This is a genomic window from Streptomyces sp. NPDC047042 (genome assembly GCF_040644035.1).
Taxonomy (GTDB): domain Bacteria; phylum Actinomycetota; class Actinomycetes; order Streptomycetales; family Streptomycetaceae; genus Streptomyces.
In genome coordinates, this window is record NZ_JBEYVP010000009.1 from 1 (window position 1) to 57,671 (window position 57,671).

Annotated in this window: 45 protein-coding genes and 1 pseudogene (1 of these 46 running past the window's edge); 25 read left to right on the forward strand and 21 right to left on the reverse strand. The window is 71.5% G+C overall.

Annotation, left to right across the window (positions count from 1 at the left end):
- Nucleotides 1–102: 102 nt before the first annotated feature.
- From ABZ855_RS11960 to ABZ855_RS11975, 4 genes are read right to left on the reverse strand one after another with little or no spacing between them, the layout of a single operon-like run.
- Nucleotides 103–1,146: an NAD(P)-dependent alcohol dehydrogenase gene (locus tag ABZ855_RS11960; protein ID WP_360804926.1), complete on the reverse strand. Its 1,044-nt coding sequence runs from the start codon at nt 1,144–1,146 to the stop codon at nt 103–105.
- A complete protein-coding gene (locus tag ABZ855_RS11965) occupies nt 1,143–2,243 on the reverse strand; it encodes an ABC transporter permease (RefSeq protein ID WP_360804929.1) in 1,101 nt (366 codons plus the stop codon). Before ABZ855_RS11965 ends, ABZ855_RS11960 begins: the two co-directional genes overlap by 4 nt.
- 1 nt (nt 2,244) lies before the next feature.
- Nucleotides 2,245–3,792, reverse strand: coding sequence for a sugar ABC transporter ATP-binding protein (locus ABZ855_RS11970; RefSeq protein ID WP_360804932.1), 1,548 nt, complete (start codon nt 3,790–3,792; stop codon nt 2,245–2,247).
- A complete protein-coding gene (locus ABZ855_RS11975; RefSeq protein ID WP_360804935.1) occupies nt 3,789–4,931 on the reverse strand; it encodes a substrate-binding domain-containing protein in 1,143 nt (380 codons plus the stop codon). The genes ABZ855_RS11970 and ABZ855_RS11975 overlap by 4 nt, the downstream gene beginning before the upstream one ends.
- A gap of 379 nt (nt 4,932–5,310) precedes the next feature.
- On the opposite strand from ABZ855_RS11975, the gene ABZ855_RS11980 reads away from it, so the two are divergent.
- The 4 genes from ABZ855_RS11980 to ABZ855_RS11995 are packed head-to-tail and all read left to right on the forward strand — an operon-like array spanning nt 5,311 to nt 8,294.
- Complete coding sequence (locus tag ABZ855_RS11980; protein ID WP_360804938.1) at nt 5,311–6,717, forward strand: aromatic ring-hydroxylating dioxygenase subunit alpha; 1,407 nt, start codon at nt 5,311–5,313, stop codon at nt 6,715–6,717.
- Nucleotides 6,702–7,028 (forward strand): 2Fe-2S iron-sulfur cluster binding domain-containing protein, encoded by a 327-nt coding sequence (locus ABZ855_RS11985; RefSeq protein ID WP_360804941.1) that lies wholly within the window; start codon nt 6,702–6,704, stop codon nt 7,026–7,028. The genes ABZ855_RS11980 and ABZ855_RS11985 overlap by 16 nt, the downstream gene beginning before the upstream one ends.
- A gap of 7 nt (nt 7,029–7,035) precedes the next feature.
- Nucleotides 7,036–7,251, forward strand: a complete 216-nt coding sequence (locus ABZ855_RS11990; protein ID WP_360804944.1) for a transposase — start codon at nt 7,036–7,038, stop codon at nt 7,249–7,251.
- A 5-nt stretch (nt 7,252–7,256) separates the two neighbouring features.
- Nucleotides 7,257–8,294: an NADP-dependent oxidoreductase gene (locus ABZ855_RS11995; RefSeq protein ID WP_360804947.1), complete on the forward strand. Its 1,038-nt coding sequence runs from the start codon at nt 7,257–7,259 to the stop codon at nt 8,292–8,294.
- Between the two features lie 62 nt (nt 8,295–8,356).
- Here the strand turns inward: ABZ855_RS11995 and ABZ855_RS12000 are convergent, their stop codons facing one another.
- The 4 genes from ABZ855_RS12000 to ABZ855_RS12015 form a co-directional block, all read right to left on the reverse strand.
- On the reverse strand, nt 8,357–8,671 hold the full coding sequence (locus tag ABZ855_RS12000; RefSeq protein WP_360804950.1) for a putative quinol monooxygenase: 315 nt from the start codon (nt 8,669–8,671) through the stop codon (nt 8,357–8,359).
- Between the two features lie 78 nt (nt 8,672–8,749).
- Nucleotides 8,750–10,486 (reverse strand): PEP-utilizing enzyme, encoded by a 1,737-nt coding sequence (locus tag ABZ855_RS12005; RefSeq protein WP_360804953.1) that lies wholly within the window; start codon nt 10,484–10,486, stop codon nt 8,750–8,752.
- Nucleotides 10,487–10,568: 82 nt separating this feature from the next.
- Complete coding sequence (locus ABZ855_RS12010; protein ID WP_360804956.1) at nt 10,569–11,393, reverse strand: SDR family NAD(P)-dependent oxidoreductase; 825 nt, start codon at nt 11,391–11,393, stop codon at nt 10,569–10,571.
- The gene (locus ABZ855_RS12015; RefSeq protein WP_360804959.1) at nt 11,390–12,712 is read right to left on the reverse strand and encodes an aromatic ring-hydroxylating dioxygenase subunit alpha; all 1,323 of its coding nucleotides are present in this window, start codon (nt 12,710–12,712) and stop codon (nt 11,390–11,392) included. Before ABZ855_RS12015 ends, ABZ855_RS12010 begins: the two co-directional genes overlap by 4 nt.
- Before the next feature lie 154 nt (nt 12,713–12,866).
- On the opposite strand from ABZ855_RS12015, the gene ABZ855_RS12020 reads away from it, so the two are divergent.
- The 4 genes from ABZ855_RS12020 to ABZ855_RS12035 all read left to right on the forward strand — a co-directional run bounded on the left by ABZ855_RS12020 (nt 12,867) and on the right by ABZ855_RS12035 (nt 16,891).
- Nucleotides 12,867–13,322 (forward strand): VOC family protein, encoded by a 456-nt coding sequence (locus ABZ855_RS12020; protein ID WP_360804962.1) that lies wholly within the window; start codon nt 12,867–12,869, stop codon nt 13,320–13,322.
- A gap of 97 nt (nt 13,323–13,419) precedes the next feature.
- Nucleotides 13,420–14,436: a thiamine pyrophosphate-dependent dehydrogenase E1 component subunit alpha gene (locus tag ABZ855_RS12025; protein ID WP_360804965.1), complete on the forward strand. Its 1,017-nt coding sequence runs from the start codon at nt 13,420–13,422 to the stop codon at nt 14,434–14,436.
- A 5-nt stretch (nt 14,437–14,441) separates the two neighbouring features.
- Entirely contained in the window at nt 14,442–15,464 is a 1,023-nt protein-coding gene (locus tag ABZ855_RS12030; RefSeq protein ID WP_360804968.1) for an alpha-ketoacid dehydrogenase subunit beta, read from the forward strand.
- Nucleotides 15,465–15,469: 5 nt separating this feature from the next.
- Nucleotides 15,470–16,891 (forward strand): dihydrolipoamide acetyltransferase family protein, encoded by a 1,422-nt coding sequence (locus tag ABZ855_RS12035; RefSeq protein WP_360804971.1) that lies wholly within the window; start codon nt 15,470–15,472, stop codon nt 16,889–16,891.
- A gap of 29 nt (nt 16,892–16,920) precedes the next feature.
- Here ABZ855_RS12035 and ABZ855_RS12040 read toward each other — a convergent pair whose 3' ends face one another.
- A complete protein-coding gene (locus ABZ855_RS12040; RefSeq protein ID WP_360804974.1) occupies nt 16,921–17,526 on the reverse strand; it encodes a helix-turn-helix domain-containing protein in 606 nt (201 codons plus the stop codon).
- A 145-nt stretch (nt 17,527–17,671) separates the two neighbouring features.
- Here ABZ855_RS12040 and ABZ855_RS12045 point away from each other — a divergent pair, with 145 nt between their 5' ends.
- Nucleotides 17,672–18,382: a TetR/AcrR family transcriptional regulator gene (locus ABZ855_RS12045; protein WP_360804977.1), complete on the forward strand. Its 711-nt coding sequence runs from the start codon at nt 17,672–17,674 to the stop codon at nt 18,380–18,382.
- Nucleotides 18,383–18,397: 15 nt separating this feature from the next.
- Here the strand turns inward: ABZ855_RS12045 and ABZ855_RS12050 are convergent, their stop codons facing one another.
- The 6 genes from ABZ855_RS12050 to ABZ855_RS12075 form a co-directional block, all read right to left on the reverse strand.
- Entirely contained in the window at nt 18,398–19,552 is a 1,155-nt protein-coding gene (locus ABZ855_RS12050) for a thiolase family protein (RefSeq protein WP_360804980.1), read from the reverse strand.
- On the reverse strand, nt 19,549–19,992 hold the full coding sequence (locus tag ABZ855_RS12055; RefSeq protein WP_360804983.1) for an OB-fold domain-containing protein: 444 nt from the start codon (nt 19,990–19,992) through the stop codon (nt 19,549–19,551). Before ABZ855_RS12055 ends, ABZ855_RS12050 begins: the two co-directional genes overlap by 4 nt.
- A gap of 38 nt (nt 19,993–20,030) precedes the next feature.
- A complete protein-coding gene (locus ABZ855_RS12060) occupies nt 20,031–21,149 on the reverse strand; it encodes an acyl-CoA dehydrogenase family protein (RefSeq protein ID WP_360804986.1) in 1,119 nt (372 codons plus the stop codon).
- The gene (locus tag ABZ855_RS12065; RefSeq protein ID WP_360804989.1) at nt 21,146–23,746 is read right to left on the reverse strand and encodes a putative PEP-binding protein; all 2,601 of its coding nucleotides are present in this window, start codon (nt 23,744–23,746) and stop codon (nt 21,146–21,148) included. Before ABZ855_RS12065 ends, ABZ855_RS12060 begins: the two co-directional genes overlap by 4 nt.
- On the reverse strand, nt 23,743–24,375 hold the full coding sequence (locus ABZ855_RS12070) for a hypothetical protein (RefSeq protein ID WP_360804992.1): 633 nt from the start codon (nt 24,373–24,375) through the stop codon (nt 23,743–23,745). Before ABZ855_RS12070 ends, ABZ855_RS12065 begins: the two co-directional genes overlap by 4 nt.
- A gap of 71 nt (nt 24,376–24,446) precedes the next feature.
- Nucleotides 24,447–25,235 carry an enoyl-CoA hydratase/isomerase family protein gene (locus ABZ855_RS12075; RefSeq protein WP_360804995.1) on the reverse strand — a complete coding sequence of 263 codons (789 nt, stop codon included), beginning with the start codon at nt 25,233–25,235 and terminating at the stop codon, nt 24,447–24,449.
- A 119-nt stretch (nt 25,236–25,354) separates the two neighbouring features.
- Here ABZ855_RS12075 and ABZ855_RS12080 point away from each other — a divergent pair, with 119 nt between their 5' ends.
- Nucleotides 25,355–26,572: an acyl-CoA dehydrogenase family protein gene (locus ABZ855_RS12080; RefSeq protein ID WP_360804998.1), complete on the forward strand. Its 1,218-nt coding sequence runs from the start codon at nt 25,355–25,357 to the stop codon at nt 26,570–26,572.
- 35 nt (nt 26,573–26,607) lie between these two features.
- Here the strand turns inward: ABZ855_RS12080 and ABZ855_RS12085 are convergent, their stop codons facing one another.
- Complete coding sequence (locus tag ABZ855_RS12085) at nt 26,608–28,569, reverse strand: cellulase family glycosylhydrolase (protein ID WP_360805001.1); 1,962 nt, start codon at nt 28,567–28,569, stop codon at nt 26,608–26,610.
- 355 nt (nt 28,570–28,924) lie between these two features.
- On the opposite strand from ABZ855_RS12085, the gene ABZ855_RS12090 reads away from it, so the two are divergent.
- Together ABZ855_RS12090 and ABZ855_RS12095 are read left to right on the forward strand one after the other, a co-directional pair.
- Nucleotides 28,925–33,190: a HAMP domain-containing protein gene (locus ABZ855_RS12090; protein ID WP_360805004.1), complete on the forward strand. Its 4,266-nt coding sequence runs from the start codon at nt 28,925–28,927 to the stop codon at nt 33,188–33,190.
- A 163-nt stretch (nt 33,191–33,353) separates the two neighbouring features.
- Entirely contained in the window at nt 33,354–35,789 is a 2,436-nt protein-coding gene (locus ABZ855_RS12095) for a SpoIIE family protein phosphatase (RefSeq protein WP_360805540.1), read from the forward strand.
- Between the two features lie 91 nt (nt 35,790–35,880).
- On the opposite strand, the gene ABZ855_RS12100 is transcribed toward ABZ855_RS12095, so the two are convergent.
- On the reverse strand, nt 35,881–36,051 hold the full coding sequence (locus ABZ855_RS12100) for a hydrophobic protein (protein WP_319203604.1): 171 nt from the start codon (nt 36,049–36,051) through the stop codon (nt 35,881–35,883).
- Between the two features lie 187 nt (nt 36,052–36,238).
- On the opposite strand from ABZ855_RS12100, the gene ABZ855_RS12105 reads away from it, so the two are divergent.
- Nucleotides 36,239–36,655, forward strand: coding sequence for an ATP-binding protein (locus ABZ855_RS12105; RefSeq protein WP_360805008.1), 417 nt, complete (start codon nt 36,239–36,241; stop codon nt 36,653–36,655).
- Between the two features lie 124 nt (nt 36,656–36,779).
- Here ABZ855_RS12105 and ABZ855_RS12110 read toward each other — a convergent pair.
- Nucleotides 36,780–37,055: pseudogene (locus tag ABZ855_RS12110) on the reverse strand (hypothetical protein); the annotation flags it as partial.
- A 626-nt stretch (nt 37,056–37,681) separates the two neighbouring features.
- Between ABZ855_RS12110 and ABZ855_RS12115 the strand changes: the two are divergent.
- Both ABZ855_RS12115 and ABZ855_RS12120 read left to right on the forward strand, forming a co-directional pair.
- Entirely contained in the window at nt 37,682–39,016 is a 1,335-nt protein-coding gene (locus ABZ855_RS12115; RefSeq protein WP_360805011.1) for a S8 family serine peptidase, read from the forward strand.
- Entirely contained in the window at nt 39,013–39,261 is a 249-nt protein-coding gene (locus tag ABZ855_RS12120; RefSeq protein ID WP_360805014.1) for a hypothetical protein, read from the forward strand. Before ABZ855_RS12115 ends, ABZ855_RS12120 begins: the two co-directional genes overlap by 4 nt.
- Before the next feature lie 27 nt (nt 39,262–39,288).
- Here ABZ855_RS12120 and ABZ855_RS12125 read toward each other — a convergent pair whose 3' ends face one another.
- Nucleotides 39,289–41,166 (reverse strand): DNA/RNA non-specific endonuclease, encoded by a 1,878-nt coding sequence (locus tag ABZ855_RS12125; RefSeq protein WP_360805017.1) that lies wholly within the window; start codon nt 41,164–41,166, stop codon nt 39,289–39,291.
- A 208-nt stretch (nt 41,167–41,374) separates the two neighbouring features.
- A complete protein-coding gene (locus tag ABZ855_RS12130) occupies nt 41,375–42,778 on the reverse strand; it encodes a hydrolytic protein (RefSeq protein ID WP_360805020.1) in 1,404 nt (467 codons plus the stop codon).
- A gap of 294 nt (nt 42,779–43,072) precedes the next feature.
- On the opposite strand from ABZ855_RS12130, the gene ABZ855_RS12135 reads away from it, so the two are divergent.
- From ABZ855_RS12135 to ABZ855_RS12150, 4 genes are all read left to right on the forward strand, one after another.
- The gene (locus ABZ855_RS12135) at nt 43,073–43,744 is read left to right on the forward strand and encodes a LuxR C-terminal-related transcriptional regulator (RefSeq protein ID WP_360805023.1); all 672 of its coding nucleotides are present in this window, start codon (nt 43,073–43,075) and stop codon (nt 43,742–43,744) included.
- A 155-nt stretch (nt 43,745–43,899) separates the two neighbouring features.
- On the forward strand, nt 43,900–47,061 hold the full coding sequence (locus ABZ855_RS12140) for a hypothetical protein (RefSeq protein ID WP_360805026.1): 3,162 nt from the start codon (nt 43,900–43,902) through the stop codon (nt 47,059–47,061).
- Nucleotides 47,058–47,762 (forward strand): DUF4255 domain-containing protein, encoded by a 705-nt coding sequence (locus tag ABZ855_RS12145; RefSeq protein ID WP_360805029.1) that lies wholly within the window; start codon nt 47,058–47,060, stop codon nt 47,760–47,762. Before ABZ855_RS12140 ends, ABZ855_RS12145 begins: the two co-directional genes overlap by 4 nt.
- Entirely contained in the window at nt 47,762–49,885 is a 2,124-nt protein-coding gene (locus tag ABZ855_RS12150) for an AAA family ATPase (RefSeq protein ID WP_360805543.1), read from the forward strand. The genes ABZ855_RS12145 and ABZ855_RS12150 overlap by 1 nt, the downstream gene beginning before the upstream one ends.
- Nucleotides 49,886–49,894: 9 nt before the next feature.
- Here ABZ855_RS12150 and ABZ855_RS12155 read toward each other — a convergent pair whose 3' ends face one another.
- On the reverse strand, nt 49,895–51,619 hold the full coding sequence (locus ABZ855_RS12155) for a DUF4157 domain-containing protein (RefSeq protein WP_360805032.1): 1,725 nt from the start codon (nt 51,617–51,619) through the stop codon (nt 49,895–49,897).
- A gap of 246 nt (nt 51,620–51,865) precedes the next feature.
- Here ABZ855_RS12155 and ABZ855_RS12160 point away from each other — a divergent pair, with 246 nt between their 5' ends.
- From ABZ855_RS12160 to ABZ855_RS12185, 6 genes are all read left to right on the forward strand, one after another.
- Entirely contained in the window at nt 51,866–53,413 is a 1,548-nt protein-coding gene (locus tag ABZ855_RS12160; protein WP_360805035.1) for a phage tail sheath family protein, read from the forward strand.
- A gap of 70 nt (nt 53,414–53,483) precedes the next feature.
- Nucleotides 53,484–53,924 (forward strand): phage tail protein, encoded by a 441-nt coding sequence (locus tag ABZ855_RS12165; RefSeq protein ID WP_010353296.1) that lies wholly within the window; start codon nt 53,484–53,486, stop codon nt 53,922–53,924.
- Nucleotides 53,921–54,421 (forward strand): hypothetical protein, encoded by a 501-nt coding sequence (locus ABZ855_RS12170; protein WP_360805039.1) that lies wholly within the window; start codon nt 53,921–53,923, stop codon nt 54,419–54,421. The genes ABZ855_RS12165 and ABZ855_RS12170 overlap by 4 nt, the downstream gene beginning before the upstream one ends.
- Nucleotides 54,418–54,576 (forward strand): DUF6760 family protein, encoded by a 159-nt coding sequence (locus ABZ855_RS12175; protein ID WP_319203576.1) that lies wholly within the window; start codon nt 54,418–54,420, stop codon nt 54,574–54,576. Before ABZ855_RS12170 ends, ABZ855_RS12175 begins: the two co-directional genes overlap by 4 nt.
- A gap of 2,803 nt (nt 54,577–57,379) precedes the next feature.
- Nucleotides 57,380–57,595 carry a hypothetical protein gene (locus ABZ855_RS12180; protein ID WP_360805043.1) on the forward strand — a complete coding sequence of 72 codons (216 nt, stop codon included), beginning with the start codon at nt 57,380–57,382 and terminating at the stop codon, nt 57,593–57,595.
- Between the two features lie 48 nt (nt 57,596–57,643).
- Nucleotides 57,644–57,671 carry the beginning of a phage tail protein gene (locus ABZ855_RS12185; RefSeq protein ID WP_319203572.1) on the forward strand. 398 nt of this gene lie beyond the right edge of the window, so the window shows 28 of its 426 coding nt (coding positions 1–28); it begins with the start codon at nt 57,644–57,646; the stop codon falls past the right edge of the window.

Below are 57,671 nucleotides of genomic sequence, written 5' to 3' on the forward strand. Positions count from 1 at the left end.
GTCCGGCGTTTGAGGACGAGGCCCCTTCAGGGCCGAAAGCGGGGGTCTGGGGGCGCAGCCCCCAGGGATGGGACGGGTAGGGGCGGCGGGGGCGAGAAAAACTCAGCCCTGCGGCAGCACCACCGCACGGCCCGCGATGTCCCCCGCGTGCAGACGTTCGTAGGCCTCGGGCGCCTCCTCGATGGAGAACGTCTCGACGTGCGCGGACACCAGCCCCTCCCGGGCAAGCGCCAGCACATCCATCAGCTCGGGCCGGCTCCCCCAATAGGGAAACGCCGCCGACACCTCGAACGGCAACCCACCCCCGAACCCGACAGCCAGCGTGCCCCCGCCGAGGCCCACGACAGTGACATCACCCTCCACCGCCACCGACGCCGCCGCGACAGCCACCGTCGCCTCGGCCCCGACGAAGTCCAGGACGACCTCCGCCCCGATACCACCCGTGAGTCCCCGGACCCGTGCCGCCGCCTCACCGTCGGAGCGCAACGTCTCGTGCGCCCCGACCTTCCCGGCCAGCTCCAGCTTCTCCGCGCTCACGTCGAGGGCGATCACCCGCGCCGGGGTCAGCGCGCGCAGCAGCTGAACCGCGATGTGCCCCAGACCGCCGACGCCGATCACCACCGCCGTGCTGCCGGGCAGCAGCTTCGGAAGGGACCTGCGGATCGCGTGGTACGGGGTCAGCCCGGCGTCGGTGAGGGGCGCGGCCTGCACGGGGTCGAGGCCGTTCAGCGGAACGAGGTGACGGGTGGAGTCCACGAGCATGTACTCCGCCAGCGCGCCGGGGGATCCGAGCCCCGGCGGCATGATGCCGAGCCCGGCGGCGTGCGGGCAGCAGTTCTCCTTGCCCTCGGCGCACTTGGGACAGCGACCGCAACCCCAGGGGCCGTACACCGCGACCGCGTCGCCCTCCGCCACGGCGGTGACACCGGAGCCCAGTGCCGCCACCGTCCCGACACCCTCGTGACCGAGGGTCATCGGCAGCGGGTAGGGGAACTGTTCCTCGGGCCAGCCCATCACCGCCAGATCGGAGTGGCAGATCCCCGCCGCCGTCACCTTCAACAGCACCTGGCCCGGGCCGGGTTCGGGCACCGGTACCTCTACGACCTCGGGGGCGTGCCCCACCCGTCGGTACTGAACAGCCTTCATTCTTCGACCTCCTTGTCCGGAGTGGTATCCGGCCGGGCCGCCGTCCGGCGGCGCAGCACGGCGGGGAGAGCGATCCGGCCACCCGTGAGGACCAGCGCCACGATGAGGACCGAGCCGGTGAACAGACTTGTGGCCCACTGCGCGCTGGTGGCGAGCCCGAGCCCCGTGATGCCCGTGCCCAGCAGGAGCACCGCGAGGACCGTGCCCCAGGCGTTGAAGCGGCCGGCGCGCAGCTGGGTCGCCCCGACGAACGCGGCGGCGTAGGCGGACAGCAGATACGGGGTGCCCGCGGTCGGCGAGCCGGATCCGACCGAGGACGCGAAGACGACGCCCGCGAATCCGGAGAGCAGGGCGGAGGCCATGAGGGTCAGGAAGCGCAGCCGGTTCGTCCGTACGCCCTGCAGCCGGGCCGCGTCGGCGTTGAAGCCGGTCGCGTACAACCGGCGCCCGGTGGCGGTGTGTTCGAGCAGGAACCAGATGGCGACTGCGGCGAGCAGCAGATACAGCACCGGCAGGGTGATGCCGCCGGCGTCCAGTTGGGCGATGTCCGCGAACGGCTTGGCGAGCAACTGCACACCGGTGATCGAGCTGTCGTTGGTGACCATGGTGATCAGTGACTGGATCAGCGCACCGGTGGCGAGGGTGGCGATGAACGAGTCGACGCGCAGCACCACCACCACGACTCCGTTGACGACTCCGATCAGCAGTGCCGCGCCCATCGCCAGGGCGATGGCGGTGGCGGGGCCCAGTCCTGTGGAGACCAGGAAGTGGGCCGTCAGGACGCTGGTGAGGGACATGGTGTACGCGACCGACAGATCGAAGACGCGGGCGGCCAGCGGCAGTACGACGCTGAGCGCCACCAGTCCGGCCACGGCGTTGCCGTTGAGGACCTGCTTGACCGTGATGACGGTCGGGAAGGTGTCGGGCGCCCACACCGAGAAGACCACGGTGATCAGCAGCCACACGTAGACGGCGCCGATGTTGCGGAACGACAGGGCCGCCACCACGCGCCGCCCGAGCGCGCCCGGGGAGGGGACCGGGTGCTCGTCGGGTCCGGTGGGCCGGAGCTCTGCGGCCCGGGTCGGGGTGGATGTCATGTCACTCGGTTCCTTCCATGGCGTGCACGAGCGCGGACTCGGTGATGTCCCGGCCGCTGATCTCCCGTGCGATCCGGCCGTCCCGTACCACCAGGACGCGGGTGCACAGCGCGAGCAGGTCCTGTGTGTCGGAGGAGGACACGATCACGCCCATGCCGTCGTCGGCCTGGCGCTCTATCAGGTCGTACAGCTGGAGGCGGGTGGCGATGTCCACGCCGGCCGTGGGCTCGCACAGCGTCAGTACGGGTGGGCGCTGGGCGAGACAGCGGGCCATGACGACCTTCTGCTGGTTGCCGCCGCTCAGCGTGGTGATCCGGGCGCCGGCCGGATGACGGTCGGTCGTCCGTACGCCGACCCGCCGGATCCAGTCCTGGGCGAGGGCGGCCTCGCCGTGTCGGCGCAGCCGTCCGAAGCGGGCGCGCAGCCGGTCCAGGAGCGGAAGGGTGAGGTTCTCGCCGACCGAGAAGTCACCGATCACGCCCTCGGTCGCCCGGTCCGCCGGGACCAGGGGGAGGCCGAGGCCGTGGGCGTCGCGCGCCTCGGTCCACGCTGCCGAGCGTTCGGGCAGCCGCAGCCTGCCGGTGACGCGCCCGGCGTGGGCGCCGCACACCGCGTACGGCACCAGCTCGTGGCCGGAGCCCACCAGGCCGGTGATCCCCAGGCGCTCACCCCTGGCCAGGTCGAAGCCGACTCCCCGCAGGGGGCCCGCCCACAGGTCGCGGACCTCCAGTACGGGGTTGGCGGGGCCGGAAGTCGGCGAAGGCGGCGCCGGACGGTGGTCGGTCTCCATCTCCTCGCCCGCCATCAGCTCCGCCAGCGAACGCGGAGTGAGCTCGGCGACCGGGCGGGTGGCGATCCGGCGCCCGCCGCGGATCACGGTGACCCGGTCGGCGAGCGCGAAGATCTCGTCCATCCGGTGCGACACGTACAGCACGCCGGCGCCGGCGTCGCGGACCTCCCGCACGATGTCGAAGAGGCGGGCCACCTCGCCGGGCGGGAGTACGGCCGTCGGCTCGTCGAGCACCAGGACCCCGCGGCGGCCCTCCCAGCCCTGCAGCGCGGCGGCGATGGCCACCACCGTGCGCTGGACCGGCGTCGCCGAAGACAGGGGCCGGCGTACGTCGATGCCGAGGCCGAACCGTTCGACCAGGGCGCTCGTCCGTTTCTCCATCTCCGCCCAGCGGATGTTGCCGAGGGCGGTACGGGCGAAGCCGTGACTGAGGGCCAGGTTGTCGATGGCGCTCAACTCGCCCACCAGGCCCAGCTCCTGGTGGACGAAGCGCAGCCGGTCATGGCGGGAGGCGGCGACCTGGCCGAGGCCGAAGGGCTCGCCGTCGAGCTCGGCGACCGCGCCGGGCTCCGCGTGGTGGTACCCGGCGAGGATCTTGATGAGGGTGGACTTGCCGGAGCCGTTGGGGCCGATCAGGGCATGGATCTCGCCCGGCGCCACCTCGAGGTCGACGTCGTCGAGGGCCAGGGTGCCGCCGAATCTCTTCGACAGGGCGGCCACCCGCAGTACCGGCCCGGCCGGCACCGGCGTCCCGGTCAACTCAGCCCCCACAGCGCCTTGAACTGCGCCTGGTAGCCCTCCACGATCGGGAAGTCGCCGTCGGCCGAGGGCAGGTTGTCCTTGGTGACGAGCATGTTGGGCAGTACGGCCTGCTGGTCCACGTCCATGGACTGGCCGGTGAACTGCCGGGCCAGCGCGTCGGCCTGCAGCCAGGCCGTCTCGTGGGAGTTCAGCGCCATCGCGCCGTCGGTGAGACCGCTCTGGATGTACTGGTAGTTCTGCGCGTCACCCACGTTGACGACGATGTGCTTGCCGGTGAGGCCGGCGGTCTTCAGCGCGGCCGGCACACCCACGTTGAGCAGGCCGAGGGAGAACACGACGTGCGTCACCTTCGGATGCGACCGGAGGTACGACACCACGCGGTCCGGCATGTCCTTGCCCACCGAGGTGATCGGCACGTCGACGTTGTCCAGCGCGCAACCGTCGCACCACTCCTGGTACTTGGCGGCGAAGGCGTCCTTGACGGGCTTGAGGATCGTGTAGGCCGGCAGATCGAAGTAGACGGTGTCCGCCTTCGCGTCGCTGTTCGAGACGACCCATGAGGCGAGCATCTCGCCCTGGACGGCCACGTCCTTGGGCCCGTTCTTCAGCAGGGAGATACCGTCGCCCGCCACGTCGTCGGCGTTCGACTGGAGGACGGGGATGCCGGCCGCCTTCAGCTGCGCGAGCTGCTTGGCGTAGACGGCACGGGGGAAACCGGAGGCGATGACGGCGTCCGGCTTGTCGCGCAGAACCTGCTCGTAGGCCGCCTGGACGGACTCCGGGGTGCCCTGGGTGGCGATCTGCTTCACCTGCCAGCCGAGTTCCCCCGCGGCCTCCGTGAAGAAGTCGGCCAGGTCCTTGCAGGACTGGACACCGCAGAGGATGAAGTCGATCTTCTTGCCCTTGGGGATGGGCTTGCCGACGGGCTGGGTCACGGAGATCGCGGCCGGCCGCTCGGAGTACTTCGCCAGGGCCGCGCGGGCCGCCGACAGGCCGGGAGAGCCGGGCGCCGCCGCCTGCGTCGAGTCGGCGGCGGGAGTGGTTCCGGAGCCGCACGCCGCCAGGGTGAGCAGGGCGGTGACGGGGGCGATCGCGGTGAGGGCGCGGCGGACCGCGCGACGGGGTCTGGAACTCATCGTTGAGTACTCCCGAGGTGTGTCGCCTGCGCCGCCGAGACCCGCGTCGCTCTCGCGCTCGCGGCGGTCGGCTCGGCCAGGCGGACCGAATCTGTGGTGCCCGGGCGGGAACGCCACGGGGCGGGGCCGGGACGGACAAAGATCGTCCCGGGACCAGGAATTTATGACCAGAAACTTATGAGGCACTACAGCCTCAAGTGGGTCGGAGTGTGACATGCCTCAGCGGGCTTGGGGAGAGGGTCGCCGCAACAATTTGCGGGATTACGCTGTATTGGCGTGGTGACCTCGGGAGAAGCGGGATCCGTCACCGGCTCGAGTGTTGCTCCCGGCCGCAACCGGTAACTACACTCACTCTAAAGTTTCTGCCGGAGGAGAAAAGATGGACGAAACATCGGAGCCGGCCACTGCGCGGTGCCCCGGGCCCAGCGTCCAGGACTACCTCGACCAGGACAGCCGGCCCGTTCCCCCCGCCCTGCGGTTCGAGCGCAACGACCCCCTCGGCAGCGAGGACATCGACCACGCCCGCTTCACCTCCCGCGAGTGGGCCGAACGCGAGATGCGCCAGGTCTGGCGGCGCGTATGGCAGTTCGCCTGCCTGGAGAGCGAGATACCCGAGGTCGGCGACCACGAGATCTACGAGATCGGCGACGACTCCCTGATCGTCGTCCGCACGGCGCCCGACGAGATCCGCGCCTACGTCAACGTCTGTCTGCACCGGGGACGCAAACTGCGCACGAGCGGCGGCAACGTCGGCGAGTTCCGCTGCTCGTTCCACGGCTTCGCCTGGAACCTCGACGGCACCATGCAGACCCCGCCCTGCGCCTGGGACTTCCCGCACGTCACCCCGGAGAAGTTCGCCCTCCCCGAGGCCCAGGTGGCCACCTGGCGCGGCTTCGTCTTCATCAACATGGACCCGTACGCCGAGTCCTTCGACAGCTACCGCGGCACCTTCGACGACTACTACATCTGGCCGTTGGAGAACCGCTACAAGTCGCTGCACATCGGCAAGGTGCTGCCCTGCAACTGGAAGATCGCCCAGGACGCGTTCATCGAGTCCTTCCATGTGATCGCCACGCACCCGCAGATGCTGCCGTGGCTCGCCGACGCCAACTCGCAGTACGACGTCATGGCGGACCAGCCCAACTGGAACCGGATGATCAACATCCAGGGCGCGCCCAGCCCGCACGTGGCCGACTCCGTCACGGAGGAGGACGTCCTCGAGACCTTCTACGACTCGCGCTCCTTCTACGCCGCGGCCCAGGGCCGTGACCTGGTGATGCAGGAGGGCGACGAGCTGCCGGCGATCCCGCCCGGCGGCACCGCCCGCCAGGTCCTCGCGGAGCGGATGCGCGCCCAACTGGCGGCCACCTCGACGCAGGACTTCTCGAAGACCCCGGACACCGAACTCCTGGACGCCATCAACTACTTGCTGTTCCCCAACTTCAACCCCTGGGGCGGCGCCAAGTCGAACATCATCTACCGGTTCCGGCCCAACGGCCTCGACCCCGACTCCTGCACCGCCGAGATCATCTTCATGTCGTCCCCGAAGCAGCCCGGCGAGCTGCCGCCCCCGGCGAAGATCCGCTGGGTGCCCGAGGACATGCTCTTCGCCGACATCCCCGAACTGGGCGTGCTCGGACCCGTCTTCGACCAGGACTGCGAGAACCTCCCGTACGTCCAGCAGGGCCTGAAGGCGATGCGCAAGCCGGGCATCACGCTGGCCAACTACCAGGAGAGCCGCATCCGCCACTTCAACCGGACGCTCGACCGGTGGATGGAGAAGTGACCCACCGGGTGGCGGTCAGACCCTCCGGTGCCGAGCTCGAAGTCCTGGACGGCGAGGACCTGTTCACCGCCGCCCAGCGGCTCGGCTACCGCTGGCCCACCGTGTGCGGCGGCCAGGGCACCTGTCGTACCTGCTTCGTGCAGGTGGAGGAGGGCGCCGAGAACTGTTCCCCGGTGGGCCCGCTGGAACGCGAGGGCATCGAGTCCCTGCGCAGGCCGGTGGACGGCCTGACCCGGCTCGCCTGCCGGCTCCGGGTCGAGGGCCCGGTGACCGTGACCAAGCGCGGCGTGCGCCGCCGAGTGCAGGAGTGAGACCGCCATGTCCAAGCAAGTGACCCACCCGCTGACCGGGCATGTGTACCGGCTCACCGAGGACGGACTGGTCGAGGTGACCGACCCCAGGACCGGGGCGCGGGGCGTCTTCGACTTCCAGGCCCGCTGGCAGTCCGGCGAACTGCGCCACGCCGACCTCCAGATGGCCGGCTGGGTCGGCCGCCTGGCCCAGCGGCGTACGTCCCCGCAGCCGGAGCAGTGAACCCCGTGACACCCGTGACGCCGCCTCGTAGGACCCGGGTGGTCTGCCTGGTGCGCCGGCCCGACGGGGAGCCGCTCCCCACCGACTTCGCCGTGGAGGAACGCCCGCTGCCGCCCCTGGGAGAGGGGCAACTGCTCGTGCGCAACCTCTACATGAGCGTCGACCCGTCCATGCGCGGGCGCCTGGAAAGCACCGAGAAGCACTACACCCACAACTTCACCCCGGGCTCGCCGCTGGACGGACGGGCCCTCGGCGTCGTGGAGGAGAGCCGCTGCGAGGCGGTGCCGCCGGGCACGTACGTCCGTCATCAGCTCGGCTGGCGCGAGCGGGCCGTCATGGACGCCACCGACACCGACGGTGCGGGACGCATCGACCCCCAACTCGCCCCGCTGCCCACCTGGTTGGGCCTCCTCGGCCAGACCGGGTTCACCGCGTACGTGGGACTGACGCGGATCGCGCGACTGCGCCCCGGGGACACCGTCCTCGTGTCGGCGGCGGCCGGCGCGGTCGGTACGGCAGCCGGCCAGTTCGCGCGTCTGCTGGGCGCGGACCGCGTCGTCGGGACCGCCGGAGGGCCGGACAAGTGTGCTCTGCTGGTTAAGGAGTTCGGCTACGACGCCGCCGCCGACTACCGCGCCGAGCCGGTGCGCGAGGCGCTGGCCCGGCTGGCACCCGACGGCATCGACGTGTACTTCGACAACGTCGGCGGTGAGCAGCTCGCTGCCGCCCTCCACGCCCTGCGGACCGGTGGCCGGGTCGCCCTGTGCGGCATGATGTCGCAGTTCGGCGGCGACCGGGGGACCGTGGACATCAACCATCTGATCCAGGCCGTCCTCAAGCGGCTGACCCTGTGCGGCTTCATCGTCCGCGACCACGACGACCTGCGGCCGGAGTTCGAGCAACGGGTCGCGGGCTGGCTCGCCGAGGGCCGGATCACCGCCCGCGAGACGGTCGTGGACGGCCTGGAGAACGCCCCGGGGGCGCTGCTGTCCCTGCTCGGCGGTGGCAACGTCGGCAAGATGCTGGTGCGGCTGGGTGACTGAAGCAGAGGTGACTGGAACAGAAAAGGGCGCCCCCGTCACGGGGGCGCCCTTTGAGCTCTGTTTCAGCGCATGGGCCGGGACTCCGCGACCGTGTGTCGGTCCAGTGAGACGCCCACTCGGGTCAGTCCGGCCGACGCCGTCCTGAACTCCTTGATGTGCGGGGTGGCGAAGTGCTCGTCGAGGGCCTGTTGCGAGACCCATCGCTCGTACACGCGGATACGTCGCTCGTCGCCGGGGTCCGCCGTCATGGCGTAGTCGAGACAGCCGGGCTCCGCCTCGCGGGTCCGGTGGCCCAGTGCGACGAGATGCCCGAGCATCGTGTCGCGGTCGCCGGGCTCGTAGTCCATCCAGCCGGCGACGATGATTTCCTCAGCCATGCCAGTCACACGTTCCTCTCGCGGTCGTGACCGCGGGCCCGGCGCCGATGGGGAGTCGGCGACGGGCCCACGGCGTACTCAGCTGCCGAGCGCCGCCGGGACACTGTCCACGGTGACCGTGCCCCGCTCGCCGTCGACCGTGATCACCATGCCGTCGCGCAGCCGCCGTGTCCCGTTCTCGACGGAGATCACGGCCGGGATGCCCAGCTCACGGCAGACCACCACGGCGTGGCTGTTGAGCGCGCCCACATCCACGACCGCCGCACCGGCGACCAGGAACAGCGGGGTCCAGGCCGCGTCGGTGATCGGCGCGACCAGCACCTCGCCCGGCTCCAGCGCCTCGCACGAGGCCGGGTCGGTGACCACCCGCACGGTGCCGGTGTACGTGCCGTGGCTGCCGCCCACACCGCCGAGCACCTCGCCCTCGACGGCCGCCGGGGTCCGCTCCTCCGCTCGGCGCGGCCAGGTGTCGATCTCCGTCTGCGCGTCGTCGGCGACGAAGAACGGCGGCTCCAGCTCGTACAGCCCCGCGTACTCCTCCAGCCGCTGCGCGATGACGGCGCCGAAGGACTCCGGGGCGGCGACATAGTCGTCCAGTTCGGTGTCCAGCAGCATCATCACGTCCTCGGGCCGGGCGAACAGCCCCGCCTCGACGCCCCGGCGACCGAGTTCCCGTACGGCCATACGGATCTCGTTGACGACGGTGACGCAGTTCGCCTTGGTGCGCTCGCGGGCCGGGATCCACACCTGGGAGGCGTGCATGCCGGCGTCGAACATGGGCTGCGTCTCCTCGGGCAGCGCGGCCCGGATCTCCCGCGCCGTCCGCTCACGCCCCTCGGTCAGCCGTGTTCGGCGGGCGGCCGGGGAGTCGTCGTCGGGGCTGTGCCTGATCCGGTCGATGAGCGCCAGCGCCTGGACGGGCGCCGCCTCCCAGGACAGCGCGTGGATGTCCCACTCGTTGGGGCCCCGGTCGCCGGACTCCGCGAGGAACTCCTCGAAGGAGTCCCGGAACGCCTTCACGTCCCCGGTCGCGGTGGCGAGCGCCTCCTCCACGGCGGCCGTCCCCCGGTCGAACAGCGCGGTCAGCTCCGCCGAGGCGGCCACCTGGCGGGACAGCGTCCACAGCCCGGTCGAGGGGGAGGCCGAGTCGACGTCACCGAGACCGCCGATCAGGTCGAGCATGGCGCCGGGGCGGTCCACGCTCGCACAGAGCGGGCCGAGGATCGCCGGTCCGACGGACGCGGGCAGCGACGACTCGACGTGCCGCTGGAAGGTCGTCTCCACCTCGTCCAGCAACGACCGTGCGTGCGCGACCAGTTCGGCGTCGGAGAGCTGTGTCAGGTCGGGGCGTGTACGGCGCAGGGCGCGCAGCCGTTCCCGGTCGGCGTCGGCCTCGGGGAAGCCGGACTGGCCGAGCATCCGCCCCAGTGTCGCGCCCGCCTTTCCGGTGAGTTCCTCGTCCTGGTCGTCCGGGTGGGCCACGTACACCGGTGTGTCGGAGCGCTGACCGACGAAGGCCGCGTCGATCTGGTCGGCGGTCTGGCCCATCCGGATGCCGAACAGCCGCATGTGGGACAGGTTCAGATAGAAGTGGCCGCCGAACATGCCGACGAACGGCGGCCGGTCCCCGGCGACCTCCTCCTCGCGGTAGATGCCGAAGCCGACGAAGCCGTTGCGCCAGCCCTGCAGGCCGCGCCCCCAGACCAGGGTCCAGCCCAGCGGGCTCGCGGGGTCCGGCAGGGTCTCGCCCGCGTTGGCCCGGGTGTAGTGCGGCAGCCGCTCACTGCGCTGCCAGTCCGTGATCCAGCTCTTCATGACCGACATCTCCCGCCGTCCGTACCAGTAGCCATGCCCCTGCCCATACCGGTCGCCGTACCCGCCCCTGCCCGTCCGCCGCCTACCACTGCGCCGTTCCGCCGTCGACGCTGATCAGCGTGCCGGTGATACCCGCCCCGGCGTCGCTCGCGAGCAGCGAGGCGACCGCGGCGACCTGCTCCACGGTGGTGATCTGCTTGGTGGCGGCGTGCTCGGCGAACCGGCCCAGCCACTCCTCGTAACTGATGCCCTCGGCCTCGGCCGCGGCGGGACCGGCGGCCCGCATGAGGTCGGTGTCGACGGCGCCGGGGCAGATGGCGTTGCAGGTGATGCCCTGGGTGCCGTACTCGAAGGCGGTCGCCTTGGTCAGGCCGTGGATGGCGTGCTTGTTGGTGATGTAGTGGCTGATCGCGGGCTTGTTGGCCTGCTTGCCCTCCACCGACGAGATGTTGATGATGCGGCCCCAGCCGCCCTCCAGCATCTTCGGCAGCGCGCGGCGGGTGCCGTAGAAGTAGCCGTTGACGTTCAGGTTGAGGGCGTCGTGCCACGCCTCGTCGCTGAGCTGGTGGATCGGGGCGAAGCCGGAGCTGCCGCCCACGTTGTTGACCCAGATGTCGAGCCTGCCGAAACGCTCGGCGGCGAAGTCGGCGAGGGCCTCGATGTCCTGCTGGCTGTTGGCGTCGCAGGGGTGGAAGACGGCCCGGTCCCCGGCGCCCATCTCCTCCAGGGCCTGCTTGCCCTTGACCTCGCTGCGGCCGCTGACCACGACCGTGGCGCCGTCGGCGAGGAAGGCCTCGGCGATGGCGCGGCCGATGCTGCGCGTGCTGCCCGTGATCACCGCGACACGTCCGTCGAGGCTGCCCGTAGCCACCATGGTGTTCTCCCGCGAGTCTTGTTGGTTGCTCACCTGGCGGCTCTGGAGGCCCCGGTGGGGCTCTGGTCCAGGTGCTGGTGAATGGTGCGGTGGAAGTGCTGGAGTCCGGGTTCGTTGCGTCCGAAGACGAAGTCGGTCCCGGCGGAGGCCAGGGCCTTGAGGCCCTGCTGGACTCCGTAGGTGGTCGCGTAGTCCTCGTCGCGGACCACCTCGTGGAACCACTCGCCGAACCGGTCGGCGGCGTGGCGTTCCTCGTCGGTGACCGCCGGTTCGCGCAGCAGGATGATCTGCTGGGTCACCGACTCGGTCGCCGTGCGGGGGAGTACGAGGGACACGGCGATCTTCTGGCGCCAGCCGCCGGCGATCGCCAGGCCCGGGAAGAGCCAGTAGATGGGCCCGACGCAGTCACCGGGGTCCCGCTGGTCCGGCGGCAGTTCGGCGGCCTGTGCGATGGGGCGCAGGGCCGGTGCGATGCGCTGGTGGGGGCCCCAGGTGTCGTGGGCCATCATGTTGGAGAGGTTCGTCTCGAACACCGTCTTCGGGTGCAGCGAGGCGAAGTGGTACGTCTCCAGATAGCCGTCGAGGGTGACCTTCCAGTTGGGACTGGGCAGCTCGCCGGTGGAGTAGTGGTGGCACTCCGCCAGCCGCAGGCCCTCGAGCAGCGGCAGCAGGTCACCCAGCCAGCCGTCCAGGTCGGGTTCGGCCGCCGGGTCGAGCGAGACGAAGACGATTCCCGCGCGTTCCCCGGCAGGGAGGCGGACGAGGCTGCGGCCCTCGCGCGGTACCTCGCCGAAGGTCTTCTCCGCGTACACACCCCGCAGCTCCCCGGCCAGGTCGTAGGACCAGGAGTGGTACGGGCAGGTGAGCCGCTTCGACACTCCGCAGCCGGGTTCGACGATCTTGGCGCCCCGGTGCCGGCAGGCGTTGATCATCGCGTGCACGGCACCCTGCCGGTCACGGGTGATCAGTACGGGGATGCCGAGCACGTCGATCGACTTGTACGTGTTCGGCCCGGGCAGCTCGCAGGACATCGCGAGCGGCAGCGGGACGCTCCGGTGCACGGCGTCCGTCTCGCGCTGCCAGCGGTCGGCGTCGAGGTAGTTGGCCACGGGTTCCGTCCACTGGCCGTCCGCCTCGTGCGTCGTGTTGGCGCGGTAGTGCGCCATCACCCGCTCGACGAGTTCCGCCGCCTCGCGCCGCATCGCCTCCGACGACGCGTCGGTGGACCGGTCCTGGCTGATCCACGACGAGTACTCGGGGGTCGAGGGCGCGGACGGGACGGAGGGGGCCGAGACCGGTGTCCCGCGCCCGGCGTCCGTTTCCCGAATCTCCGGCGAACTGATCTGGACCACGATGTCCTCACAATCTCCCCAGCCGCGAGCCGGTGACCGGCTTCCGAAGCGCCAACTGGGTTGTGTCCGAAACGACAACAGGACTTAGTGTGCTCTGTCAATAGAAAGTGTCGAAGAAGCCGCTCGGTGTTCCGTGGGGGTGGGTGCGATGGTCATGACCCTGCCGTTCGAGGTGGGCGTGGTGGTGCGGGATCTCGAGTCGATGGAGCGCTTCTACCGCGACGTCGTCGGCTGCCGTGTCGAGCGCCGCTCGTACGTACCGGAGTCGATCGGCGGCCCCGCCGGGCTCGGCGGCGAGCTGACGGTGGTCTGGCTGCGGGTGCCCTCCGGGGGGTGTGTCAAGTTGATCCATCCCCGGTCGGGTGTGGTGTCGGGGCGTGCGGTGCCCTGGTCGCCCGGGCGTCCCGGACTGTCGTATCTCACCTTTCACATGGCCGACTTGGACCCGGTGGTGGAGGCGCTGCGGGCCGCCGGTGCCCGCCCCCTGTCGGACCCGGTCGTCGTCCTCGCGCGCGGCCGGCGGATCAGCTTCTGGGCGGATCCGGAGGGCAACGTCGTGGAGCTGGTGGACGCGCGGGACGGCAACCGGGACCCGGGGCATAGTAATTAGAGACTCTGTTCAGTAAGGTGCCCACGTGCTGGTTACTGTAGACCGGCATAAGTAAGTCCGATCGCTTGGCAACCTCCCTCGGACGAAGGGGCGGACGATGGCTCAACGAGCGTCGACGGCATCGAAGAAATCCCCGCAGGTCACCCCGCTGGTCAGCCCGGGCGTGATCAAGGACCTGCATGAACGCATGGTGCGCATCCGGCTGTTCGAGACCGAGGCGGGCAAACTGATGGAGGCGGGCAAACTGCCCGGCTTCCTGCACCTCTATGTCGGCCAGGAAGCCGTGGCCGCCGGCGTGATGACGGCCCTGCGCGACGACGACCAGATCACCTCCACGCACCGAGGCCACGGACACGCCGTCGCCAAGGGCGTCGGCTTCCGCGCCATGTACTCCGAGCTGTACGGCCGGGTCACCGGCGCCTGTCTCGGCCGCGGCGGCAGCATGCACATCAACGACCTCACCCGCGGCATGCTCGGCGCCAACGGCATCGTCGGGGCCGGCGTCCCGATCGCCGTCGGGGCCGCCTTCGCCGCCCGCTACAAGGGCGAGGACAGCGTCGCCGTGACCTTCTTCGGTGACGGCGCCACCAACATCGGCGCCTGGCACGAGGGCGCCAACATGGCCGCGATCCTCGGCCTGCCCGTGGTCTTCGTCTGCGAGAACAACGGCTACGCCGAGTTCACCCCGCAGTCCGGACACATGCTGCTCACCGACGTCGCCGACCGGGCCGCCGCCTACGGCATGCCCAGCGTGATCGTCGACGGCATGGACGCGGTCGCCGTCCACCGCGCCGCCACCGAAGCGGTCGAACGGGCCCGGCGCGGCGAGGGCCCGATGATGATCGAGGCCAAGACCTACCGCTTCTTCGACCACCAGGGCGTCAAGGGCCTGCGGCACCCCTACCGCTCGGACGAGGAGGTCGCCGGGTGGAAGTCCCGCGACCCCATCGACGTCATCGAGGCCCGGGCGATCGCCGACGGCACCGCGACCCGCGCGGAGCTGGACGACGTATGGCAGCGCACGCGCGACGAGATCGCCGAGGCCATCGCCTACGCCGAGTCGAGCCCGCTGCCCGACCCCGCCGACCTGCTGCTCAACGTCTACTCGGGATGACCGCCATGACCGTCACGACCACGACCACGGAAGCGCCGGCCGTCGCCACGCGCAAACTCAGCTACGTCAAGGCCTTCAACGAGGGTCTCGCCCAGGCCATGCGCGAGGACGAGAACGTCTTCGTCGCCGGTGAGGACGTCGCCGGCTACGGCGGTGTGTTCCGGATGTTCGACAACCTGCTCGACGAGTTCGGCCCCCGCCGCATGATCGACACCCCGATCTCCGAGGCAGCCCTGGTCGGCCTGGGCGTGGGGGCCGCCGCCCGGGGGCTGCGCCCGGTCGTCGACCTGATGTTCATGGACTTCATCGGCGTCTGCCTCGACCAGATCGTCAACCAGGCCGCGAAGATGAAGTACATGTTCGGCGGCGGACTGTCCGTGCCGCTCACCATCACCACCGCCTCCGGCGCGGGCCTGGGCGCCGCCGCGCAGCACAGCCAGAGCCTGGAGGCGTGGCTCGCCCATGTGCCCGGCCTCAAGGTGGTGATGCCGAGCGACGCGTACACCGCCAAGGGGCTGACCGTCTCCGCCATCCGGGACGACAACCCGGTCGTCGTCATGCTCAACAAGGTCCTCCTCGGCAGCACCAGCGAGGTGCCCGAGGGGATCTACGGCATCCCGCTGGGCCAGGCACACACCGCCCGGCACGGCTCGGACGTCACCGTGATCGCCCTGGGCCGGATGGTCGGGGAGGCCCTCGCGGCGGCCGACGAACTCGCCGCCGAGGGTGTGGAGATCGAGGTGATCGATCCGCGTACGGTGCAGCCGCTGGACACCGAGACGATGTTCGCCTCCGTCCGCCGCACCAACCGGGTGCTCGTGGTGCACGAGGCGGTCACCTTCGGCGGGCTCGGGGCGGAGATCGCCGCCCAGATCCAGGACGTCGTCTTCGACTACCTGGACGCGCCGGTCCTGCGCATCGGCGCCCCCTTCTCGCCCGTGCCCTTCTCCCCGGTCCTGGAGAAGGCGTACGTCCCCGATCGCGCCCGCATAGCCCAGGGCTGCCGGCGTCTCCTCGAAAGGTCGTGACCGACATGGCGGTCGAGGTTCTGCTGCCGAAGATCGGCCTGACCATGCAGGAAGGCACGATCGACGAATGGCTGGTGCCCACCGGTGCGTCCGTCGCGGAGGGCGACGCGCTGCTGCGGCTGGCCACCGACAAGGTGGACGTCGATGTCGAGGCGGAGGCCGGGGGCCTGTTCCATCCGGCGGTCCCGGCGGGCGCAACAGTCCCGGCCGGCGCCCTCATCGGCTGGCTCCTGGCGGAGGGCGAACAGCCACCGGACCCGGGGGGTACGCCGATGCCCGCCGGGTCCGGTCTCGGCTCGGGTGCGGTCGACGCGCCTGCCCTGGACAGCGGCAACCCGCAGGGCGCGCAGACCCTCACCGGCAGTGGCGTGACCGCGGAGGGCGCCGCCGCGGCAGCTTCCAGAAACGGTGGGCGGCTGCTGGCCTCGCCGAACGCTCGGCGTGTCGCCGCCGGCGACATCGATCTCGCCGGCGTACGTGGTACCGGACCAGGTGGCCGGATCGTCTCCGAGGACGTGGAGGAGTTCCGCGCCGCCCTGCCCGGCGATCCCGTGGTGCTGCCGGTTCAGCCGGGCGGCTCCTCGCCGCTTGTTCGCAAGCTGGCCCGGGAACGGGGCATCGATCTCGCCGGCGTCAACGGCACCGGGCCCGGCGGCCGTATCCGTCGCTCCGACCTCGACGCCGTCACCGTCACCTCGGCGCCTGTCCGCCGTAACGCGGCGACGACGGCCCCTCGGCCCGGCGACGTCCTCCCGCTCACCGGGATGCGCGGCACCATCGCCCGCAGGATGCACGCCAGCCTTCAGGAGATGGCCCAGCTGACGCACGGCTACGAGGTGCGGATGGACGCCGTGGTGTTGCTGCGGGACCGGCTCAAGGAGGAGTGGGCCGACAGCGAACTGCCCGTGCCGAGCCTCAACGACTTCCTGATGAAGGCCGCCGCCCTGGCCCTGCGCGAGCACCCCCTGCTCAACGCGACCGTGCGCGAGGACGGTGTCCACCTGCTCGAAGGCATCCATCTGGGCTTCGCGGTGGCCGTTCCGGGCGGCCTCATGGTCCCCGTGATCGAGGACGCGGTGACTCAGCCGCTCCCCGAGATCGCCCGCCGGGCGAAGGATCTCGCCCAGGCCGCTCGGGAGGGGCGGATCTCCCCGGCCCAACTGGAAGGAGCCACCTTCACCGTCACCTCGCTCGGCGGGTACGGCGTCGACTTCTTCACCCCGGTGATCAACCCCGGCAATGTCGCGATCCTCGGGGTGGGCCGGCTCAGGGACGGAGTCGAGTGGGTGGACGACCGGCCCTCACGGACCCGCGTGCTCACCCTGAGCCTCACCTTCGACCACCGTGCCGTCGACGGGGCGCCCGCCGCCGAATACCTGCGCACAGTCGGTGAGTTGCTGCGCAGACCGCTCCGCCTGCTGGTGTGAGCGGAGCACCGCGCAGCGTGCTACCAGTGCTACCCGGCCGGGTCGGCGATCCGCTCCGCGAGTTCGCCGACCTCCCGCACGAAGGACCGGTGCCCCAGCGACCGGTACACGTCGTCGCCCCGTACCTGCGAGATCGCCGCGGTCTCCAGCAGCGCCAGCAGGCCCAGGCCGATCACCGCCGCCTCGGCGTCGGAGACGGACGCGCGGGCCTTGTGGATCAGCCGCACCAGTTCCGCCAGCAACTCCGTACGGCTCTGCTGGCGCAGCGCCTCCGCGTCCTGGCTCATCCCGGCCGACGACACGAAGAACACGGTCGCGGCGGACCGGTGCTCGCCCATCCAGGCCAGCAGCGTGGTGACGGAAGCGGCGATGTCGGAGCCGGGCTCATGGCCCTCCGTGACCGCCTGCAACTGCTCGCGCAACGCGGCGGCGAACGCCCGCATGGCCTCCGCCAGGACCTGGTCCTTGGAGGAGAAGTGGTAGTACACCGCCGCGGAGGTCATCTCGGCGCGAGCGGCGATGTCGGCCACCGTCACCTCGTCCGGCGGCTGCGTCGCGAACAACTCCGTGGCCGCTTCGATCACCCACTGCTTCCGCGACGGGCGGTGGGCGGCGCGGGTTCCGGATGTCGTCATACTGTCAAGTATGCCGGGATCCCGGCGCCCCGGAGGCCAATGTGCAGCGGGAATTATGCGGATGGGCGATCTTAGTTACTGGATACACTGGTCAGTACGCAGGGCCCACGGACGCGGGGGACACGCCAAGCCGGCAGGGAGCACGATGGCCACGACGAACAACGGCAAGCAGCCCGCCCACCGACCCTCGAGGCGGCTGCACATCATCACCGCCGCCGTGCGGGTCTTCGGCCGCAGAGGCTTCGCGGAGACCAGCATCCAGGACATCGCCGACGAGGCCCAGGTGGTCCCCACCGCCGTCTACTACCACTTCGACGGCAAGGAGGAACTGCTCGAGCTCGCCATGCGCCGTGTCTTCGACCAGCTCAACGCGGTCGTGGAGGCGGCCCGGCCGGAGTCCGAGCCGGGTGACGCGGAGGGCCTGGTCCGCGTCATCGACGCGGTGTGGGAGTGGGTGGAGAAGAACCCGGACGAGGCCCGCCTCTACCAGGTGCAGGTCGCCTCGGCCAACGGCAGCGTCAAGGTCCTGCGGGACGAGTTCGAGCAGCGGCACATCCAGCGCGGCTACGACTACCTGCCCGAGAGCACCACCCGCAGCCCCCGGGCGGCGAAGGCGAGGCACGCGGCACAGGCGCTCGCGGTCCGCACCCTGATCAGCACGACCATGCTGGTCACCGCACTGCGGGCGGAAGGCGGACCGCTGTCCCAACTGCCCTCGCGGTCCGTGCTCGAGGCGGTAAGGGAGCTCGCGCTGCGCATCGTCGCCACCGAACAGGAACCGACGCCGCCGACGCCGCCCACTCGGGGCACCCGGCGGAAGAAGCCGGCCGTCGCCGGCGCCACGGACCTGACCTGACCTGCCCTGACTTTCTCAAACCGTCAGGACCGAGCAGGCGCTGATTCCGGGGGCCCCGTACACATGGGTGAAGCCCACCCGGGGCGAGCCCGGTACCTGCGCACCCGGGGCCCGGCCCTGTAGCTGTCGTACGACCTCGTGGAACTGGCGCAGCCCGGAGGCGCCGACCGGCTCCCCGCCCGCCAGACAGCCGCCGTCGGTGTTGACCGGTATCCGGCCCGTGGGATCCGTGGCTCCGGCGGCCAGCAGTTCCTCCTGCTCGCCGTGTGCGCACAGGCCGGTCTCCGCGAGGTGGATCAGTTCCGAGCCGCTGTCGGTGTCCTGGAGTTGGGCGACCTGGACATCGGCGGGCCGTATCCCCGCCGTACGGTAGGCCGCCTCGGCCGCGTCGACGCTGGGGCTGTGGTGCGGTCCCGGCGGCAGCCAGGGCGAGAACACCTCGAACGAGCCGAACCGCCGGGTCCGGAACGCCAACGACGCCAGCTTCACGGGCTGTTCGCACAGGTCGAACGCGCGGTCGCCGAGCGCCAGCACCAGGGCCGCCGCGCCCTGACCGGGAGAACAGAACATGTACTGGGTGAGCGGGGGACTGACCTCGGCGGAGTCGAGGATCTCCTGCTCCGTCAGCGGCTTGCGCCGCCAGGCAAGGGGGTGTTGCGAGCCGTTGCGGAAGGCCCGCGCGGCGACCATCGCCAGCGCGCGCTCCGAGATCCCGTGCTCGTACAGGTACCGCTGGGTCTTCAGCGCGAAGAACTGGGTGGTCAGCATCATCCCGGTCTCGGCGTACCAGTCACCCAGGCCGTAACGGGCGGCGGAGACATGGAACGCGCCCCGCTCGTGCTTGTCGAACCCCACCGCCAGTCCCACGGACGCCTCGCCCGCGCGCAGCGCGTTGGCCACCGCCAGCACGGTGGAGGCACCGGTCGCGCAACCGTTCTGCACGTTGACGAAGGGCACGCCGGTCAGACCCAGCCGGCCCACCAGCGTGTCCGGCTTGCCGGAGACGTCGGAGCCGCCGGCCGCGAAGCCGATGTCCTCCCAGACCACGCCGGCGTCGGCCAGCGCCTCGCGTATCGCGCCCTCGGCCATGTCCATGCCGGTGACGCTCTCGTCGCGGCCGAAGGGACGCATCCCGCAGCCGACCACGTACACCTCGTCGCGCCGGCTCATAGCTCCCCGTCCCGCTCTGCGCGGAACGCGAAGGTCACCACGTCGGTCCCGTCGTCGTCCCGGTACGCGGGAACCGTGGTCAGCCGTACCGGCAGACCGATCCGGATCTCCGCACGCGGAACCGTCAGCAGCGCCTCGACCAGCACCTCACCGAGGTCCACATAGCCCACGTGATAGGGCCGGTGGCCGTCGGCCGGCGTCCGGTACGGCGGTTTCGGCGGGAACGCCTGACGGGTCCACGACCACACGCGCCCACGCACCGGCAGTACCTGGGCGGACATCGCCCCCTCCGAACACCGGGGGCACGAGGCCTGCCGGGGAAAGACGACCGTGCCGCACCCCGAGCAGCGGGCGCCGGCGAGACGCGGCGGCTCCCCGTCACCCGACTCGGGGTTCCCCGGGTTCTCGAACAGCGACTCGTCGATGAGCCTGGTGGACATGTCCGTCCCTCCCTTCCTCTCCTGAGGTTCTTTCGGTGTCACCAGCCCAGCAGGCCGGCCAGCCGTTCCCGATGGTGTGCGGCGCCGCCCAGCAGCACCGCGTCGGACTGGGCCCGCCGGAAGTACAGGTGTGCGTCGTGCTCCCAGGTGAAGCCCATCCCGCCGTGCAGCTGTACGCACTCGGCGGCGACGGAGACGAACGCCTCGCCGCACCACGCCTGGGCCACCGCCGCCGCCTCCGCCAGCGCCTGCGGGGAGCCGTCCGTCAGGACCGCCCGGACCACGGCCGACCGTGCGGCCTCGACCTGGAGGAGCATGTCGGCGCAGGCGTGCTTGACGGCCTGGAAGCCGCCGATCGCCCTGCCGAACTGGGTACGGTCGCGCACATGGGCCACCGTCATGTCCAACGCGGCCTGCGCGCCGCCCAGTTGCTCGGCGGCCAGCGCCACCAGGGCCACGTCCAGAGCGCGGGAGACGATGTCCGCCCCCTCGCCGCCGGCGGTAAGCGCCCGGACGCGGGCGCCGGAGAAGGCGACCACCGCCTGGCCCCGGCTGAGGTCGAGCGTGGGCACCCGGCGCGCCGTGACCCCCGGCTCGCGCGGGTCGGCGAGGAAGAGGTCGACGCCGTCGGTCCCGGCCGCGGCGACCACCAGCGCCTCCGCGTCGGCGCCGTCGAGGACGAACGGCGCGGTGCCGTCCAGCAGCGGGGTGCCGCCGTGCCAGGAGACCGCCACCGGCACGGCGTCGGCCCGCCATGTCCCGTCGGGCGATGCCACCGCCAGAGCGTGCACGGCGCCCTCGGCCAGCCTGGCCAGCGCCCTGTCCGCCGTACCGCAACCGGCCAGCACCTGTCCGGCCAGCACGGTGGAGGACAGCAGCGGCACCGGGGCCAGCGTCCTGCCCAACTCCTCGCAGACCACGGCGATCTCGGCGAGACCGCCGATGCCTCCCGCCGCCTCGGGCAGACCCAGGCCCGCGAGCCCGACCTGCCGGCCGAGCGCGTCCCACAGGCCGGCGTCGATACCGGGGGCGGCCTCGGACAGCCGGCGTACCGCGCCGGTGCCGCCGGCGTCCGCGCACACCGACCGTACGGTCTCGCGGAGGTCCTCCAGTTCGGTGTCCGACAGGGCCGTGCCTTCGGTGACGGTGCTGGTCATCGTGCGCTCCCGCTGTCGTCGTACCGCTGCGGCCGCTCCGGCTCCCGCAGGGCGCTGTGTGCCGCCGCCATCCGGGCCACCGGCACGCGGTGCGCGGAACAGGACACGTAGTCGAGGCCGAGGTCGTCGCAGAAAGCGATCGACTCGGGGTCGCCGCCGTGCTCACCGCACACGCCCAGCTTGATGCCGGGCCGCACCCGCCGGGCCCGCTCGACCGCCAGGGCGATCAGCGCGCCCACCCCGTGCGGATCGAGCCGCGCGAACGGACTGGCGGTCAGAAATCCGCGTTCCTGGTAGTCGGCGAGCACCTGGCGCTCGACGTCGTCCCGGGAGAACCCGTAGGTGAGCTGGGTGAGATCGTTGGTGCCGAAGGAGAAGAACTCGGCGTGCTCGGCGAGTTCCCCGGCCAGCAGCGCGGCCCGTGGCGTCTCGATCATCGTGCCGAGCCGGTACGGGACCTCCACCCCGGTGCGGGCTGTGACGGCGTCGGCGGCTCCTCGTACGTACGCGGCCGCGGCGGCGAGTTCCTCCGGCAGGCTGACCAGCGGGATCATCACCTCCAGCGCCGGCCGCACGCCGGTAGCGGCGACCTCCGTCCAGGCGGTGAACAGGGCCTCGGCCTGCGCCGGGTAGAGCCGCTCGTGCAGCAGCGCCAGCCGGACCCCGCGCAGCCCGAGCATCGGGTTCGCCTCGCGCAGTTCGGCGGCCCGCTGCTCCTCGGCCGCGTCCAGGGCCTGCCCGGGCGCGGGCAGGAACTCGTGCAGCGGGGCGTCCAGCAGACGCACGGTCACCGGGCGGTTCCCCACTGCGGCCAGCAGCGCGCGGAAGTCCTCGTGCTGGGCCCGCTCCAGTCCCGACATCGCCTCGTCGCGGGCGGCCGGGTCGGCGGCCAGCAGCACCCGGCGGATCAGCGGCAGCCGATCACCGAGGAACTGGTGCTCCGTACGGCACAGCCCGACGCCCTCCGCACCCAGGGCGAGAGCCGTGTCCACCTCGGCGGCCGTGTCGGCGTTGACGCGAACCCCTAGGCGGCGTGCGCCGTCCGCCCACTCCAGCAGGGTGGACAGCTCGGGCGGCGGCCCGGCGACACTGACGCTCAGCGTCCCCGCGTAGACGGCGCCGGTACGGCCGTCCAGCGAGACCGGGTCGCCCTCGCGCACCAGCCGCTCCCCGAAGCGGACCGTCCCGGCGGCCACGTCGACGCGCAGCCCCTCGGCGCCGCACACGGCGGGCTTGCCGGCGCCCCGGGCCACCACGGCGGCGTGCGAGGCGATGCCGCCGCTGCCGGTCAGTACGGCGGCGGAGGCAAGCATTCCCGGGACGTCCGCCGGGGTCGTCTCGGCGGCCACGAGCACGACCCGTGTACCGTCCGCGGCCAGTTCCAGGGCACGTCCGCTGGAGAGGACGACCACTCCGGTGGCGGCCCCCGGGGAGGCGGGCAGCCCCTTCACCAGGAGTTCCTCCGTACCGGTCAACCGCAGCTGGGGGTGCAGGAGTTCCTGCACCTGCGCCGGTGTGATGCGCCGTACGGCCTCCTCGTGGCCGATCGCGCCGTCCCGGGCCAGGTCGGCGGCCAGGCACACCGAGGCCCGCAGCGGCGGGCGGGGCTGCGCGGAGGCGGCGAGCAGGGAGATCTCGTCGTCGCGCACCTCGAAGTCGACCGTCACCGGCGCCCGCAGATGACGCTCGAGGGTGAGCAGGGAGTGCTCGAGCAGAGCGGTTCCGCCCGCGAGCCGGTCCAGGGGTTCCCCGGTGTGCGGTGGCGGGGCGCTGCGGCGCACCCCACGGAAGAAGGAGCCCCGCGGGGCGAGGCGCCCGGTCTCGGGGTCGCGGCTGACGGCTGTGCCGTAGCCCGAGTGGTCCGCCGGGCCGATGCGCAGGGCCTGCACATGCAGGGCGAGCGCCAGGTCGGCGGGCAGCCGCTGGGAGCGGCGGGACCTTCTCGCGCGTGGCGAGTCCCACCGGGCGAGGAGGGCGCGGGCGGCCAGCGCGAGCTGCTGCGCCGGGTCGTCGGGGAAGGGCCGGGAGCCGTGCTCGGCGGCCAGGGCCAGCAGCACCTCCACCCGTTCCCGAGGTCCGGGCGTGTCCAGGACGGCGTCGTCGAGCACCGCGCCCGGGACGTCGAGGGCGTACTCGGCGATCATCCGCACGGTGGCGGCCCATACGTCGTACAGCGCGTCCGCCCGCCCGATGACGGCGCACGCGGCGTCCGCACGGGCGGGGGTGAGGCCCAGACAGGCCAGGTCCGGCGGCAGCCCGGCGATCTCGGTCGGCGCGCTCGCCGACAGCCGCAGCAGCAGTGGCCGGGCCGGGTCGCCGATGTGCCGTCCCGCAAGCTGTTCGACCAGTTCCACAGCGGCTTCGGCGGTGTCCGCCTCGCACAGCGACGCGGACGCGCCGGCGGGCACGGTGAGCCCCGGTACGACCGGCAGTCCGAGGGCGACCAGCCCGTCCATCGCCGCGCCGTGCGCGCCCAGTTCATCGGCGGCCAGGCCCCGGCTCCGGCCCTGCCCGTAGGGCACGAGGATCCGGCCGGGCGTCGCGAAGGCCGTATCGGACTGTGCGAGCGGGCCCGCCTCGCGGTCGGTGACGCTCAACCCCGGCTCCTGGTGACCAGCTCCTCTTCGCGGGCCTCGTCCTCGGCCCGGCTGATGCCCAGGACGAGCAGCAGCTCCTGGTGCAGCCGCATCCACACCGTGTGGTACGAGTCGCACAGCGGCGAGGCGAGCCAGGCTGGCGCGCCGTCGTCGAAGCGGTCGAGGGCTTCCTCGAGGGCCGTCAGGTACCGGTCGCTGCCCGCGAGCACCGGGCCCAGCCGGCGCAGCACGGGCTGAATGGCCTCGTGCACGTCCTCCAGCGACTCCCGCACACCGGCGTCGTAGACGTCGTCGGAGTGGTCGTTGGCGGAGCCGTCCGGGCGGCACTGCCATGCCGTGCACACATCGCGGATCTTCCGGTTGACCGGCAGGAACGCCTCGTAGGCGGCGGTGATCCGCTCCTCCCGCTCCGAACCGGCGGGAACCCGAAGGAGCCGCGCGGCGGCCTCCTTGGCCCGCTCGGTCGGCAGCACCACCGGCCCCTTCACCATCGCCAGGCCGGCGTCGACCAGCGGACGGTGCTCGGACTCCGGTCGGCCGCGCCACATACCCCGCAGCACGAGGTCGACGACGGCTTCGGTGAGGGGCTCGTCGGACGCGTCCGGAAGGTCCACGGCAGCAGATTGCATCGCCACACCTTTTGCTCGGTTTCGTGTTGCCCGGAGGTTACGCCCCGGCGGGCCGGTTAGTGAAGAGGGTCTCAAGAAACACTTTTGGCGGCGAGGAACGACGTCATGCGCTCCTGGGCCGCTGTGCCAGCCGCCAAGGAGGCGATCAGGCGTGCCTCCTCGACGAGGTGGAGGCGCAGCTCCGCACCGCTGCCGGCGCGCAGCAGCCCCTTCGCGGCGCGCAGGGCGTCACCGGCGCCGGCGGCCAGATCGGCCGCGGTCCGGTGTGCCGCCCGGTCCAGTTCCTCGTCCTCCACGCACCGGGAGACAAGGCCCCACTGTTCGGCGTCGCCCCCGGTCAGGACCCGGTTGGTCAGGATCAGGTCGGCCGCCCGGCGGGGCCCCACCAGGCGCGGCAGGAACCACGAGGCCCCGCAGTCCGGCGTGAGCCCGATCGCCGTGTACGCCAGCCGGAACCGCGCGGACCGGGCCGCCAGGACGATGTCACCCACGAGTGCGAGGCCGATCCCGCCGCCCGCGGCCGCGCCGCGCACGGCGGTCACCAACGGCACCGGCAGTTCGTACAGGGCCTGTATCGCCGCGTGCGCGGCGCTCGCCACCGCGTGCACATAGCCGCCCGTCTCCGTGCCGAGACCGGCGAATGCGCGCAGGTCACCGCCCACGCAGAAGCTGCCGCCCGCCGACCGCAGGAGCACCGCGCCGCCCGGATCGGCGGCCACCTCGGCGGTCGCGTCACGCAGCGCCTCGGCCGTCCTCAGGTCCAGGGCGTTGCCCCGCCCCGGGGCATCAAGTCTCACCTCGACGACCCCGTCGTCGTGGCGGACGATCCGGACCGGGTCGCTGCTCGCGGGGAGGGTCATGGGCTTGCTCCTGTCGTCTTCCCGTCGCCGGGTGCCTTCCGGCAAGATACTTAAGACGCTATACAGTTTCTAGAACGCGACGGGAGTCGATGCCCGTACGCCCGTCGGCGGGAGGCCCCGTGCCCATTCAGTTCGATGTCGATCCGGCTGTCGCCCAACTCGCCGCGTCCACGGCCGAGTTCGTGCGCGAGGTGGTCATCCCGGCCGAGCGCGAGTGCGGCGGGTCCGTGCACGACGCCCCCGAGGACCTGCGTCGGACTCTTCAGAAAGCCGCCCGTGAGGCGGGCGTGTTCGCCCCGCACGTGCCGGCCCGCTGGGGCGGACACGGGCTCGACCTGCGCGGACAGGCGGTGGTGTTCGAAGCGGCGGGCTACTCGCTGCTCGGACCGCTGGCCCTGAACTGCGCCGCCCCGGACGAGGGCAACATGCACCTCCTGGAGAAGGTGGCCACCGAGGAACAGCGGGAGAGGTACCTGCGTCCGCTGGCCGCGGGCGACATTCGCTCCTGCTTCGCCATGACCGAGCCCGCCCCGGGAGCGGGCGCCGACCCCCGCTCCCTGCGCACCACCGCGACCCGGGTGCCAGGCGGCTGGCGTATCGACGGACGCAAGTGGTTCATCACCGGCGCCCATGGAGCCAGCTTCGCCATCGTCATGGCCCGCACCTCCGGCAGCCCAGGCGACCCGGGCGGCGCCACCATGTTCCTGGTCGACGCCGACACCCCCGGTATGCGCGTCGTCCGGGACATCGAGACCCTCGACGAGTCGCTCTTCGCCGGGCACAGCGAGCTCGTCTTCGAGGAGTGCGTGGTGGGGGAGGAGCAGGTGCTCGGCGCGGTGGACCACGGCTTCGAGGGCGCCCAGGTACGGCTCGGGCCCGCCCGGATGACGCACTGCATGCGCTGGCTGGGGGCGGCCCGCCGCGCCCAGGACGTCGCGCTGGAGCGGGCGGGGAGCCGGATGGCGTTCGGCTCGACCCTTGGCGACCTCGGCATGGTCCAGCAGCTGCTGGCCGACTCCGAGATCGACATCGAGGCGAGCCGCGCCCTGATCCTGCGTACCGCCTGGGAGCTGGACACCGGCTCCGCCGCGGCTTCGCAGCTCACCTCCGTGTCCAAGACCTTCGTGGCGGAGGCGGTGAACAGGGTGGTCGACCGGGCGGTCCAGATCTGCGGCGCCCTCGGCATCTCGACCACCGACGCCCCGCTGTCCCGCCTGTACCGGGAGGTCCGGCCGTTCAGGATCTACGACGGCCCGTCGGAGACCCACCGCTTCGCCATCGCCCGCCGAGCGGTACGGCCGTACCGGCAGCCGCGACAGGTGAACCAGGGGGGATGAACCAGCGGGGGTAAGCCAGAGGGAATGACGGCTCGTCAGCTCAGCTTTCGGCAATACAGCGCGTCCGGAGTGCGTGCCGAGCCCACCCGGCCCGTGTACGCGATCCCGGCCGCGTACTCGTCGTCCGCGCACTGGCCCTTGTAGCGGCCGCTCGCGAAGTCGCCGCCCTTGGGGGCCGCACCCCTGTTGTCACCCCGGTCGAACCAGACCGTACGGCCGACCCCGCCGAGCCTGCCCGCCGGAGCGGCCGCGCACAGGGCGGCCGAGACGGCGGAGCCGCGGACGCTGTAACCGGTGAGGAAGTAGGCGTCGGGGCACTGGAGTTTGGTGTATCCGGACGCCCAGTCGCCGCCCGGCCGGACATGGCGCTCGTCCGTGACCACCTCGTGTCCGCCGGCCGGGTCCCGCAGCGGCCCGGCGGTCACGTCGGAGCACAGGCCCCGGTTGCCGGTGTGGCTGAGGCCGAGCAGGCGCTGCCCGTCGGGGCACGTGGCCTTGCGGGCTCCGGAGTCCCAGTCGGGCAGCGCGCGCATGCGCCGGGAGGCGACGAAGTCGCCGTGGTCGGGGCTGAGCATCGACCAGTCCGTCACGGGGGCGATACGACCGGTGCGGCCGGGGGCTCCGATGAGCCGGGTCCAGGCGGCGGCCCGCCAGTCGTCGCCGTCGTACAGCCCCATACGGTGGCCCGACGCGTCCCAGTGCAGCAGTGCCCAGCCGTTGCCCTTGCGGTTCTCGTGCCATCCCACGAGCGGCCAGTACGCGAAGTCGGCGTCGGTGCGGATCAGTTGATCGACGAAGTTCTCGAACCAGGCGCGCTGCTTCGTGCCCGTCTCCTCGCGGCCCCCGACGCCGAACTCGCTGATCCAGAGGGGGGCGGTGAAGTGCTGGTCCTGTTCGGCGGTGACGAAGAAGGCCTGCCGGTTCAGTACGTCGATCAGTTCGGTCGGGCTGAAGTCGCGGTAGCGGGGGTCGCTGGTCTCGCCGGTTCCGGTGGCGCCGCTGTGGTTGGGGCCGGTGTAGTCGTAGAAGTGGGCGGAGTACACGAGCTTGCCGGAGTCGACGAGGGTGTGCGAGAGGCGGCGTACGGGCTCCAGGGTGGGGCGTTCATGAGGGAGACCGTCGACGGGGACGCCGGTCCAGTTGATGCCCTCGACGATGATCAGGAGATCGGGGTCGGCCTCCGTCAGGATGCGGTCGCCGACGCGCTGGGAGGCGGCGAACCAGTCGTGGTCGTCGCCCAGGCCCCAGTTGGGGTCGTCCAGGATGTTGCGGCGGACCTCGTTGTAGAGGTCGGCGCCGACGACACGCTGGTTGTCCCGGTAGCGCCGGGCCATGAAGAGCCAGTCGTTCTCCCAGGTCGCGGTGGACTGGCTGGTGTTCCAGCGTTCGTTGCCGTCGACTCCGCAGCACCAGCGTGTGGTGTTGGTGTGGTTGTTCAGGATCACCGCGAGCCCGGCGGCGGTGAGTTCCCGCACGACGGCGTCGTACACCTGGAGCGGGGTTTTGGCGCGCAGGGAGGGGTTGGCGGCCACGGATGCGTCCGTGACGGGACGGCTGTCGTGGATCATCTCGTTGGAGAAGGGCAGCCGGATGCTGTTGATTCCGATTTCCTGGAAACCGGCGATGATTTCGGCCATGGGGGCCCGGTCCAGGCCGAGCGGCATTCGACCGGAGTTCTCCCCGGCGTGATGATCGGTGTCCGCGTCCGGGCTTCCCGAGCCGTTCCAGGTGCCGCTGGCGCCGTGCCAGTTGCCGGACCGCAGCTTGAATCGGTCGCCGTTGGCGTCGACGATCCACCGGCCGCGGGTGCTGAGCGGCGGGGTCCAGTTCGCCGCGGTCGCGGCGATCTCGGGCGGGGCGATATCGGAGGGGGAACCTGCCTCCGGGCCGGGTGCCCGTCCGACTGCCGCCTCCGCGGCCGCCGCCGGGGCCACGACGAGGAGTACGGCGGCCAGTACGGCCCTGGACCTGACGAGGATTCCGCGCACGGTCACCATCCTGAGGCGCACATTGTCATGGCGACGTCATCATGAAGGATCGGGCGGCATTGGTCCAGGCCTTTATGAGGACGGACGCTGAGCGGAGGGCGGCGCTCCGAGCGGAGCGAAACCGGTTCGAGTGCCCCGCGTTCGCCCATTCAGTCCCTCGTTCGCGGGTCTTTTCCGGGCGGCCAAAAGCTTCACGTCAGGCTTTGGTTGTCTGACGGCAACTGCGTTAATCTTCACCGGATTTTTCTCATCCGGCCGATCCGTGAACTGCGGAAACACGGTCGCTGGGAGGGCCTTTCACGGGCCCGGCGCGGGTTCCGAGTCCTCGGAGTGAGGGCTCTTGGGGAGCGGAACGAGGGTGCGCATGAACAGCAGGACGACCGAGGCCGACCGGGCCCCGGGCGAGCAGGAGCTGCGGCAACTCCTGGCCGGACTGACGGCGGTACGGGACGGTGACTTCGGCACCCGGCTGCCGTCCGACGGTGAGGGACTGCTCGGCGACATCGCGACGGTCTTCAACGGCATGGTGGACCAGCTGTCCGTGTTCACCTCCGAGGTCACGCGGGTGGCCCGCGAGGTGGGCACCGAGGGCACGCTCGGCGGGCAGGCGGAGGTGCCGGGGGTCTCGGGCACCTGGGCCGACCTGACCGACTCGGTCAACGCCATGGCGGGGAATCTGACCACTCAGGTGCGCGACATCGCGCAGGTGGCGACCGCGGTCGCCAGGGGTGACCTGTCGCAGAAGATCGACGTCCCGGCGCGTGGCGAGATCCTGCAGCTGAAGGAGACCGTCAACACGATGGTCGACCAGCTGTCGTCGTTCGCGGCCGAGGTCACCCGGGTGGCCCGGGAGGTCGGCAGCGAGGGCCGGCTCGGCGGACAGGCTCAGGTGCCCGGTGTCGGCGGTGTCTGGCGCGACCTGACCGACTCGGTCAACTTCATGGCGGGAAACCTCACTTCGCAGGTCCGCAACATCGCCCAGGTGACCACGGCCGTGGCCGAGGGCGATCTCTCGCAGAAGATCACGGTGGATGCCCGGGGGGAGATCCTGGAGCTGAAGAACACCATCAACACGATGGTGGACCAGCTGTCCGGGTTCGCGGACGAGGTCACCCGCGTCGCCCGCGAGGTCGGCACCGACGGGCGCCTCGGCGGACAGGCGGACGTCAAGGGTGTGAAGGGCACCTGGCGGGACCTCACGGACTCCGTGAACTTCATGGGGGCCAACCTCACCGGCCAGGTCCGCAACATCGCCCAGGTGGCCACGGCGGTGGCTCAGGGTGATCTCTCGCAGAAGATCACGGTGGATGCCCGGGGGGAGATCCTGCAGCTCAAGGACACCATCAACACGATGGTGGACCAGCTGTCCGGGTTCGCGGACGAGGTCACCCGCGTCGCCCGCGAGGTCGGCACCGAGGGCAACCTGGGCGGCCAGGCCATCGTCCGGGGCGCGTCGGGAACCTGGAAGGACCTGACCGACAACGTCAACGTGATGGCGTCGAACCTGACCGGGCAGGTCCGCTCGATCGCCCAGGTCGCCACCGCCGTCGCACGCGGCGACCTCTCCCAGAAGATCACGGTCGAGGCCAAGGGCGAGGTCGCGGCCCTCGCGGACGTCATCAACACCATGGTCGACACCCTCTCCGCGTTCGCCGACGAGGTCACCCGCGTCGCCCGCGAGGTCGGCACCGAGGGACGCCTCGGGGGCCAGGCCCATGTGCCGAACGTCGCCGGCACCTGGAAGGACCTCACCGACAACGTCAACTCGATGGCCAACAACCTCACCGGCCAGGTCCGCAACATCGCCCTGGTGACGACCGCGGTGGCCGGCGGTGACCTGTCGAAGAAGATCGACGTCGACGCCCGGGGCGAGATCCTCGAGCTGAAGACCACCATCAACACCATGGTCGACCAGCTGTCGTCGTTCGCGGCCGAGGTCACCCGGGTGGCCCGGGAGGTCGGCAGCGAGGGCCGGCTCGGCGGCCAGGCCGAGGTCGAGGGCGTCGAGGGAACCTGGAAGCGGCTCACCGAGAACGTCAACGAGCTGGCCGGGAACCTCACCCGACAGGTCCGCGCGATCGCCGAGGTCACCAGCGCCGTCGCCGAGGGCGACCTGACCCGCTCGATCACCGTCGAGGCCTCCGGCGAGGTCGCCGACCTCAAGGACAACATCAACTCCATGGTGGAGTCCCTGCGGGAGACCACCCGGGCCAACCAGGAGCAGGACTGGCTCAAGACCAACCTCGCCCGGATCTCCGGCCTGATGCAGGGCCACCGCGAGCTGCCCGTCGTGGCCGAACTCATCATGGACGAACTCGCGCCCCTGGCCTCCGCGCAGTACGGCGCCTTCTACCTCGCCGAGGACACCGAGCGAGGCCCCGAACTGCGGCTGGTGGGCTCGTACGGCTATCCCGCCGACACCGACCGGCGCGAGCGGATCCCCGTAGGGCGCTCGCTGGTCGGGCAGGCGGCGCGCAACCGCCGGCCCATCAGCGTGGAGGAGCTGCCGCCGGGCTATGTGACCATCTCCTCCGGTCTCGGACAGGCCGTGCCCAGCGCCCTGACGGTGCTGCCCATCGTGGTCGAGGACCAGGTCCTCGGTGTCATCGAGCTGGGCTCCGTCACCGCCTTCACCCAGATCCACCAGGACTTCCTCGCCCAGTTGATGCCGACCATCGGCGTCAACCTCAACACCATCGTCGCCAACGCCCGCACCGACGAACTGCTCGGGGAGTCCCAGCGGCTGACCGCCGAACTCCAGGCCCGCTCCGAGGAGTTGCAGGTCCAGCAGGACGAACTCCAGCGCTCCAACGCCGAACTGGAGGAGAAGGCCTCCCTGCTGGCCTCCCAGAACAGCGACATCGAGGCCAAGAACCTGGAGATCGAACAGGCCCGGCAGGAACTGGAGACCCGCGCACAGCAGTTGGCCCTGGCCTCGAAGTACAAGTCGGAGTTCTTGGCGAACATGAGCCATGAACTGCGCACCCCGCTCAACAGCCTGCTGATCCTGGCCCAGTTGCTGGCACAGAACCCCTCGCGCAACCTGACGCCCAAGCAGGTCGAGTACGCGGGCATCATCCACTCGGCGGGCTCGGACCTGCTGCAGCTCATCAACGACATCCTCGACCTGTCGAAGGTCGAGGCCGGCAAGATGGACGTCGCTCCCGAGCGGGTCCCGCTGCGCAAGCTGCTGGAGTACGTCGAGGCGACGTTCCGTCCGATGACGACGCAGAAGAGCCTGGACTTCACGGTGGCCACCGCCCCGGGCACCCCCGCCGACCTGCTCACCGACGACTCCCGGCTGCGCCAGATCCTGCGCAACCTCCTGTCGAACGCCGTGAAGTTCACCGAGCACGGCGGCGTCGCACTGCACATCGAACCCGCCGGGGACCGGGAGGTGCCCATCGGCGTCCTCCGCGGCGGTCCCGTCGTCGCCTTCAGGGTGAAGGACACCGGCATCGGCATCCCCCAGCAGCAGTTGGAGACGATCTTCGGCGCCTTCCAGCAGGCGGACGGCACCACCAGCCGCAAGTACGGCGGCACCGGGCTCGGCCTGTCCATCACCCGGGAGATCGCCCATCTGCTGGGCGGCGCCGTCACCGTCGACAGCACACCCGGTCAGGGCAGCACCTTCACCCTCTATCTCCCCGTGGCCCGCGCCGACTTCGAGGAGGTGCTCGACGGCAGTGGCATGCCGACGGAGCAACCGCACCCCACCGGCCGGGAGTTGACCCCGGCCCGCCGACCGGACGCCACCTCCACCGCGCATCCCGAGCAGCGCCGACGGCGCCTGCTGGTCGTCGAGGACCGCCCGCGCGGACTGCTGACCCTCGTCGCCGAACGCGCGGTCGCCGACCTCGAGCCCGACGCCGACCAGCTCGGGGCCATCGACATCATCACGGCGATCGGCGCACAGGAGGCGGCGAGCACCCTGGCCGCCGAGCCCTGCCACTGCGTCGTCCTGGAACTCGGCATGTCCGACGACGAGGGCACACGTCTGCTGGAGGCCATAGAGGGTGACTCGGCGCTGGCCGGCGTGCCCGTACTGGTGCACACCGGCCACCGTGTGGACCTCGCGCAGGAACAGACGTTGCGTTCCCGCGCCGCCGGCCGCCCGCTCGCCTTTCTCTCCAGCCTCGACGAACTGCGCGAACGCATCACCCTGCACCTGTCAGCCGAGGAACCCGGGGACGTCCTGTCACTGGTCCGCGCCGAGGAGTCCCAGCGCCCGGCCGCGCAGGTCGTCGAGGGCGCCTTCCACGGCCGTACGGTGCTCGTGGTCGACGACGACGCGCGCAACCTCTTCGCGCTGAGCGGGATGCTGGAGCTGCACGGCTTCCACGTCCTGCACGCCGACAACGGACGCAAGGGCATCGAGATGCTGCTCGCCCATCCGGACGTCTCGGTGGTCCTGATGGACGTGATGATGCCGGAGATGGACGGCTACACCGCCACCGCGGAGATCCGGGCGATGCCCCAGTACGCCGATCTGCCCATCATCGCCGTCACCGCGAAGGCCATGCCCGGCGACCAGGAGAAGAGCCTCGCGTCGGGCGCGAACGACTACGTCACCAAGCCGGTCGACACCGACGACCTCATCGGCCGCGTCCGGCGATGGCTGTCCGAATGACGGTCCGGCACACCGCCGCGCGCACCGGCCGAACACGTGGTGTCGCAGGACGCCCGAGCCGAGGAACAGGTCAACCGTGAGCAATCCCCGTCCGCCGGCCGAACCACCCGCCGAGGATCCGGCGGAGGACCCCGGCCCGCCGTCCGACAACCCACCGGCTTCGATGCCCGTCGCCCGCGCCGACGCTCAGACCGCCGCCACCGATACGCAGGAGCGGTACGAGGGAGAAGAGGGGGACCCGAAGGGAGCGGGAGCGCCCTCCCGCGTCGGCAGACTCGCGGCGACCGTGGAGCGACTGCGCCGCGAGGTGCGGACCGCCCACGCGGAAGCGGACGGACGCGCCCTGATCGAGCTGGCCAAGGGCATCCTCGTCGAGCGGCTCGGCTGCGGACCGTCACAGGCGGCACGGCAGCTCGCCGAGCTGACCGAACAGGCCGGTGTGACACCCCTCGAGTTCGCCGTCGACGTCATCAACCAGGCCGCCCGCGACCGGCTCTCCGACGTGACGACCGCCCTCCTCGCGAGCCCGGCTGACCACGGCGACACCACCGACCCGCCGGGGCGGGACTCCTTCGCCGTACGGCTGCGGACCGCCGAGAGCGGTGCGCTGGCCGCCCACGACGCCCAGGCCGTGGCCGACTCCCTGCTGGAACACGCCCTGACGCCGCTCGGCGCGGAGGCCGTCGCCATCTGGGCGCTGGGCGCCGACGGCTCCCTCACCCTGGCGGGCAGCGCCGGATTCCCGGCCGCCGAGGCGGCCCGCTGGCGGTACGTACCGCCGGGCGTGGTGACGGTGGCCCGGCGCGGACTCGGTGAGCGAACGGGACAGTGGATCGGCAGCCTGTCCGAGACCGGGCTGCCCTCCATCGGCCGGCACCACCACCCCGACGGCGGCCGGGTCGCCGTACCCGCGGGCACCGGCGGCCGGATCCACGGAGTGCTGGAGATCGTCTGGCCCACGCCGCTGGGAGCCCAGCCCCCGCAGATCGTCCGGCAGATCGAGGCCCTGGCCGAGCTGTGCGCCCACACGCTGGAGACCTGCTCCCCGCCCCGACCCGACGCTGACACCCGGACCTGGCCCCGGCCGGACCTCACCGAGCTGATGGACCTGGCCGACGGCCTCCACGACCCCGCGCTGGTCCTCGTACCGCACCTGGACGTCACCGGGGACCTGGCCGACTTCCGCATCCACCACGTCAACACCCACTTCCTCGACCCGGCCGGCCGGCCGCGCGGCGCCGTCAACGGAGCCCTGCTCCTGGAGGCGTATCCGATGGCCGCCGGCGAGAGCGAGCTGTTCGAGCAGATCGAACGGGTCTATGCCACGGGCGAGCCGTTCCGCGCCCGCCGGATGCGGCTCACGGCCCTGGTGGACGACGTCCCGCTGGCCGCCGTCGCCGACATGAGCGTCAGCCGGCACGGCGGCAGCGTCCTTCTCGTGTGGCGCATGGAGGACGAGACCGCACGGCTGGCGAACCTGCTCCAGCACGCCCAACGCCTCGGCCGCATCGGCGGTTTCGAGGAGAACCTCCGCACCGGCGAGATCACCTGGAACGGCCAGCTCTACAGCCTCTACGGCAAGCCGTCCGTCAGCGGCCCGGTCCCGCTGGAGGAACTGCCCGCCCATGCCCACCCGGACGACGCCGTCGTCATCGGCAGGTTCCTGCGCACCCTTCTGCACCAGCGTCGTCCCGCGTCCGCCGCCTTCCGGCTCCAGCGGCCCGACGGTGTGACCCGGCACATCCGCGTCGTGGCCGAGCCGGTCCTCGACTCCGACGGCCGGCTGTTCGTCGTCCGGGGCGCCTACCAGGACATCTCCGCCCATCACTGGACTGAGGTCGCCCTCGCCGCCACCCGCGACCAACTCGCCCACTCCGAGCAGCAGGCAAGCGAACGCAACCGGCTCACCCTCCAGCTCCAGCACGCGATCATGCCTCCGGCGCAGGCCCCGTTGGAGGCTCCGGGACTGCGCGTCGCCGTGCGCTACCGACCCGCGGAGACCCAGCACCTGGTCGGCGGCGACTGGTACGACGCGGTCGTACTGCCGTCCGGGCTGGTGCTGCTGTGTGTCGGGGACGTCGCCGGACACGGCATAGAGGCCGCCACCAGCATGGTCGTCCTGCGCAACGCGCTGCGCGGGCTCGCCGTGACCGGCGCGGGGCCGGGCCAGTTGCTGTCCTGGCTGAACATGGTGGCCCACCATCTGACGGGATCGGTCACCGCCACGGCTGTCTGCGGCCTGTACGACCCCGACCGCCACACCCTGCGCTGGGCCAGGGCGGGCCATCTGCCACCGGTCCTGGTACGCGCCGGTGAAGCGGCACCGCTGCCCTTGATCAAGGGCCTGCTGCTCGGTGCGGTGCCCGAGGCTACGTACGAGGAACAGGAGGTCCAACTGGCCGTCGACGACACCCTGTTGATGTACACGGACGGCCTGATCGAACGCCGTGACCGATCCGTCGAGGAATCCCTGGCCCAACTGCTGCTGGCCGCGCGCACGGTGTCGCCCACGCTCGACCAGCAGTTGGACCGCCTGCTCACGTACAGCAAGTCCGACACGGACGACGACACGTGCATCGTGGGCGTCCGGGTGACCTGACCGCACATCACCAAAGGGGTGGGGGCGCACCGGCGTTCGGTGCGCCCCCACCCCTTCTCAGGCGTCGCGGAGCGTTCTACCGCGGGGTGTTCTACCAGCGATACCAGCGGCCTCGCTGCCCGCCTGCTCCGGTGGAGCGAGCGAGGAATCCGACCAGCCAGATCACCAGGACGATCAGGGCGATCCACCACAGGGCCTTGAGCGCGAACCCGGCACCGAAGAGGATCAGGGCGAGAAGCAGAACGAGTATCAGCGGAATCATGGTTATCAACCTCCGTTCCGCCGGGTGCCCCGTCGTGACCTGCGCACACCTTGAGAATTTAACTGTTTCTTATCCGCGGTTCGGGGCATCCGACGGGATTTCTCTCAGTCGCCTGGAGGTCTGTCATCGAGGTCGACGGGCACACGACGAGTACGAGGCGGGTTCGAACGGCAGGAAGGGGAGGCCGGTGACGATCAAGGCGATGGGCTGGGCACATTCGTTTCCCGTTTCGGGAGGTGTGCGCAACGGTCGGCTGTGGACGCGAAGGCAGTTGGAGTCCCTGCCCTGGACCGCCGCCGAGCCCGAGACGGTGGACGCTGTCGTGCTGACGGTGTCCGAACTGCTCACCAACGCCCATGTGCACGCACACAGCGACGCACGTCTGATCCTCACCTGGGACGGCGAATGCCTCCATGTGAGCGTCCATGACGAGGACCCGACCCTGCCACGCCGGCGCGACCCGCAGCCGGGCGAGACCTCGGGCCGCGGAGTGAGCATCGTGCAGACGCTGGCGGACGGCTTGCAGACGAAGTGCCAGCGACACGGCAAGACGGTGTCGGCCTGCTTCCGCCCCGCGCGAGCCGACCGCCCGGGCGGGCAGTGAGCGCCGCTCCGCCGGAAGCCGGTGTTGCGGTCAGGCGGTGAGCCCCGCGTTCCCGTTCCGCCAGGGCGGCCTGGACGCGGTTCGTGACCTCCAGGGCGGTCAGGACGCGGCTGACGTGGGCCCTGACGGGGCTCTCGCGCATGGGGAGGCGGGCGGCGATGCCGGCGTTGGTGTCACCTTGGGCGAGGAGGGTGAGCGCAGCGCGTTCGCGGGGGTGAGCCTGCCCAGCCGGGCCTTCGCAGCGGTAGCCTCCGGCTGGTTGGCCGCGTAGTAGCGGCGTCACGCCGGTGGCCCGTGCGGCGGCCCGCGCCGCCGCGTCGAGCGCAGCATTCCGGCGGGATCCGTGTCCTTGAGGAGGGAACCGTCGGCACCGGACGCCGTGGCCACGGTGACCGGCCACGGCGCGACTGACCGGCGCAGCCGGGGTACCAGCGGTGCCGCTGGTGGCGCTGACTCGGCTGCGGGTGTCGCTCGCGACGTCGTACGCGGATACCGCCCTGGTGCTGGGCAGGCCGGGCCGGTCGTCCCGAGCTTCAGGAGGCCGACGACCCGGGCCCGTCTGCGGGTCCCGCGGATGGACATGCCCTGCCCGGCAGGCTCGCCACCCCGGGCTGTCCCGGTGCTGGTGTTCGCATCGCCCGCACTGTTGGCGTCGACAACTCCGGTGCCACAAGCGGCAGTCGGCGTCTTCGGGTCAGCTGAAGCAGTGCCGTGTTGCGGGCCCTCGTACCCGGTGCGACGGTGGAAAGGGCGCTGTCGGGACAGTGCCCGGCAGGGACAGTTTTACGGGCGACGGGGCACCCGTCGACGAGCGCGCCGAAGTGGCGCCCCCTTATTCGTGGCCCCGTTCATCCGTCCCCCATCATCCGTCCCCCATCATCCGTCCCCTCATCATTTGTGCCCCCATCATTCGTGCCCCCAGCATCCGCGCGCCGGCACCCGGTGCCCAGGCGGCGCTGCCGCGGGCCTCGTGTCGGCGGCGCGCCTCCATCGAGCTGGGGGAGCACACAGAAAGCGGGAAATGCCATGGCGAACGGACCCTTGGACAGGCGCGCCTTCGGCGGGCAGCCGGACCGGCCCAACGGCTCCCCGGGGGGCCGGGGAGCGGAGTACACCGGTCGGTATGTGATCCTGCTCGACCCGGGTAGTCAGGAGAGCGGACTGAGCGCGCTGCGTTCCGCCGCCGACATCGCGCCCGTGGAGCGTGTCCGGGGAGCCGAGACCGCCAACGTCGCCGAACTCCTCGAGAACCCCAACGTCTCGGTGCAGTTCGAAGAACTGGGCGCCGCCGTCGTCGAGGTGCGGGCCGACCAGCGGCACGCACTGGTGACCATGGCCGAGGCCGACCCCTCGATCATCGCGGCCGAGCCGGAGCGCATGGTCTACGCCTCGGTGATCACCGCCCCGCAGCAGGCACCGACCGAGTTCTTCCCGGCGTACCGCAGCGACGAGAGAGTGGTTGAACGCCACACCAACGCCGAGATCGCGGCGGCACAGGGACCGGCCCTCGACGAGGGGAAGTGGACCTGGGGCCTCCAGGCGATCCGGGCCAGCCTGTCCCACCTGACCGGACGCGGCGTGAAGATCGCCGTCCTCGACACCGGTGTGGACACCGACCACCCCGACCTCGTCGACCGCCTCGAGGAGACGGCCTCCTTCGTGCCCGGCGAGAGCGTCGAGGACGGCCACGGCCACGGCACGCACTGCATCGGCACCGCCGCCGGCCCGGCCAACCCCAAGCAGGGGCCCCGCTACGGCGTGGCGACCGAGGCCCGGATCCTCGCCGGCAAGGTGCTCAGCAACGCGGGCAGCGGCAGCGACGGACAGATCCTGGCGGGCATGGACTGGGCCGTCGCCCGCGGCGCACGGGTGATCTCCATGTCACTCGGCGCTCCGGTCCGCCCGGGAGAGCTCTTCCCCCAGACGTACGAGAAGCTGGCCCAGCGCGCGCTCGCGCGCGGGACGCTGATCGTCGCCGCCGCAGGCAACGAAAGCCGACGTCCCCGGCGCGTCGAGCCCGTCGGCCGGCCCGCCAACTGCCCCTCCATCCTCGCGGTGGCCTCGGTGGACCAGGCGCTCACGACATCGTTCTTCTCCTGCGGCGCCATCAACGGCGAGGGCGGCGAGATCAACATCGCCGCGCCCGGCAGGGACGTGCACTCGGCCGCCCCGGGTGGCGGGTATCAGTCGATGTCGGGTACGAGCATGGCCACGCCGCACGTCGCGGGTGTCGTCGCGCTGCTCGCCGAGGCCAACCCCGACGCCACCACGGCCGACCTCAAGTCCCTTCTCCTGTCCGGCGCGTTCCCGCTGTCGCAAGGGGCCGAGGAAGTCGGCTCGGGTCTGCTCCAGGCCCCATGAGCGGGCCCTCGCAGTCCGAACCGGTCGGAGTCGTCCTCGCGGTCGACCCCGACCGGTTCGCGGACGTGATCGAGGCCGCGCGCCAGGCCGGGCTGACGGTCACGGGTGAGCTGCCGACCCTCGGCGCGCTCTCCGGAACGATCGCCGAGGACCGGATACCGGCCCTGAGGGCGGTCGCCGGCGTCGAATCCGTCGACCGGGACCGAACCGTCGGCCTTCCGCCGCCGGACTCCCCGCTCCAGTAGCTCCAGCAGCACAGGTGCGTGCGGTGATCAGTCCCAGTGGATGTCCGCCAGAGTCTCCAGCGGGGTCCGCTCGGCCGGTGACTTGGACACGAGCAGCTTGTCACCCTTGTGGAGGGTGGAAGGGAAGCGGATGCGGGCACGTTCCTCGATCTCGTCCAGCGTGACCTGGAAGACGCGGAACTCCTCGAGGTCCAGGGACTCGATCTGGACCAGGTTCTGGGTGAGCACGAACGCCTTGGCCTTCAGCTCGCCCCGTTCGGTGTACGTGATGACCTTCCAGAACTCCCGAGGGATCTTGACGCCACGGAAGACGTGGTCGTCGTCCTGGAAGACCGGACCCCCGAAGACGCTGACCTTCAGGTCGTCGACGTCGACATCGGCGAAGACGGCGTCCTCCAGCTTCCCCCACAGCCCGTTCCTGGCGCTCTGGTTGAAGTCGTCCATCTGCGGGGTGATGTTGGTGTAGAAGAACGAGTCGACGTTGGCCTTCTCCGCCTCCGGGAGGCTGCCCCACAGCAGATCGGCGCGGCGCGCTATGTGACCGCGGTCGAGCCGGTTCGCCTCGTACAGCTCGTTGCCCACCTGCACATTGGCCGGGAGCCGGGGGTCCTTGGTGAAGGGGATGCCGGACCGGCTCAGTCGCTTGAGGGAGCCGCCGTCGATGTTCCACCCGACCCAGAACGGGAAGCGGCGCTTCTTGCTGAGCGCCAGCGAGAAGTGCGTGTAGGGGATGACCTCGGAGCCGTCGAGCCGTACGGCGTCCGCGCTGACCTCGGTGGTGAGCTGCGGGAGATCTATCCGCTCGCCCAGGAAGCCCGGGTCGTAGCCCCGCACCGCCGTGACCTCTTCGGGCGCGGGCCGCTGCAGGCTGATGTCGAGCTTCTCGAAGACCGAGCTCGACAGACAGGCCAACGCGTGTTCGTCGGAGTCGCTGTCTTCCTCCCCGCCGAAGTGCACCCCGGCGATGATCCCGCTCGGTCTGCCGTTGCTCTGCTTGAACAGCCATACCGCGCCGGAGTCGCCCCCGCTGCTGATCTCGCCGTCCATCGCCGGGTTGTCGGTGTCGGGTCCGATCTCGAAGCAGCCGATGATCCGCTCGCCGACATCGCCCCCGTAGTCGATCTTGACCATGGTGTCGATGCGGCGGACCACGCCATGGGTCACCCCGGTGGTCCGGCCGCTCTTGATCACCTTGTCCCCGAGCTCCGGCTCGCCCAACTCCTCGGGCACTACGTCGAGTTCGCAGATCTTCCGGTCGAAGTCGCGGCTCGGGTCGAGGGTCGCCACCGCACAGTCGCCGGCGGCACCGAGGTGGGACCGCCTCAGGACGCCGAGGCGGTTCAGTGCGACGCGGTTGTCGTCGAACTTGCCCGGCTGTACGACGGCCTCGCCGAGGTCGCCGTCCGGCCCCTGCAGTACGTGCCAGTTGCTGAGCACGTACGGGGTGCCGTCGGCCTTGTCGAACACGATGCAGCCGATCGTGCCGGCCGAGACGCTGACACCTCCGACACTCGCGCCGGGCATGACCGGGTTCAGGCGGGTCTTGCGCTCCGGCTTCCTGACCTCGGCCACGACGCGGAAGTGCGGCGTGTAACTGCGCTCGACGACGTCGGTGGGCACCTCGACACCGTCGACCGTGATGGTCTGCGGTATTCGATTCGTGCCCAGCGCCTCCATCGCCTCCGGCGCGACCTTGCTGCTGACCGTGAACTGCAGGACTATCTGCTTCCCGCGTGTCCCGTTGCTGACCTTCTGGCCTATGCCGACGGACGACACGTTGGGATCCTTCAGCAGGTCCTGGCCGTGTGCGCGGATGTAGTGCCGGAGGGACTCGATCATCCGGTCCTGGGCGGGGGCCGATTTCCGGGGCGGTGTGGCTGTCTTCTTCTTGCTGTTGGTCACCATGAAATCAGCAAATCAGGCATATGTGGTATATGCCTGATTTGCTCGCCCGATGGGTGTCACGCTGATCCCAGTGATCACCGGCCGTCACTTTTCGGACCACGGTTGTTGATTTCCGGACTGAACGCGACACCGGACTTACGGATTTGGTCTGTACCGATCGACAATGGCTCGCATCGGTATTGGCTTGGCTCGGAGGGGTTGGCTCCGGTTACGGCGTCGTAAGGCTGAGCACACCACTGACGTTCAGGACCTCGTTGCACCCCTGGGCGCGCCGTCCGGTGGCCGGTGTGCCCGGCTTCGAACAGGTCACCTCGACGGTCACGGTGTCGTTCGCGGGGATCTTGATGGGGGTGACCCAGTGGTAGTCCTGGTTGCGGAAGGTCTCCAGCGCGATCGTGGTGATCTTGCGGTCACCGAACGAGAACGTCAACAGCCCCTCGTCGCCCTGGAAGTTGGCGATGACGACGTCCGTGACCTCGAAGACACTGTCGGCCGGCACCGTGTAGACACCCGGCTTGGTCTCCCCGGCGTTCGACTTGACCTCGATGGTCTGCGAGCTCTGCTGGCCGCCGCCGACGCCCCCGGCGCCGGCACCCGTCCCCGTACCGGTTCCCGTACCCGTCCCGTTCCCGGTGCCCTGCCCCGGCGTCGCCTGTCCGCCGCCTCCCGGCGTGGTCGAGGGACCCCCGGCCCCGACCTGCGGGTTCTGCCCGGCGGGCGCCCCGGACGACGGAGCGGGGCGCGGCTGGACCGCCTGCCTCGCCGCGTCCTTGGCCGCGCTGCGCACCGCGGGGCGGACCAGCGTGAACCAGGCCAGCAGCAGTGCGAGCAGCGCCGCGAGCACGGCCAGCAGCCACTTCGGGAAGATCGGTATCTGGACGAACTCCGCGTCCAGCGGCGTCGGCGGAAGAAGCTCCTCCGGGCGCGGCAGGTCCGGCGCGGCGGAGTCCCCGGCGGCACCGGCCTCCCCGGCGTCGCCCGCCTCCGCGACCTCGCTCGTCGTCAGCGTGAACGGCCACACCACCGGCGAGCCGAACCACACCGGCTTGCCGGTACGGACCCGCAGGCCGACCTCCACCGACTCGCCGGGCTCCAGCTTCGGCCGCTGCGGATCGAAGGTGAACCCCAGCTCCTCGCCTGCCTGACCGGGCGTGAACTCCACCCGCACGGGCGTGTTGCCCTGGTTGCGCACCGCGAGCCGGTAGCGCCCGCGCAGCCAGCCGCGCCGACGCCTGGGCGCCAGCTCGGTCTGCAGCTCGTGGAACTCCTCGATCCGTACGGACCCTTCGGGGACCCGTACCGACTCGGGATGCTCGGCCGGCAGCACCCGTACCGCGAACGGCCGTTCACCGGCCCGGATCTCGGAGGAGCGCGGCGGCGACAGTGTGATCGTCACCGTCTCGGAGGTGCCCGGGTACAGGGAGACGCGCGCGGGCTCCACGCTGCTCCAGGCGGCGCACTCCCCGACGACTTCCAGGCTGTACGCCTCGACGATGTCGCTGTCGTTGCGGACGGTCAGAGTGGTGGTGGCCGAGGAACCGGGGGCCACCGTCACGACCGGGATGTCGAGGCCCGGAGCGCCGGGACCGGAAGAGGCTGCGGAAAGCGTCACACGACCACGCTAGGGACGGGCGAGCGGCAACCGCGAGGGGCACGAGGGCAGTGTCCGGGCAGTCGTGATGCCCGCGCGGTGACCGCCGGCCCGCCCGCCGACGGGAGCCGCCGACGCCTCCCGCGTACTTCGGTGCGCCGCCTTCCGGGCGCGTACCACCCATGTCAACGTCCAATCTCAACTCCCTTTCCTCGCTGACCAGTTACCCCCGAGTGCGCGGCCACAGAGCAGTGACCGCGCGCCAGGGACCACGCACCGCCTTACATGCTCCGCGCAGAGGAGAACAGCCCCGCCATGTCATCCCCCGTCACCCACGACTACCCGGCCATGAGAAGCGGCCGTCCGGAGCCGGTCACCGTCGCCGTCTACGCCGCCGACCCCGTCCTGCGTGTAGGTGTCGTCCAGCAGTTACGCCAACGCCCCGAAACCACCATCGTCGACGACGCGGACGCCGACTCGGCCCGAGTCTCGCTGGTGGTCGTGGACAACGTCGACGACGATGTGGCCGCGCTGCTCCAGCGGCTGCGCCACAACTCCGCCACCCGTACCGGCCTGGTGGTCGGCAGGCTCGGTTCGGGCGCGCTGCAACGGGTCGTCGAGTGCGGGGTCACGGCGGTGCTGCGCCGCACCGAGGCCGAGCAGGACCGGCTCGTCCACCTCGTCGTGGCGCTGGCCAACGGCGAGGGCGTACTCCCCGGGGATCTGCTCGGGGAACTCCTCACCCACGTCGGGAGCCTGCAACGCGCCGCGCTCGACCCCCGGGGCGTCTCACTGTCCACGCTCACCACCCGTGAGGCGGACATGCTGCGCCTGGTCTCCGAGGGCCTCGACACCGCCGAGATCGCCCGCAAGACGTCGTACTCCGAACGCACCGTCAAGAACGTCCTGCACGAGATCACCACCCGTCTGCAACTGCGCAACCGTGCCCACGCGGTCGGGTACGCGCTGCGCAACGGGCTGATCTGACCGTACGCAGCACGCCGCGACGGGGAGGGCGGGCTGCCCGAAAGCGCAGTGAGGGCTTCCCCCGGGTACGGCTGCGGCGCCCTGTCGCGGGGGACGGGGCGGGCGCAGGATGGCCGGGGGAGAGCTGTGTGCCGTACCGAATAGTGAGGTGGAGCGTGACGAGTACCGCTGACGGGGGTGGGCGGTACCGCCTGGGCAGGATCGGGGCGTCGTTACTGTTACTGGCGCCGTTGCTCGCGCTGACGGGGGCCTCCGGGCAGGGCAGCGCCGAGCCCGGGCAGCCGGCGGTACGGGCCGCCGGGGACACCCGGGTCGCCTACGCGGGGACCGGGCACCGCAGCCTCGGCGAGGTCGCCACCACCACCTCCAGCACACCGCTGTTCGGTACGGGCGCGACCCACTACGACACCCAACCGGCCGCACTCGGCGACCAGTTGGTCTTCGCGAGCCGACGGGACGAGAAGACGCCGCAGATCTATCTGCGCGCGGCGAACGCCACCGTGCAACGGCTCACCAGCGGCATGGACGCGGCGCGCCCCCGGCTGACGCCGGACGGCGCGTCCGTGGTCTTCGACGCGGGGACGACGCAGCGCGACCTGTGGCTCGTACGGACGGACGGCACCGGGCTGACGCGGCTCACGGACACCCCCGCGAACGAGACGGCCCCGACGGTCTCCCCGGACGGGCAGCGCATCGCGTACACCAGCGACACCGACCCGCTGTCCGGCACGCAGATCTACGCACGGCAGCTGAGCGGCGGCCCCGCGACCAGGGTCACCTCCCCGGCCAACGGGACGGCGAGCGAGCCCGCCTGGAACCCGGTGAACGACGACGCGAACCGGGACTGGATCGCGTACACCGCGACGTCTGAGGGCGTGGGCCGGCTGCGGGTGGTCAACGCGGACGGGACCGGCGACGAGACGCTGCTGGCGGGAGACCGGGCGCAGTGGCGCGCCCACTCGGTGGCCTGGCAGCCCGACGGGAACGGGGTGATCTTCCTCAGCCCCGAGATCACCTGTGAGTGCGAGGGCGACTGGGACCATGTGTTCCGCTCCCAGGCGCACTCCGACCAGGTGCCGTCACTGGTGCTCAACGAGGACCGCGAGGTCGGCTCGCCGACCTGGGTCGGGTCCGTGGACGGCGGTCACGCGGTGGTCGAGCGCACCACGGCAGCCACCCCGCACATCGTGACGCTCCAGGACGTCCGCGCGGACGGCGTCGACCCGCGCGACCTCGGCCTGACGATCCTCAACGAGGACCCGGCGGCCGACACCAACACCGACCCCACCAAGGACCCCCTGTTCCAGCCGGGCGACGGCTTCGACCCGTGGACGGAACGGCAGAACTACACGCCGGACGGCCGCCGCATCGTGGTGACCCGGTTCGAGGACACTCCACAGGGCCGTGTCGAGCGGATCTGGATCGCCGACGCGGACGGCTCGAACGCCCAGCCCATGCCGCTCGCCGGACGGGAACCCACGGACTGGGACACCGACCCCACGTTCTCCCCGGACGGCAAATTCCTCGCCTTCACCCGCTCTCCCGGCGGTGTCGGACAGCCAAGCCGGATCCTGATCGCGGACGCCACGACCGGCGCGCTCACCGGGCAGATCGTCCCTCCGGAGGGCGAGGAGACCGGCCGCGACGCCCAGCCGACCTGGTCCTCCGACGGCACCACCCTCGTCTTCACCCGCACCGAGGTGATCGACGGCAACGGCGGCAACAAGCACATCTGGACCGTGCCCGTGAACGACCTGGGCCGGCAGCGCGACCTGAGCGCCACGATCTGCCCCGGCACCTGCCAGGTCATCGACGACAGCCCCGCGTTCTCCCCGGACGGGCTCAGCGTCGCCTTCAACCGCAAGAGCGGCGGCGGCGCCGTCGACGAGCGCGCCGGCATCCTGCTGACCTCGCTGTCCGACGGCGAATGCCGGGTCCTGCTGCCCGCAGGCGCCGGGGACTGCAGCACCCAACTGCCGGACACCTCCCTCACCGGCCCGTTCCAGCCGCGCGACGCGGCCTGGTCGGCCGACGGCACGTCCTTGGTGCTGTCCTCCCGGGAGACGGTCGCCCCCAACAGCCCCGAGAAGCTGCGGACTCTCGACATCGCCACCGGTGAACTCACCTCCCTCACCTCGCAGTTGGCGGGACGCCAGAAGGAACCCAGCGTCCAGCAGTCCGTGGACCTCACGGTCAAGGCGCCCGGCACCGTCCCGACCGTCGTCGTGGGCGAGTCGACGACGATCGGCGTCGACCTCGTCAACAACGGGCCCGCCGCCTCACCCGGCACGACCCTGACCGTGGCGCCGCCGACCGGCGTCCAGATCACCGGCCTGACCTATCCAGGGGGGAGCTGTGACGCCGCCTCCCTCCAGTGCGATGTCGGTGTCGTGCCCCCCGGCGAGACCGTGACCGTGACCGTCACCCTCACCGGGATCGTCGTCGGGGACGCGCCCATCGACTGGTCGGTCACCGGGACCGTCCTCGATCCACAGCCCAGCGACAACACCGGGCGGACCGTGGTGCCGGTCGGCGAGGAGCCGCCCCCGTCGCCTTCGCCCAGCCCCACACCCTCCACACCGCCCACCTCACCCACCCCCAGGCCCACCCCGCCGCCCGCGCCCCCGGCGCCCCCGGCGCCTCCCGCGCCTCCGGCACCGCCCGCCCCCAAGGCAGGGCCCGGCCTGCGGCTCACCGCCCAGCCCAACCCCGGGTACGTCGGCGGGCGGGTCGTCGTGACGTACACCGTCCGCAACGGCCGCAACGCCCTCGCCACCGGGCTGCGGCTGCGGATCGGCCTGCCCGCGAACATCCCCGCCAACGGGCCCCCGGCGGGCTGCGACGCGAGCTTCGTGTGCGCGCTGCCCGACCTGACACCGGGCGCCAGCACCGTCGTACGCGTCGTCCTGAGCCCGGACAAGGCGCTCACCGCCCAGCTCACCGGGACGCTGACCACCACCGGGACCGACGCCGACCGGCGTGACAACACCGCCCGGCAGCGGCTGCGGATCCTCCAGCCGCGGATCGTCGCGGTGCCCGAGATCGGCAAGCCCGGGTTCGTGACCTCGGTGCGCGGCAAGGACTTCCCGCCGGGCGTGCCCGTGCGATTCACCTGGAAGCCGGGGATCACCGCGGCCGCCGCACCGACCGTGCCGCTGCGCAACGGCACCTTCATCGGGCAGCTCCTGATCCTCGCCAAGGACCAGACCGGGCCCCGGATCATCACCGCCCGCGGCCCCGGGTTCTCGCCCGTGACGACCGACTTCCTCGTGGTCTCCGGGACCATCCAGCCGCCCGACGAGGTGACCCGCCGGTGATCCACGAAGTCGACGAAGGGCTGCGCCGTCTGCTCGGCGAGTCCGGTCTCGAGGCGTCGGGCGTCGAGGTCGTCTTCGACGCGCCCACCCGCGACTGGGCCGCGCGGCGCAGCGCCCCCACCGTCTGCGTCTTCCTCCACGACATCCGCGAGGACGCGACCCGGCGCGGGAGCGGCTCGGGCGAGGTCTACGACGAGGACGGACACCTGGTCGCGCGGCGCTCCCCGCCGCGCTGGTTCGACCTGACGTACCTGGTCACGGCATGGGCCAATCGTCCACAGGACGAACACCGGCTGCTGTCGCAGGTGTTGACCACGCTGGTCGCCCACGACACGCTGCCCGCACGGCTGTTGACCGGCACACTCGCCGAACTCGGCCTGACCGTCGGGCTCGACACCGCCGGCACCGGGCTCGACGGCCCTGCCGCGTCCGACGTGTGGTCGGCGCTCGGGGGCGAGCTGAAGGCCTCGCTCGGACTGCGGGTACGGGCGCCACTCGCCGGGGCTACCCGCGCGTCCGCGCCGCCGGTCACGGAGGGCCTGGTCGTACGGTCCGCCGCGCGGGGCGAGGACGGGGAGGCCCTGCCGGGTCGGCGGCTGCGGTATCGCGAGGTGAGCGACCCGGGAGGCGACGGCTTCTCCGGGCCACGGGAACGAGGAGCGGCGCCCGCCCGGCGTCGGCGAGGAGATCGGCAGCCTTGATGTACGGGGTCGAGGAGCGCGAGACCGCCGACGCGGAAGCCCAAGTCATAGATGTGGAAGGGGAGTTGTGGGCTCGGCTGCGGCTCGTCGAGGAGCGGGTGCGGCACGCGGTCGCGGTACGCCGGGCCGGTGACGCCGATCCCGACGACCCGTACCGGGGGCAGTACCTCACCCCCGAGGCGGTGGACCGGATCCTGGACGGGCCGGGCGGACTCGACCTGCCCGCGCACGAACCGTGGAACCCGGACGCCGGTTCCGTGCTCGGCTCGCTCGCCGGACGGTTCGGGCTGTCGTCGCTCGATCTGGACCTGCTGCTGATCGCCGTGGCGCCCGACCTGGACCCGCGGTTCGAGCGGCTCTACGGCTACCTCAACGACGACCTGACCCGGCGCCGGCCCACCGTCGGGCTCGCCCTGGAGCTGTGCGGGCTCTCCGGAGCATCGGCCGCACGGTTCCGGCTCACCCCCGGAGCGCCGCTGGTCGACGCCGGGCTCGTGGAGGTCACCGAGCCCGAACGGCCGCCGCTGTCACGGGTGTTGGTGGTGCCCGACCGGGTCACCGGACATCTGCTGGGCAACGCCGTCCCCGATGCCCGGCTCGCCGGGGTGCTGGGCGAGGGCCGTGCGGATCCGACCGCCGACGACACCCAACTGAGCCGGGCGGTGGCCGCGGTAAGCACCGGACTGGTCCAACTCCGCACCCGTGGCGGTGACGCCGAGGGGCTGGCCGTCTCCGCCCTGCGTACGGCGGGACTGCGCGCGCTCGTCCTCGACGCCGCCGCCCTCGCCCGACGCGTCGGTGACATACCGCTGCTGGCCAGGGTCACCGCCCGCGAGGCACGGCTCACCGGCGCCGGGGTCGTCCTCGGCCCGCTCGAGGCACTCCCCGATGAACCCGGCGAACGGGCCCGTACCCTGCGGGAGTTGTGCGGGGCGCTGCGCGGGGTGCCGCTGTTCGTGCACGGCAGTGGGGGCTGGGACCCGGGGTGGGCGAAGGACACACCGGTCGTCCTGACCGTGCCGGTGGCGTCCGCGGAGCGACAGGCCGAGCGGTGGCGGTACGCGCTGGAGCGGGCGGCGGCCGGGATCGACGCCCCCCGCGACGCCGACGCCGACACCGGCTTCGGTACGGATGTCGCGGCCCTCGCCGACGCCGTGTCCGCGCATCGCCTCGACTCCGGGCAGGTACGCCGCGCCGCCGACGTGGCGGTACGTACGGCCGCTCTCGCCCGGCGGCCGGTCGGGCCCGACGATCTGCGGGCCGCCGTACGGGCGCAGAACGGCGCCGGGCTCGACCGGCTGGCCAGGCGCGTGGAGCCCGGCGTCGGCTGGGACGACCTCGTGCTGCCGCCGGCCACGCATCGGCGGCTGCGGGAACTCGCCCTGCGGGCGCGGCACCGGGAGCAGGTGCTCGGGCAGTGGGGGATGCGGCCCGGGGGCGGCCGGGGGCGCGGGGTCATCGCGCTGTTCGCGGGGGAGTCGGGGACCGGGAAGACGATGTCCGCCGAGGTCGTCGCCGCCGACCTGGGCATGGATCTGTATGTCGTCGACCTGTCCACGGTCGTCGACAAGTACATCGGGGAGACCGAGAAGAACCTGGAGCGCATCTTCACCGAGGCGTCGGCCGTCAACGCGGTGCTCCTCTTCGACGAGGCCGACGCGATCTTCGGCAAGCGCTCCGAGGTGAAGGACGCGCACGACCGGCACGCCAACATCGAGTCGGCGTACCTCCTCCAGCGGATGGAGTCCTTCGACGGGATCGCCGTGCTGACCACCAACCTGCGCGCCAACCTGGACGAGGCCTTCACCCGCCGCCTGGACGTCGTCGCCGACTTCGCCGTGCCCGACCCCGGCCAGCGCCTCGACCTGTGGGAACGGTGTCTGGGCAAGCGACTGCCCAGGGCCGACGACCTCGACCTGATGTTCTGCGCGGACCGCTTCGAACTCGCCGGGGGCTCGATCCGCGCCTGCGCGGTGACCGCCGCCTACCTCGCGGCGGAGTCCGAAGGACCGCTCAGCATGCGGCAGTTGGTGACCGCCATCGCCCAGGAGTACCGCAAACTCGGACGCCTGGTCCTGGAGAGCGAGTTCGGCCCCCACCTGGCGACGGCCGTCGAGGCGTGATCCGGCGGGTCAGGAGCCGGTCGACATCCGGTCCTCCTCCCACTCCGGGTCGGAGTTGCTGCCCTGCGAGCCGAAGTCGATGCTCATGAACGGCTGCCCCGGCGACGCCGGGGGCGACGCGTCCAACATGTCGCTGTCCAGCATGTCGCTGTCCGACTCGCTGCTGGAGTCGGTGTCGCTGTCCGCTGCAGGAGCGGGGACGTCTTTCAGGGTGTAGGTGGCGGTGGCGCCCGAGCCGGACTTGGTCACCCAGCCCGCTTTGATGTACGACTTGATCAGCTTGTCCCGGCGGTCCTTGGGGATGTTCGAGCGGGTCATGCCCTGCCGGTGGGTACCGGCGGTACTGGTTCCGGCACCCGGGGTCTGCCCCTTCGCGCTGTTGTCCTCGTAGTCCTTGTACGAGAGGAAGGTGGCCTTGTCCTCGGCCAGCGCGTCCAGGGCGAAATCCTGCATCTGCTGCTCGGTCAGCGTCGTATTGCCGCCCAGGGCATTCTTCGCCTCGCTGTAATACCCCGCCGCGTCGCTCGGGTCCCGGCCGGCCCTCATCAGGTCGTTGACGTCCGGTTCGTTCTCCCACCTGTCGTGGGGGACGGTGGTGGAGACGTTGTCGAGGAAGATGTCGATGCTGACCGGGATCATGACCCGGCGGTGGTTGCCCTGGGCCGTCTCGTAGTGCACCTCGAAGCGGAGACTGCCCGAGCCCACCCCGACCATGGCCTTCTCGATACCGCGCCACATGCCGGTGCCCTGGTTCAGTGACCACTGGGGGACGATGTTCTCAGCGATGTCGCTGCCGCCCACCTCCAGGCCCATCACATGGCCGCGGTCGTAGCCCGCCCCGCCGAACAGGTCCGCCCACACCTGCCCCTCGTCCGGCGCCCCGGTCGCACCCATCTGGGTCTTGTAGGCCGAGTGCAGAGTTTTGACCGCGATCGGGTTGGGTGCCTGCTTGCGGCCCTTCGTCGCCGTCGGGGTGACGGGGCCGGTCACCGTGCTCGGCCTCCGGACGGTGAGGTTCTGCGCGTGCTGGGCGCCGTCCTTGGTGGGCGCGTAGTTGGTGACGACCGCGTTCTCCAGCGTGCTGCTGCTGGCCCGCTGCACCGTGTCCGCCGCTGCCGAGACCGTCTCGTGCCCGGCCTCCGGCGCGCGCTGCACGTCCGGTGCCGGGCCGGACAGGATCCTGTGCGCGTTGGCCTCGGCGGCCCGCTCGAAGCGGTCGCCCGGGTCCGACACCGAGAACCCGTGCCCGGTGTCGCTGCCCGACACCGGCCCCTGGCGCTGCTGGACGACATGGGTGAGCTCATGGGCGAGGGTGTGCCGGTCGTCGCCCCCGTCGCCGATGACGACATGGCTGCCGGAGGTGTAGGCGCGTGCCCCGATGGCACGGGCCGAGCGGGCGGCCGCGGCCCCGGTGTGCAGCCGTACGTCGGAGAAGTCGGTCCCGAACCGGGCCTCCATGTCCTGCCGCACCTTCCCCGCGAAGGGCTTGCCGGCCGAGCGCAACACCTCCCGCACCCCGGTGTCGTGCTCCTCCGCCTCGGGCGTGGGCGTGGGACGGACCCGGCGGGCGATCATGCCGGCCACGGCGGCGTTGCCCGCGGCGCGCTGGACGGCCCGGAGCACGTCTGAGGTGAGCGGAGGCGGGACCGCGGCGCCGTGCGACGGTGTCTCCCGACGGGCGGCCGCCGGTCGTAAACCCTCGGCCTGCTCGTCGTGCGCCCTGGACGTCCGCACCCACTGCCTCCTCGTCGGCCACCTCCGCCGAGCGACCGCTCGTCGCACAGCGCTCCCTGCCCAGAGTCGACCGCACGCGGCGGCAGGGTGTCCAGATCCCCGGGGGAGCCCCGCGGGTCAGGGCGACCGTACGAAAAGGCAGCGGCGTTGCCCCGTTCATGTCCCCGCGTCCCTGCCGCACCGGCGCCCCCACCAGCAGACTCGGCCTGGACACAGGCATCCCGTAAGGAACGCGAAGGAGCCAGCATGCCGACGTACCTCACCCCGGGCGTGTACGTGGAGGAGGTGCAGTCCGGTGCCCGACCGATCGAGGGAGTCGGCACCGCCGTCGCCGCGTTCGTCGGGTTCGCCGGGCAGGGGCCCTTCCACACGCCGACGCTGGTCACCAGCTGGGACCAGTACACCCAGCTGTTCGGCGGCTTCGTCGAGGGCACGTATCTGTCCCTCGCGGTCCACGGGTACTTCTCCAACGGGGGCGGTGCCGCGTACATCGTGCGGATCGGCGGCTCCTCCGACGCGGGCACCGACTCCGCCGGCCCCGCCCAGCCGAAGGCCGTCGAGCCCGTCGAGATCGGCGGGTTCCTGGTCGCCGCCAAGGCCGGGGTGACCGGTGTGTCGGTCGAGGTCGCCGACGCGGACGGCGAGAACCCGCCCGAGGACCGCTTCAAGCTGCTGGTGCGCCGGGGCGACCAGGTCGCCGAGACGTACGAGGCGTCGTCCCGCAAGAACGTCAAGGGCTACCTGGTCACGCAGGCCCGCGCCTCCAAGCTGATCGAGGTCACCGAGCAGCGCGGCGCCCCGCAGACCCGGCCCGCGAGCCAGACCCTGGCCGTCCCCGACGCCCCGGCCGCGCCCGCCGCGAACGGCGCCGGCGAGGTCGTACGCATCGACCCGGCCGAGTACGTCGGCGACGCGGGCGCCCGTACCGGCTTCGGCGGCCTGGAGACCATCGACGAGATCACGATGGTCGCGGTGCCCGACCTGATGAGCGCCTACCAGCGCGGCGACATCGACGCCGAGGGCGTACGGACCGTGCAGCTCGCCGTCATCTCGCACTGCGAGCAGATGGGCGACCGCGTCGCCGTCCTCGACACGCCCCCCGGGCTCAACGCGCAGCAGGTGCGCAACTGGCGCAACGACGAGGCCGGTTACGACTCCCGCTACGCCACCCTCTACTACCCGTGGGTGCGGGTCTTCGACCCGGCCGCAGGGCGCAACACCACCGTCCCGCCGAGCGGCCACGTCGCCGGCGTGTGGGCGCGCAGCGACGCCGAGCGCGGAGTCCACAAGGCGCCCGCGAACGAGGTGATCCGGGGCGCGGTCGACCTCGAACTGCGGCTCAGCAAGGGCGAACAGGACCTGCTGAACCCGATCGGCGTCAACTGCGTACGCGCCTTCCCCGGCCGGGGCATCCGGATCTGGGGTGCCCGCACCCTCTCCTCCGACCCGGCCTGGCGCTACCTGAACGTGCGCCGCCTGTTCAACTACCTCGAAGAGTCCATCCTGTTGGGCACCCAGTGGGTGGTCTTCGAGCCCAACGACGACCGCCTGTGGTCGTCCATCCGGCGCAACGTCACCGCGTTCCTCACCGAGGAGTGGCGCCGGGGCGCGCTGTTCGGCCGTACCGCCGAAGAAGCCTTCTATGTGAAGTGCGACCGCGACAACAACCCGCAGGAATCCATCGACCAGGGCCGGGTCGTCTGTGAGATCGGCGTATCGCCGGTCAAGCCCGCCGAGTTCGTGGTCTTCCGGCTGGCCCAGTTCTCCGACAGCACCAGCCTCATCGACGAGTGATCCACGAGTGAACAGCGGCCACCGCACAGAAGATCGCGCAGCAGAGCGCAAGGAAGGTTGACAGACAGCCATGGCAACAGGTGACGCTCTTTCCACCCACGTCTTCGGCGTGCAGCTCGGCGGCTATCTCGTGGAGTCGATCCAGGAGATCAGCGGTCTGACCGTCGAGGAGGAGGTCGTCGAGGTCCGCCAGGTCAGCGCGGAGGGCAAGCAGATCATCCGCAAGCAGCCGGGCGCCCGGCAGGCCGGCGAGATCACGATCACCCGGGGACTCGACCAGAGCAGCGAGTTCACCTCGTGGATCAAGGAGACCCTGAACAACGGGGCCGTCAACTCCGCCCGGCAGAACCTCACGATCGAGATCAAGGACACCGAGGGCAACACCGTCCGCCGGATCCAGCTCATGCAGGGCTGGGCCTCCAAGTGGGAGGGCCCCTCCCTCAAGGCCGGCGAGTCGGCCGCGGCGACCGAGTCCGTGACGATCGTGTTCGAGGAGATCATCGTCGAATGAGGCGCCGTACGGTCACGGCGGGCAATCTGGAGGAGATCCTCCAGGCGACGGCGCCCGCCACAGCACAGCCGCCGGAGCAGCAGGCGCCGCCCGCTGCTCCCGCTCCGGCGCGCGCCCAGGACAGCGGCCTGCGCACCGAGTTCGAGTTCGAACTGCCCCGTGGGTACGTCGACGAGGCCGGCACCGTCCACCGGCACGGCGTGATGCGCCTCGCCACCGCCCGCGACGAGCTGCGCCCGCAGATCGACCTGCGGGTGAAGGAGAACCCCGCGTACCTCAGCGTGGTGCTCCTGAGCCAGGTCATCACCCGGCTCGGCACCATCAGCGACGTCCACGCGGGCGTCGTCGAACGGATGTACGCCACCGACGTCGCCTTCCTCCAGGACTTCTACCGCCGCGTCAACAGCGAGGGACACACCCGCGCGGCGGTCACCTGTCCGCACTGCGAGGGCGGCTTCGAGGTCGACCTCTCGGGTGGGCGCCTGGGGGAATCGTGACGTACGCGCTTCCCCGGCTGCGGGAGGAGATCGCGTACGTCGCCTACCACTTCCACTGGCAGCGCGAGGAGATCCTCGATCTGACCCATGAGGAGCGGCGGCAGTGGGTGGCCGAGATCGCCCGTATCAACACCCGGGTGAACGAAGGCGGTTGAGCAGATGGGATGGCGGGACTGGCTGCGGGGCCGGGCCGCCGCGCAGGGGGGTGCTCCTTCGGGTGCCCCGGCTGCCGGGGCGGGGTTCGGCGCGGAGGGTTCCGGCGACGCGGTCTCCGATGGTTCCGCGTCCTCTCTGCCCGCTGACTGGGACGGGGGGTGGCGGCGTACCGCGCCGCCGACGCTCACTGTCTCGCGGGCACCGCTCGGGGTCAGCGACGGGCTGACGTTCCGTTCCGGCCTGGCCGCTTGGCAGAACCCGTCCTTCGGCTCCCGGCTCGGCCACGCGGTGCTGCCTTCGGCTCCGGCGGGTCTGGTACGAGGGGTCGCGCGGCCTTCGGGCCCTCGGCCGGCGCCGGCTGGTGACGGGGGGCCGTTGCTGCTGCGGTCCGTGCGGCGGGATGGGGACGGGGATTCGGAGGCGGAGGGTCCGCAGGAGCGCGGCCTCGCGTCCGGGGGCTCTCGTGCCGTGCCGTCCTCGCCTTCGTCCCCCTCGGCTGTCCAGCGGGCCGTGGCCCCTGACGCGGTCGTGCGGCCCGTCGACTCGCCGGTTCCCGTGGTCCGGCGGGTGGCTGTGCTTCCGGGCGCAGTCGGCCGACCCGCGACCGACGCCGGTCGGCGCACGGCCCCGGTGGCGTCGGAGGGCGGGCGCGCGGAGACCTCGCCCGACAGCAATGTGGGCACATCATCCCGTCCGCCGGTCCGGACCCGCCCGGCAGGGCCTTCGCTGACCGTGGCCCGCCGTCCGGTGGGGCCCGTGCGACGGGTGAGTGCGGTACGCCCGGCCGTCGTCGCGTCCCGCTCGGAATCCGAGGCACCGGCACGTCCCGATGTTCCCGTGCAGCGCGCTGCTTCTCGTGAGGCGAGTCCCCTCGGAGCGCCCCTGGGTGAACTACCGGCTACGGCAATGCCGTTGGCGTCGGGTGATTCTGTGTCCGGGGTGGCGCTCGGGGCCGGGGATGGTCCGGCGTTGCCTGTCGTGCAGCGTCAGCCGGACGGTTCGGACAGTGGTGGTACGAAGGGGACAGGTCCGGCGTTGCCGGGCAACTCCTCGGTGCCACGCGGGGATTCCGGTGCTCGTGCCCGGGGCGGGTTGGGGGCGCCGATGTCGGCGTTGCCCGCGAGCGCCGAGTTGCCGGGGAGCCGTCCTCAGCGGCGTTCGGGGCCTGAGGCGTCGGTCGGGCCGGGTGACTCACCGTTGTTGGGGTCTTCGGCCGGCTCGGTTCAACGCAGTCTCGTGGGGTCCGTCGAGGAGGGGCAAACGGCTGCGGCCGCAGCGCCGTTGGTGGTGCCGTTGCGGACGTCGGCGTCGGCGGGAGCGGGAGCGGGTGCGGAGGAGCCTCGTACCAGGACCGATGGGGCGCCGGTTGTCGCTCGGGAGTCGGGGGAGGATCGCGGTTCTCGCTCAAGGAGTGAGCGGTCCCAGAAGTCAACTGGTGTACAGCGGAGGGTGGTTGACGGGGACGGCCGTCAGGGGGCGCAGGGGTCTGGGGATCCGGGGCCTGTAGTGGTTACTCCGGCGGGGGCCGACTCCGCTCCGCAGGGGAGCCCGGAGCCGGTGGTTGTCGCTCGGGCCTTGACTGAGGGACCAGGAGGCGAGTCGGCGCACGGTTCGCGGCCGGCTCGGGGTGCCACGGGTGACGTGAAGTCTGATGGTGAGAGCGCTGGTTCTGGGCGGCAGGTGCCTCCGGGATCGGCCGGGGCCCGGGATGTCGATGGGGTCGGGTCCGGAGCCGAGCGGTCGCCGTCCACGGGGCCGGTTGTCGTTCCGGCTGCGGGTGGTGCGGTTTCCGGTGGGCCGGGGGCGCCGGGACCGGTGGTCGTGGCCCGGTCCTTGGCCGAGGGCGCGGGGGGTGATTCCGGTGGCGGTTCGAGGCGGTCTCAGGCCTCAACTGGTGCTGCTCGCACCGCTGGTGAAACCGTCGCAAGCGGTGCGCAGTCGTCTCCGGGCGGGTCGACGGGTCCTCGGGATGTCGCTGGGGGCGGGCCGGGGCCCGAGCCGTCACCGTCTCAGGGGCCGGTTGTCGTCCCGGCTGCGGGTGGTGCCGATTCCGGTGGAGTGGGGACGCCTGGGCCGCTGGTCGTGGCCCGGGCGGCGGCTGAGGGTTCCGGTTCGCAGGAGGCCCGTACCCGGGGCGTCACGGAGCCCGGCTCGCGGCCTTCTCCGGGCCAGCCTGCCACCGTACGTCGACGACCCCAGGCGCCGGGCGCACCGACCCCGGTGGTCGTTGCCCGGGCGGTGGACGCCAGTCCCGGTGTCGGCTCCGGTCGACGTCAATCCACGGGCCCCGTAGGCCCGTCGGCCGGCGGCCGGGCCGTCAACCGGGCCATCGCCGATGATGCCCCGACCCGCTCACCCCGCGCTCTCCCCCTGCTCCCCGCCCGCCCCCTGACCCTCAGCACCCTTACCGCGCAGGGAATGGCACCGTCCGCTGCCCCGGCGTCGAGCCGCCGACCGGTGGTGGCGGCACGCTGGCCCGCCGATCAGGGGTCTCGCTCGCAGGGCACACCGACGCCACCGCCCGCACGACCGGAACCGGGCCCCTCGGCGTCGTACGTCCAACGAGCCACGCACCCACACCCCGGCGCGCCAACTCCCGCCGCCCCCAGTCCAGTTCAGCGCGTCCTGCTGGTCCAGCCCGCTCCTCCCCGCCAGGAGACACCCCCGAGAATCGTTCCCGCGCGGCCCCTGCCCGCGGCCGTGCCGCAGGTGGAGCAGGCGCCGGTCGCCCCGGCGCCCGTGCCGGCCGTACCCGTGGTGGCGCGGCCCGTGACCGGCAGGACGCCGGTTCAGCGTGACACCGTGACGCCACGGGCCACGCCGTCCGGGGCCGACGTACAGCGGAAGCCGGAGGTGAAGGCGGCCACGGCGTCCGAGAGCGGCAAGGACGGCACTCCGCCGGACCCGGATCTGGACGATCTGGCGCGGCGGCTGCTCGACCCGGTGTCCCGGCTGCTGCGGACCGAGCTGCGGCGCGGCCGGGACCGTACGGGTCGCCCCTACGACGGCCGCCGCTGAGCCACGGGACAGAACGGATGACGGGAAAGACGGACGGATGACAGACCGATGACCGACAGCATTTTCGCGACGAGCG

Coding starts and splice junctions, on each gene's coding strand:
- ABZ855_RS11960 (WP_360804926.1), bottom strand. CDS start 1,146: ATGAAGGCTGTTCAGTACCGACGGGTGGGGCACGCCCCCGAGGTCGTA.
- ABZ855_RS11965 (WP_360804929.1), bottom strand. CDS start 2,243: ATGACATCCACCCCGACCCGGGCCGCAGAGCTCCGGCCCACCGGACCC.
- ABZ855_RS11975 (WP_360804935.1), bottom strand. CDS start 4,931: ATGAGTTCCAGACCCCGTCGCGCGGTCCGCCGCGCCCTCACCGCGATC.
- ABZ855_RS11980 (WP_360804938.1), top strand. CDS start 5,311: ATGGACGAAACATCGGAGCCGGCCACTGCGCGGTGCCCCGGGCCCAGC.
- ABZ855_RS11990 (WP_360804944.1), top strand. CDS start 7,036: ATGTCCAAGCAAGTGACCCACCCGCTGACCGGGCATGTGTACCGGCTC.
- ABZ855_RS12000 (WP_360804950.1), bottom strand. CDS start 8,671: ATGGCTGAGGAAATCATCGTCGCCGGCTGGATGGACTACGAGCCCGGC.
- ABZ855_RS12005 (WP_360804953.1), bottom strand. CDS start 10,486: ATGAAGAGCTGGATCACGGACTGGCAGCGCAGTGAGCGGCTGCCGCAC.
- ABZ855_RS12020 (WP_360804962.1), top strand. CDS start 12,867: ATGACCCTGCCGTTCGAGGTGGGCGTGGTGGTGCGGGATCTCGAGTCG.
- ABZ855_RS12025 (WP_360804965.1), top strand. CDS start 13,420: ATGGCTCAACGAGCGTCGACGGCATCGAAGAAATCCCCGCAGGTCACC.
- ABZ855_RS12030 (WP_360804968.1), top strand. CDS start 14,442: ATGACCGTCACGACCACGACCACGGAAGCGCCGGCCGTCGCCACGCGC.
- ABZ855_RS12035 (WP_360804971.1), top strand. CDS start 15,470: ATGGCGGTCGAGGTTCTGCTGCCGAAGATCGGCCTGACCATGCAGGAA.
- ABZ855_RS12040 (WP_360804974.1), bottom strand. CDS start 17,526: ATGACGACATCCGGAACCCGCGCCGCCCACCGCCCGTCGCGGAAGCAG.
- ABZ855_RS12045 (WP_360804977.1), top strand. CDS start 17,672: ATGGCCACGACGAACAACGGCAAGCAGCCCGCCCACCGACCCTCGAGG.
- ABZ855_RS12050 (WP_360804980.1), bottom strand. CDS start 19,552: ATGAGCCGGCGCGACGAGGTGTACGTGGTCGGCTGCGGGATGCGTCCC.
- ABZ855_RS12055 (WP_360804983.1), bottom strand. CDS start 19,992: ATGTCCACCAGGCTCATCGACGAGTCGCTGTTCGAGAACCCGGGGAAC.
- ABZ855_RS12060 (WP_360804986.1), bottom strand. CDS start 21,149: ATGACCAGCACCGTCACCGAAGGCACGGCCCTGTCGGACACCGAACTG.
- ABZ855_RS12070 (WP_360804992.1), bottom strand. CDS start 24,375: ATGCAATCTGCTGCCGTGGACCTTCCGGACGCGTCCGACGAGCCCCTC.
- ABZ855_RS12075 (WP_360804995.1), bottom strand. CDS start 25,235: ATGACCCTCCCCGCGAGCAGCGACCCGGTCCGGATCGTCCGCCACGAC.
- ABZ855_RS12085 (WP_360805001.1), bottom strand. CDS start 28,569: ATGGTGACCGTGCGCGGAATCCTCGTCAGGTCCAGGGCCGTACTGGCC.
- ABZ855_RS12090 (WP_360805004.1), top strand. CDS start 28,925: ATGAACAGCAGGACGACCGAGGCCGACCGGGCCCCGGGCGAGCAGGAG.
- ABZ855_RS12095 (WP_360805540.1), top strand. CDS start 33,354: ATGCCCGTCGCCCGCGCCGACGCTCAGACCGCCGCCACCGATACGCAG.
- ABZ855_RS12100 (WP_319203604.1), bottom strand. CDS start 36,051: ATGATTCCGCTGATACTCGTTCTGCTTCTCGCCCTGATCCTCTTCGGT.
- ABZ855_RS12115 (WP_360805011.1), top strand. CDS start 37,682: ATGGCGAACGGACCCTTGGACAGGCGCGCCTTCGGCGGGCAGCCGGAC.
- ABZ855_RS12120 (WP_360805014.1), top strand. CDS start 39,013: ATGAGCGGGCCCTCGCAGTCCGAACCGGTCGGAGTCGTCCTCGCGGTC.
- ABZ855_RS12125 (WP_360805017.1), bottom strand. CDS start 41,166: ATGGTGACCAACAGCAAGAAGAAGACAGCCACACCGCCCCGGAAATCG.
- ABZ855_RS12135 (WP_360805023.1), top strand. CDS start 43,073: ATGTCATCCCCCGTCACCCACGACTACCCGGCCATGAGAAGCGGCCGT.
- ABZ855_RS12150 (WP_360805543.1), top strand. CDS start 47,762: ATGTACGGGGTCGAGGAGCGCGAGACCGCCGACGCGGAAGCCCAAGTC.
- ABZ855_RS12160 (WP_360805035.1), top strand. CDS start 51,866: ATGCCGACGTACCTCACCCCGGGCGTGTACGTGGAGGAGGTGCAGTCC.
- ABZ855_RS12165 (WP_010353296.1), top strand. CDS start 53,484: ATGGCAACAGGTGACGCTCTTTCCACCCACGTCTTCGGCGTGCAGCTC.
- ABZ855_RS12170 (WP_360805039.1), top strand. CDS start 53,921: ATGAGGCGCCGTACGGTCACGGCGGGCAATCTGGAGGAGATCCTCCAG.